The organism is Microcoleus sp. F10-B2 (genome assembly GCF_036704965.1).
Lineage (GTDB): Bacteria > Cyanobacteriota > Cyanobacteriia > Cyanobacteriales > Microcoleaceae > Microcoleus.
On sequence record NZ_JAUBTB010000050.1, the window covers coordinates 1 to 57,498 of the forward strand.

53 protein-coding genes and 1 pseudogene are annotated in these 57,498 nt (G+C 45.7%); 27 read left to right on the plus strand and 27 right to left on the minus strand.

The window, feature by feature from the left end:
* Positions 1 to 213: 213 nt before the first annotated feature.
* The 4 genes from QUA99_RS19500 to QUA99_RS19515 form a co-directional block, all read right to left on the minus strand.
* Entirely contained in the window at positions 214 to 1,458 is a 1,245-nt protein-coding gene (locus QUA99_RS19500; protein ID WP_333239993.1) for an RNA polymerase sigma factor, read from the minus strand.
* 150 nt (positions 1,459 to 1,608) lie between these two features.
* The gene (locus QUA99_RS19505; protein WP_333239991.1) at positions 1,609 to 2,175 is read right to left on the minus strand and encodes a GNAT family N-acetyltransferase; all 567 of its coding nucleotides are present in this window, start codon (positions 2,173 to 2,175) and stop codon (positions 1,609 to 1,611) included.
* A gap of 27 nt (positions 2,176 to 2,202) precedes the next feature.
* Positions 2,203 to 4,074, minus strand: coding sequence for a serine/threonine-protein kinase (locus tag QUA99_RS19510; RefSeq protein WP_333239989.1), 1,872 nt, complete (start codon positions 4,072 to 4,074; stop codon positions 2,203 to 2,205).
* Between the two features lie 301 nt (positions 4,075 to 4,375).
* The gene (locus tag QUA99_RS19515) at positions 4,376 to 5,335 is read right to left on the minus strand and encodes an aldo/keto reductase (RefSeq protein WP_333239987.1); all 960 of its coding nucleotides are present in this window, start codon (positions 5,333 to 5,335) and stop codon (positions 4,376 to 4,378) included.
* Between the two features lie 126 nt (positions 5,336 to 5,461).
* On the opposite strand from QUA99_RS19515, the gene QUA99_RS19520 reads away from it, so the two are divergent.
* The gene (locus QUA99_RS19520; RefSeq protein ID WP_333239985.1) at positions 5,462 to 6,100 is read left to right on the plus strand and encodes a DUF1802 family protein; all 639 of its coding nucleotides are present in this window, start codon (positions 5,462 to 5,464) and stop codon (positions 6,098 to 6,100) included.
* Here the strand turns inward: QUA99_RS19520 and QUA99_RS19525 are convergent.
* The 3 genes from QUA99_RS19525 to QUA99_RS19535 all read right to left on the minus strand — a co-directional run bounded on the left by QUA99_RS19525 (position 6,084) and on the right by QUA99_RS19535 (position 8,280).
* Positions 6,084 to 6,734: an ABC transporter permease gene (locus tag QUA99_RS19525; protein WP_333381491.1), complete on the minus strand. Its 651-nt coding sequence runs from the start codon at positions 6,732 to 6,734 to the stop codon at positions 6,084 to 6,086. The two genes, QUA99_RS19520 and QUA99_RS19525, sit on opposite strands and share 17 nt — an antisense overlap.
* 158 nt (positions 6,735 to 6,892) lie before the next feature.
* The gene (locus tag QUA99_RS19530) at positions 6,893 to 7,648 is read right to left on the minus strand and encodes an ATP-binding cassette domain-containing protein (RefSeq protein ID WP_333239983.1); all 756 of its coding nucleotides are present in this window, start codon (positions 7,646 to 7,648) and stop codon (positions 6,893 to 6,895) included.
* Positions 7,649 to 7,722: 74 nt separating this feature from the next.
* Positions 7,723 to 8,280 (minus strand): NUDIX hydrolase, encoded by a 558-nt coding sequence (locus QUA99_RS19535; RefSeq protein ID WP_333239981.1) that lies wholly within the window; start codon positions 8,278 to 8,280, stop codon positions 7,723 to 7,725.
* A gap of 251 nt (positions 8,281 to 8,531) precedes the next feature.
* Between QUA99_RS19535 and QUA99_RS19540 the strand changes: the two genes are divergently transcribed.
* Positions 8,532 to 8,798: a hypothetical protein gene (locus tag QUA99_RS19540; RefSeq protein ID WP_333239979.1), complete on the plus strand. Its 267-nt coding sequence runs from the start codon at positions 8,532 to 8,534 to the stop codon at positions 8,796 to 8,798.
* 446 nt (positions 8,799 to 9,244) lie between these two features.
* On the opposite strand, the gene QUA99_RS19545 is transcribed toward QUA99_RS19540, so the two are convergent.
* Entirely contained in the window at positions 9,245 to 9,676 is a 432-nt protein-coding gene (locus QUA99_RS19545; protein ID WP_333239977.1) for a hypothetical protein, read from the minus strand.
* A 508-nt stretch (positions 9,677 to 10,184) separates the two neighbouring features.
* Here QUA99_RS19545 and era point away from each other — a divergent pair.
* Positions 10,185 to 11,096 (plus strand): GTPase Era, encoded by a 912-nt coding sequence (era, locus tag QUA99_RS19550; protein ID WP_199292477.1) that lies wholly within the window; start codon positions 10,185 to 10,187, stop codon positions 11,094 to 11,096.
* A gap of 247 nt (positions 11,097 to 11,343) precedes the next feature.
* Here the strand turns inward: era and QUA99_RS19555 are convergent, their stop codons facing one another.
* Together QUA99_RS19555 and QUA99_RS19560 are read right to left on the minus strand one after the other, a co-directional pair.
* On the minus strand, positions 11,344 to 11,598 hold the full coding sequence (locus QUA99_RS19555; RefSeq protein ID WP_333239976.1) for a hypothetical protein: 255 nt from the start codon (positions 11,596 to 11,598) through the stop codon (positions 11,344 to 11,346).
* Between the two features lie 148 nt (positions 11,599 to 11,746).
* Positions 11,747 to 12,280: a peptidoglycan-binding protein gene (locus QUA99_RS19560; RefSeq protein WP_333239974.1), complete on the minus strand. Its 534-nt coding sequence runs from the start codon at positions 12,278 to 12,280 to the stop codon at positions 11,747 to 11,749.
* A 148-nt stretch (positions 12,281 to 12,428) separates the two neighbouring features.
* Between QUA99_RS19560 and QUA99_RS19565 the strand changes: the two are divergent.
* From QUA99_RS19565 to QUA99_RS19580, 4 genes and pseudogenes are all read left to right on the plus strand, one after another.
* A pseudogene (locus tag QUA99_RS19565) lies at positions 12,429 to 12,575 on the plus strand (GTPase Era); the annotation flags it as partial.
* Positions 12,576 to 12,757: 182 nt separating this feature from the next.
* Positions 12,758 to 14,308 carry an ATP-binding protein gene (locus QUA99_RS19570; protein ID WP_333239972.1) on the plus strand — a complete coding sequence of 517 codons (1,551 nt, stop codon included), beginning with the start codon at positions 12,758 to 12,760 and terminating at the stop codon, positions 14,306 to 14,308.
* A gap of 476 nt (positions 14,309 to 14,784) precedes the next feature.
* Positions 14,785 to 15,747 (plus strand): hypothetical protein, encoded by a 963-nt coding sequence (locus QUA99_RS19575; protein WP_333239970.1) that lies wholly within the window; start codon positions 14,785 to 14,787, stop codon positions 15,745 to 15,747.
* Positions 15,748 to 16,002: 255 nt separating this feature from the next.
* The gene (locus QUA99_RS19580) at positions 16,003 to 16,659 is read left to right on the plus strand and encodes a hypothetical protein (RefSeq protein ID WP_333239968.1); all 657 of its coding nucleotides are present in this window, start codon (positions 16,003 to 16,005) and stop codon (positions 16,657 to 16,659) included.
* Positions 16,660 to 17,268: 609 nt separating this feature from the next.
* On the opposite strand, the gene QUA99_RS19585 is transcribed toward QUA99_RS19580, so the two are convergent.
* Positions 17,269 to 18,246, minus strand: a complete 978-nt coding sequence (locus tag QUA99_RS19585) for a hypothetical protein (protein ID WP_333239967.1) — start codon at positions 18,244 to 18,246, stop codon at positions 17,269 to 17,271.
* Between the two features lie 159 nt (positions 18,247 to 18,405).
* On the opposite strand from QUA99_RS19585, the gene QUA99_RS19590 reads away from it, so the two are divergent.
* A complete protein-coding gene (locus QUA99_RS19590; RefSeq protein ID WP_333239965.1) occupies positions 18,406 to 19,602 on the plus strand; it encodes a CapA family protein in 1,197 nt (398 codons plus the stop codon).
* A gap of 269 nt (positions 19,603 to 19,871) precedes the next feature.
* Here QUA99_RS19590 and QUA99_RS19595 read toward each other — a convergent pair whose 3' ends face one another.
* Complete coding sequence (locus QUA99_RS19595; RefSeq protein ID WP_333239963.1) at positions 19,872 to 20,651, minus strand: calcium-binding protein; 780 nt, start codon at positions 20,649 to 20,651, stop codon at positions 19,872 to 19,874.
* A 167-nt stretch (positions 20,652 to 20,818) separates the two neighbouring features.
* Positions 20,819 to 21,577, minus strand: coding sequence for a cobalt-precorrin-6A reductase (locus QUA99_RS19600; protein ID WP_333239961.1), 759 nt, complete (start codon positions 21,575 to 21,577; stop codon positions 20,819 to 20,821).
* Between the two features lie 300 nt (positions 21,578 to 21,877).
* On the opposite strand from QUA99_RS19600, the gene QUA99_RS19605 reads away from it, so the two are divergent.
* Positions 21,878 to 22,696 (plus strand): tetratricopeptide repeat protein, encoded by an 819-nt coding sequence (locus QUA99_RS19605; protein WP_333239959.1) that lies wholly within the window; start codon positions 21,878 to 21,880, stop codon positions 22,694 to 22,696.
* Positions 22,697 to 23,068: 372 nt separating this feature from the next.
* Here QUA99_RS19605 and QUA99_RS19610 read toward each other — a convergent pair whose 3' ends face one another.
* Complete coding sequence (locus QUA99_RS19610) at positions 23,069 to 23,305, minus strand: hypothetical protein (protein WP_333239957.1); 237 nt, start codon at positions 23,303 to 23,305, stop codon at positions 23,069 to 23,071.
* A gap of 213 nt (positions 23,306 to 23,518) precedes the next feature.
* Complete coding sequence (locus tag QUA99_RS19615; RefSeq protein WP_333239955.1) at positions 23,519 to 24,304, minus strand: TIGR01548 family HAD-type hydrolase; 786 nt, start codon at positions 24,302 to 24,304, stop codon at positions 23,519 to 23,521.
* Between the two features lie 178 nt (positions 24,305 to 24,482).
* Here QUA99_RS19615 and QUA99_RS19620 point away from each other — a divergent pair, with 178 nt between their 5' ends.
* The 9 genes from QUA99_RS19620 (at position 24,483) to QUA99_RS19660 (ending at position 35,202) form a co-directional block, all read left to right on the plus strand.
* Entirely contained in the window at positions 24,483 to 24,794 is a 312-nt protein-coding gene (locus QUA99_RS19620; protein ID WP_293181450.1) for a 30S ribosomal protein PSRP-3, read from the plus strand.
* Between the two features lie 927 nt (positions 24,795 to 25,721).
* Positions 25,722 to 26,363, plus strand: coding sequence for a class I SAM-dependent methyltransferase (locus QUA99_RS33205; RefSeq protein WP_445251032.1), 642 nt, complete (start codon positions 25,722 to 25,724; stop codon positions 26,361 to 26,363).
* Between the two features lie 575 nt (positions 26,364 to 26,938).
* Positions 26,939 to 27,670: a Mo-dependent nitrogenase C-terminal domain-containing protein gene (locus tag QUA99_RS19630; RefSeq protein ID WP_333239997.1), complete on the plus strand. Its 732-nt coding sequence runs from the start codon at positions 26,939 to 26,941 to the stop codon at positions 27,668 to 27,670.
* Positions 27,671 to 28,353: 683 nt separating this feature from the next.
* A complete protein-coding gene (obgE, locus tag QUA99_RS19635) occupies positions 28,354 to 29,394 on the plus strand; it encodes a GTPase ObgE (protein ID WP_333239951.1) in 1,041 nt (346 codons plus the stop codon).
* A gap of 956 nt (positions 29,395 to 30,350) precedes the next feature.
* Positions 30,351 to 31,511 carry an L-histidine N(alpha)-methyltransferase gene (locus QUA99_RS19640; RefSeq protein ID WP_333239949.1) on the plus strand — a complete coding sequence of 387 codons (1,161 nt, stop codon included), beginning with the start codon at positions 30,351 to 30,353 and terminating at the stop codon, positions 31,509 to 31,511.
* Positions 31,512 to 31,567: 56 nt separating this feature from the next.
* Complete coding sequence (locus QUA99_RS19645; RefSeq protein ID WP_333239948.1) at positions 31,568 to 32,146, plus strand: hypothetical protein; 579 nt, start codon at positions 31,568 to 31,570, stop codon at positions 32,144 to 32,146.
* Positions 32,147 to 32,267: 121 nt separating this feature from the next.
* Positions 32,268 to 33,173 (plus strand): D-hexose-6-phosphate mutarotase, encoded by a 906-nt coding sequence (locus tag QUA99_RS19650; RefSeq protein ID WP_333239946.1) that lies wholly within the window; start codon positions 32,268 to 32,270, stop codon positions 33,171 to 33,173.
* Between the two features lie 222 nt (positions 33,174 to 33,395).
* Entirely contained in the window at positions 33,396 to 34,922 is a 1,527-nt protein-coding gene (locus QUA99_RS19655; RefSeq protein ID WP_333239945.1) for a phosphomannomutase/phosphoglucomutase, read from the plus strand.
* 52 nt (positions 34,923 to 34,974) lie between these two features.
* Positions 34,975 to 35,202: a hypothetical protein gene (locus tag QUA99_RS19660; RefSeq protein WP_333239943.1), complete on the plus strand. Its 228-nt coding sequence runs from the start codon at positions 34,975 to 34,977 to the stop codon at positions 35,200 to 35,202.
* 455 nt (positions 35,203 to 35,657) lie between these two features.
* Here QUA99_RS19660 and QUA99_RS19665 read toward each other — a convergent pair whose 3' ends face one another.
* From QUA99_RS19665 to QUA99_RS19675, 3 genes are all read right to left on the minus strand, one after another.
* Positions 35,658 to 36,059 (minus strand): hypothetical protein, encoded by a 402-nt coding sequence (locus QUA99_RS19665; RefSeq protein WP_333239941.1) that lies wholly within the window; start codon positions 36,057 to 36,059, stop codon positions 35,658 to 35,660.
* 236 nt (positions 36,060 to 36,295) lie between these two features.
* The gene (locus QUA99_RS19670; RefSeq protein ID WP_333460397.1) at positions 36,296 to 37,918 is read right to left on the minus strand and encodes a serine hydrolase; all 1,623 of its coding nucleotides are present in this window, start codon (positions 37,916 to 37,918) and stop codon (positions 36,296 to 36,298) included.
* A gap of 260 nt (positions 37,919 to 38,178) precedes the next feature.
* On the minus strand, positions 38,179 to 38,967 hold the full coding sequence (locus QUA99_RS19675) for an RNA methyltransferase (protein WP_333239937.1): 789 nt from the start codon (positions 38,965 to 38,967) through the stop codon (positions 38,179 to 38,181).
* A 159-nt stretch (positions 38,968 to 39,126) separates the two neighbouring features.
* On the opposite strand from QUA99_RS19675, the gene QUA99_RS19680 reads away from it, so the two are divergent.
* The 4 genes from QUA99_RS19680 to QUA99_RS19695 all read left to right on the plus strand — a co-directional run bounded on the left by QUA99_RS19680 (position 39,127) and on the right by QUA99_RS19695 (position 42,263).
* The gene (locus tag QUA99_RS19680) at positions 39,127 to 39,282 is read left to right on the plus strand and encodes a DUF2256 domain-containing protein (protein WP_333239936.1); all 156 of its coding nucleotides are present in this window, start codon (positions 39,127 to 39,129) and stop codon (positions 39,280 to 39,282) included.
* 71 nt (positions 39,283 to 39,353) lie between these two features.
* Positions 39,354 to 40,289, plus strand: a complete 936-nt coding sequence (locus QUA99_RS19685) for an isoaspartyl peptidase/L-asparaginase (RefSeq protein ID WP_333239934.1) — start codon at positions 39,354 to 39,356, stop codon at positions 40,287 to 40,289.
* A gap of 537 nt (positions 40,290 to 40,826) precedes the next feature.
* Entirely contained in the window at positions 40,827 to 41,573 is a 747-nt protein-coding gene (locus QUA99_RS19690) for a hypothetical protein (protein ID WP_333239932.1), read from the plus strand.
* Positions 41,574 to 41,768: 195 nt separating this feature from the next.
* Positions 41,769 to 42,263 (plus strand): hypothetical protein, encoded by a 495-nt coding sequence (locus tag QUA99_RS19695; RefSeq protein WP_333239930.1) that lies wholly within the window; start codon positions 41,769 to 41,771, stop codon positions 42,261 to 42,263.
* 283 nt (positions 42,264 to 42,546) lie between these two features.
* Here QUA99_RS19695 and glmU read toward each other — a convergent pair whose 3' ends face one another.
* A complete protein-coding gene (gene glmU, locus QUA99_RS19700) occupies positions 42,547 to 43,938 on the minus strand; it encodes a bifunctional UDP-N-acetylglucosamine diphosphorylase/glucosamine-1-phosphate N-acetyltransferase GlmU (RefSeq protein ID WP_333239995.1) in 1,392 nt (463 codons plus the stop codon).
* 504 nt (positions 43,939 to 44,442) lie between these two features.
* Here glmU and QUA99_RS19705 point away from each other — a divergent pair.
* Both QUA99_RS19705 and QUA99_RS19710 read left to right on the plus strand, forming a co-directional pair.
* A complete protein-coding gene (locus tag QUA99_RS19705) occupies positions 44,443 to 45,486 on the plus strand; it encodes a hypothetical protein (protein WP_333239928.1) in 1,044 nt (347 codons plus the stop codon).
* 26 nt (positions 45,487 to 45,512) lie between these two features.
* Positions 45,513 to 46,346 (plus strand): sulfurtransferase, encoded by an 834-nt coding sequence (locus tag QUA99_RS19710; RefSeq protein WP_333239926.1) that lies wholly within the window; start codon positions 45,513 to 45,515, stop codon positions 46,344 to 46,346.
* A gap of 216 nt (positions 46,347 to 46,562) precedes the next feature.
* Here the strand turns inward: QUA99_RS19710 and QUA99_RS19715 are convergent, their stop codons facing one another.
* The gene (locus QUA99_RS19715) at positions 46,563 to 48,035 is read right to left on the minus strand and encodes an MBOAT family protein (protein WP_333239924.1); all 1,473 of its coding nucleotides are present in this window, start codon (positions 48,033 to 48,035) and stop codon (positions 46,563 to 46,565) included.
* A 196-nt stretch (positions 48,036 to 48,231) separates the two neighbouring features.
* Here QUA99_RS19715 and QUA99_RS19720 point away from each other — a divergent pair, with 196 nt between their 5' ends.
* The gene (locus tag QUA99_RS19720) at positions 48,232 to 48,477 is read left to right on the plus strand and encodes a hypothetical protein (RefSeq protein ID WP_333239922.1); all 246 of its coding nucleotides are present in this window, start codon (positions 48,232 to 48,234) and stop codon (positions 48,475 to 48,477) included.
* 611 nt (positions 48,478 to 49,088) lie between these two features.
* Here QUA99_RS19720 and QUA99_RS19725 read toward each other — a convergent pair.
* The 7 genes from QUA99_RS19725 to rfaE2 all read right to left on the minus strand — a co-directional run bounded on the left by QUA99_RS19725 (position 49,089) and on the right by rfaE2 (position 54,585).
* A complete protein-coding gene (locus tag QUA99_RS19725) occupies positions 49,089 to 49,253 on the minus strand; it encodes a hypothetical protein (protein WP_333239921.1) in 165 nt (54 codons plus the stop codon).
* Between the two features lie 51 nt (positions 49,254 to 49,304).
* The gene (locus QUA99_RS19730) at positions 49,305 to 50,843 is read right to left on the minus strand and encodes an ATP-binding protein (RefSeq protein ID WP_333239919.1); all 1,539 of its coding nucleotides are present in this window, start codon (positions 50,841 to 50,843) and stop codon (positions 49,305 to 49,307) included.
* Complete coding sequence (locus tag QUA99_RS19735) at positions 50,840 to 51,859, minus strand: ATP-binding SpoIIE family protein phosphatase (protein WP_333239917.1); 1,020 nt, start codon at positions 51,857 to 51,859, stop codon at positions 50,840 to 50,842. Before QUA99_RS19735 ends, QUA99_RS19730 begins: the two co-directional genes overlap by 4 nt.
* A gap of 225 nt (positions 51,860 to 52,084) precedes the next feature.
* Complete coding sequence (locus QUA99_RS19740) at positions 52,085 to 52,483, minus strand: anti-sigma regulatory factor (RefSeq protein ID WP_333239916.1); 399 nt, start codon at positions 52,481 to 52,483, stop codon at positions 52,085 to 52,087.
* Between the two features lie 159 nt (positions 52,484 to 52,642).
* Positions 52,643 to 53,020 (minus strand): STAS domain-containing protein, encoded by a 378-nt coding sequence (locus QUA99_RS19745; protein WP_333239914.1) that lies wholly within the window; start codon positions 53,018 to 53,020, stop codon positions 52,643 to 52,645.
* 56 nt (positions 53,021 to 53,076) lie between these two features.
* Positions 53,077 to 53,949 carry an STAS domain-containing protein gene (locus QUA99_RS19750; RefSeq protein WP_333239912.1) on the minus strand — a complete coding sequence of 291 codons (873 nt, stop codon included), beginning with the start codon at positions 53,947 to 53,949 and terminating at the stop codon, positions 53,077 to 53,079.
* A 141-nt stretch (positions 53,950 to 54,090) separates the two neighbouring features.
* A complete protein-coding gene (rfaE2, locus tag QUA99_RS19755) occupies positions 54,091 to 54,585 on the minus strand; it encodes a D-glycero-beta-D-manno-heptose 1-phosphate adenylyltransferase (protein WP_333239910.1) in 495 nt (164 codons plus the stop codon).
* Positions 54,586 to 55,379: 794 nt separating this feature from the next.
* Between rfaE2 and hpsJ-B the strand changes: the two genes are divergently transcribed.
* Both hpsJ-B and QUA99_RS19765 read left to right on the plus strand, forming a co-directional pair.
* Positions 55,380 to 56,210 carry a hormogonium polysaccharide biosynthesis protein HpsJ gene (gene hpsJ-B / locus QUA99_RS19760; protein WP_333239908.1) on the plus strand — a complete coding sequence of 277 codons (831 nt, stop codon included), beginning with the start codon at positions 55,380 to 55,382 and terminating at the stop codon, positions 56,208 to 56,210.
* A gap of 90 nt (positions 56,211 to 56,300) precedes the next feature.
* Positions 56,301 to 57,218, plus strand: a complete 918-nt coding sequence (locus QUA99_RS19765) for a glycosyltransferase family 2 protein (RefSeq protein ID WP_333239906.1) — start codon at positions 56,301 to 56,303, stop codon at positions 57,216 to 57,218.
* The last annotated feature ends 280 nt before the right edge of the window (positions 57,219 to 57,498 follow it).

The window sequence follows — 57,498 nt, forward strand, 5'->3', positions numbered from 1 at the left end:
GGCACAAATTATTATACCTTAAAAAAACCTCAAATGATTGCTATGCAATCATTTGAGGTTTTGGCAATTCTGAATTTATTTGAAATGAAATCTGCTTGAATATCTGCGGAATGTGGGTTTCATCGTTACCTCCAAAATTCGATCTGAGATCGTCGCCTTCATTTAGTAGTCGTTCGGCGAGGCTGCAAATCGACAGCGGGGCAAAAAATTTTTTCACCCTAACTCGCGAAGGCGTTTTTCGAGAAAACGACGCTCTGGTTCCTGTTTCACGATCGCCAGCGCCTTTTGGTAGGATTCTCTGGCATCAGCCGTTCTGCCCAGCCGCCGACACAAATCGGCTCGCGCGGAGTGTGCCAGATGGTAGTCTGCCAAATCGCCGCACGCTAATATTTCGTCGATCGATTGCAGTCCCGCTAAGGGGCCATCCCGCATGGCCACTGCCACCGCCCGATTTAAGGCAACAACGGGGGACGGCTCTAATTGCACGAGCAGGTCGTATAAGCCCACAATCTGCGCCCAGTCCGTTGCAGCAGCACTCTGGGCCTCTGAATGCACGGCTGATATCGCAGCCTGAAGCGTGTACGAACCAAACCGTCCTGATGATAGCGATTGCTGCACGAGTAACCTGCCTTCAAAAATTTGTGCTTGATTCCAGAGCGATCGATCTTGGTCTTCTAGAAGGATGAGGTCGCCGGTGGAGGAAGTGCGTGCGGTGCGTCGCGATTGTTGCAGCAGCATCAGCGCCAGGAGTCCAATTACTTCGGAGTCTGGCAACAGTTCCATTACCAGCCGTCCCAAACGGATCGCTTCGTCAGCGAGATCGGCCCGCGTCAGCGAGCTGCCAGATGAGGCCGCGTACCCTTCGTTAAACACCAGGTAGATCGTTTGAAGCACGGTGTCCAATCGATCGGGCAAATCGGTTTTCGACGGCACTTGATAAGGGATGCGTGCGGATCGGATCTTCGCCTTGGCCCGCACGATCCGCTGCGCCAAGGTGGGGGGAGCAATCAGGAAGGCGCTGGCAATTTCCTCGGTACTGAGTCCGCAGACTTCCCGCAGCGTCAACGCCACCTGAGCTTCTGGCGACAGGGCCGGATGACAGCAAGTGAAAATCAAGCGCAGGCGATCGTCCTCAAGGTCCTCGTCATCCTCGATCGTGGTGTCACTCGGATCGAGTTGTTGAGCGAGTTCTGCCAAGTGCGTATCAAAGCGGGCGCGACGGCGGATGGTGTCAATCCCTTTAAAGCGACCCACTGAAACAAGCCACGATCGCGGGTTAGCGGGGATGCCGTCACGCGGCCATTGCGCTACAGCCACAGCGAAGGCTTCGTGCATCGCCTCTTGGGCGTGATCGAAGTCACCGAGCAAGCGGATCAGGGTGGCTAAAACGCGGCGCGACTCGGATCGGTACACAACTTCCACCTGCTGACGGATTTGATTGGCTGCTGTCTCATTCATAAAGCGTTCACAAAACAAACATATATAGCGGTTCTCGGAAAAATGAGGTATTCACCAATTAATTAACAATTCCCCAATCCCCCAATCTAAAATCTAAAATCTAAAATCTAAAATCTAAACTTGTACCTCATCTATCTGAGAAAGGCTATATTATCGGCCGTGCCGCAGAGTACGATGCTCCCATTGCGCCCGTGCAATCCGCCAATGGACCTCGCTCCAACCGCGATCGGACATCCATGATGACCCTGGGCGGGTAGCAACCACCTCTGCTCCTATCCACTCGGCCAAGCGAGCGATCCGGGTATTTGCACTCACCGTAGACCCGGAGATCGCCTTCAGATCGAGTTCCGCGAACCCAAAGTCCAGCAGCGCCAGCCCCACCTCGATCGCGTAGGCATATCGCCCCCAATAGGCTGGTGCTAGTTCCAGACCAAATTCCATCTCGCCAGGTTCAGACAATCTTCCCCGCAGTCCACAGCAACCGACAAGCGCGTAAGGTTCATGTCGTTGTACGATCGCCAGTTGGTAATTGAGTCGAGGGCGATCGTCAGCCCATGCCTGAAACATCTCGAATAGACGTGCGGCATGGTCGGGACTAGACCGATCGGGTTCGTAAAATATCTGGTTGCGCGGATCGGCTTGATACTCCAAGAATGGCGATCGATCGGCATCTACAAAGTCACGCAGCAGAAATCTTTTGGTTACAATCTTTATCATAACTTACAACTCTTTAACTATGGGCAATTAAACAAACATCATATTCTGCCAAATCTTAATAGTTTTGTCACTGCTGCCGCTAGCCAAAAACTCTCCTTCCGGGCTAAAACTAACCGAATAAACCGAGTTAGTATGACCAGCAATATTACAAATTTCTTGACCGTCTTTCACTCGCCAAATCTTGATAGTTTGATTGCTGCTGCTAGCCAGAATCTCGCCATCGGGACTAAAAGCAATAGAATCAACATACCAAGAATGTCCTGCGATCGTTAAAACTTCTTGCCAATCTTTGACCCACCAAATTTTAATAGTATTGTCATGGCTGCCGCTAGCCAAAAACTCTCCATTTGGACTAAAAGCTATGCAGCGAACCGAGTCTGTATGACCTGTAATGGTGCGAATTAGCTTCCCATCTTTAACTCGCCAAATTTTGACTGTTCTGTCCCAACTGCAGCTAGCAATAGTTTCTCCATCAGGGCTAAAAGCGACAAAATAAACTAAATTGATGTGACCCGCAAGCGTGCGAATTTCTTGCCCGTCTTTGACTCGCCAAATCTTGATAGTTCTGTCCCAACTGCTGCTAGCAATAATTTCGCCATCGGGACTGAAAGCTGCGCCGTAAACTGAGTTGCTGTGACCGATCAGGGTGCGGATTTCTTGTCCATCTTTCATCCGCCAAAGTTTGACAGTTTTGTCGTGGCTGCTGCTGGCTAGCATCTGTCCGTCCGGGCTGAAAGCTACTGTATAAACCGAGTTAGCGTGTCCTGTAAGGGTGACAATTTCTTGCCCGTCTTCCACTCCCCACAACTTGATTGTTTTGTCATCGCTGCCGCTGGCTACAACTTCTCCGTTGGGGCTGAAAGCAACAGAGTAAATTAAGTTTTTGTGACCTGTGAGGGTGTGAAAACATTGCCAGTTATAGGTTTGCTGTTGGGGCAGGGCGGGAGTTTTTCCTGGTGTAACTAACTTGGAATTGGTTTCAGGAATTGCTAGATCGATCGCAACTTGGGGATTGATTTCTTTTAATACTTCAACAGCCGTTTGATAGCGGCGGTTGGTAGCATTTTCAATCATTTTGTCTAAAATTTTACCGAGTTGTTCACTCACCGGGTTGTTTGCCAAATACTGCCGCCAGATCCAGGCATCTTCACCAGGGTCGAAGAGGTCAAAAGGGGAAACTTGAGTTAGCAAATACAAACAAGTTACGCCTAAACTGTACAAATCGCTGGCAAAAAATGCTTTGCCTCGAGCTTGTTCGGGGGCGATATATTCGGGGCTGCCGATGCTGGTTCCTGTTTTGAGTAATGCTGTACCTGTGGCAATTTTTGCGGCGCCAAAGTCTACTAAAACTAATTGTTTGTCGGCGCGGCGGATGATGTTTCCGGGTTTGATGTCTCGGTGAATAACGTTGTGAGAATGGATGAAGTGAAGGACGGGTAATAAGCTATTGAGTAAGTCTTGAATTTGATTTTCTGTAAATGTGCCTTCTGTTTCTACAATTTGTGCTAAATTTTGCCCGTCGATAAATTCTTGGACTACATATTGTCTGCTGTCTTGGATGGAATAGGCTAAGAGTTCGGGAATTTGAGGGTGTTTGCCCAATTCGTCTAATCGCATTGCTTCTTGTTCAAAAAGTTCGGCTGCTTTTTTGCTGTTGCGATTGCTTGCTGATGGGATGAGTTGGGTTTCTGGGGGTAAAAATTGTTTGATGACGCAGCGGGGTTTTGAGGGTTTGTCTTCGTCAACGGCGAGGAATGTTCTACCAAAACCGCCTTGTCCGATCGCCTTTATAGCCCGGTAGCGATCGCGCAGCAGCAGTTTCGACCGGCAATTTTTGCATAATTTGACTGCGGGGGGATTTTGTGGTTTGGAACAGTTAGGATTTAGACAGTAACTCATTCGATTTTAGATTTTAGATTTTGGATTTTAGATTTTAACTTTTTGAATATTTCCACAGCGCAGTAAATATTATACCTCTTGCACAAGTCACACTCCCATCGACTTGTAGGGTGCGTCAGACGAATTTCTAGGATGATTATCTAGGATGTAGGTTCTGACGCACCTTATACCATTTCTCTAAAATCGTGCAACACTCTTCGACCCCCCCTAGCCCCCCCTTGCTAAGGGGGGGAACAAGAATACTGTTGCATTCTTTTTTAAAATTGGTATTACTATATATGCCCGTTGCGTCAGTTCTGTTTTATAAATTCCACATGACGGGGTTATCGTCTAAACGATCGGTGACAGTTCGCCCGATCGCGTCAATTTCTTTTAATTCCTCTTCACTCAATTTTACCTCAGCAGCTTTAGCATTTTCGGTGGCTTGTTTCCCGTCGCGCGCGCCGACAATTGCATTTGTTTGTGGCTGGGAAATCAACCAAGCTAAAGCTAAGTTGCCCAAGCTTGTCTGGTGGCGATCGGCAATTGGCCTGAGTTGATTTAATGCTGTTTGCACTCGGTCGTAATTTTCTTTGAGGAACAGCTTATTTTTGGCGCGGTGGTCGCCTTCTTCAAACTTGTGTTCTGGCCCGAATTTACCTGTCAATATTCCTTGAGCTAGAGATGAATAGGCAAGGATGGAGATATGATTGTCCACACAATAGGACATAGCATCTTTTTCTACCCAGCGCCAAAACAGAGAATAAGGCGGTTGGAGGCTGTCGATGCGTCCGTATTGGGCGGCTTCTTCTATTTGGGCGCGGGAGAAGTTGGAAACGCCGATCGCCCGAATTTTTCCCTGTTCTTTTAACTTGTTCAGGGCGTCCATTGTGTCTGCAATTGGCACTAACTCGGAATTCCAACTGCCAGCGGGCCAGTGGATTTGATAAAGGTCGATATAATCGGTGTTGAGGTTTTTTAGCGATCGATCGCAGGCTTCGATTACCAACTCGGGTTTCAGGTGGTTGGCGAAAACTTTGCTAGCATAAACTACTTGCGATCGTACATCTGAAAGTGCTTGAGCGATGATTTGTTCGGAATGCCCTTCTCCGTACTCCTCAGCAGTATCAAAAGTGGTAATGCCTGCCTCAAAAGCAGCCCGCATTGCTTTGACAGTTTGGGCATCTTCAATTCCCACCCACATTTGCTTCCCAGCTTGCCAACTCCCCATAATTATCGGGGTTATCTGAATTTCCGATGTCCCCAATCGTCGCTTTTCCATACCCTAAGTCCTAATTTAGATTTTCACTATTCACCCTCAAGCTCTATCATTTTAACAGGAAAGATTTGCTGTACTTGCTGGAAAGTAACGATTTTGTTACTATTTTTAAAACACAACTAATTTTTTATGAAATCAACTACTCGGGCGCTGAAAGAATGGAATGTGGCAGTTAATGCTTTGGAACGAGGCAAAACGATTATGCTGTTGCGGAAAGGGGGGATTCGGGAGCAAGCCGGACAGTTTAATGTTGGTGAAAAACAGGTTTTATTATATCCAACTTTTGAACACCAACAGCCGGATTTATTAAAACCGGAGTTTGCAGATCGAGTAAAAACTGTCGAATCTGGCTGGCATCCTGAATTTATTAAAATTGGCAGTTGGGCGGAGATTACCGATGTTTTTTTGGTAGCTTGGGAACCAGCCATTACTGCGCTGTTTCCTTACCATATTTGGAATGAAAAATTTGTCAGCGACCGCCTGAAATGGAAACAAAATCAGCCAATTTATATTTTATTGCTGCGGGTTTATCGCCTTGCAGAAACCTGCGAAATTCCGTACATTCCTGAATACGGCGGTTGCCGTTCTTGGATCGATTTAGCAGATCCAATTTTGCTGGAGGAAACCAAAGCTGTTTTGAGCGATCGAGAGTACATTGAACGCTCAAATCAAATCCGCAATCTGATAGCTAATCCTGCGAATGATTCTGGTTTGCAGAGAGTGACAACGCTGACAGATGGCAGTCAGGATTTTAGTCCTCATGAATAGTTTTTAATGTACTTTTCGAGAGGCGGGCTTCTACCAAACCCAGCCCAAAATCCGCAGCTAATGCCATCAAAGCTGCCGGAATTGCCCCAGCTAAAAGTAACTGATTGTTGACTGTAGCAACGCCGCGAAAAATAAACACCCCCAAGCCGCCAGCACCAATTGCCGCGGCAATTGTTGCCAGTCCGATCGCAATTACTGTGGCCACTCGCACGCCCGCCAGAATCACGCCCAGTGCCAGGGGAATTTCCACTTGCCATAACAGTTGCATATCAGTCATTCCCATGCCTCTTCCGGCTTCCGCAATCGCCGGATCGACGCCGACAATACCGGTATAAGTATTGCGGATAATAGGCAGTAAAGAATACAGAGTGAGGGCGATAATTGCCGTGCTATCGCCTATTCCACCCACTACCGGCACCGGGATTAGCAAGCCAAATAAAGCTAAACTGGGAATTGTTTGCATAATATTAGCAAATCCCAAAATGGGCTTTTTCAATTTTGGTTTTCTCGTGACTAAAAGCCCGAGGGGAATCCCCAGACTAATAGCGATAAAAATTGCAACAGTTACTAAATATAAGTGCTCGGTCGCGCGCTGAACTATCTCCGCACCATACCGATTGATAAATTGCATCATGTGGAAATTAGTAATTAGGAATTGACAAGGGTAAATTTTGCTATAATCGAATATCTCGTAGGAGTCGGTTCACCAATATCTTTAATTTCCCGCCATCCGCTTCAAAAACCCGCCCCGCCCATACCCATAAACGAAGGATGCGATCGCACATCATATTATTACCCGGGACCGGGTAATTGCAAACATTCAAGAAATGCGCGAGCTTCTGGATGCTGAGATTTCATAAAATCAGCGGGCGATGACAATTCAACCAGCCGTCCGTCTTGCATCAAACCTATTCTAGAAGCTAACAAAAAAGCTTCTTGAATGCCGTGAGTCACAAAAATCACTGTTTTACCCAGTTGCTGCTGCAATTGAGCGAATTCCCGCTGCAATTCCAGGCGAGTAATGGGGTCTAAAGCACCAAACGGTTCGTCCATTAACAGCATCGGAGGGTCAGCCGCCAGTGCTCTGGCGACGCCTACCCGCTGCCGCTGTCCGCCGGATAACTGATGGGGATAGCGTTTGGCGAAGTGCTGGGGGTCGAGGTTGACTAATTCTAAAAGTTTGCGGACGCGAGATTGAATGCGATCGCCCTCCCAACCTTCTAATTTTGGCACTAAACCGACGTTTTGCTCGACGGTAAAATGGGGAAATAAACCGATTTCTTGAATCACATAACCAATTTTTCGGCGCAGTTGAATTGGGTTCCACTGAGTTGTCGGTTTTCCCATGACAAGAACTTCGCCGCTGCTTGGCGTCAGTAAATTGTTAATCAATTTCATGGTAGTAGTTTTGCCACTCCCGCTGCGTCCCAGCAATACTAAAACTTCTCCTTGCAGCACTTTGAAAGTGAGTTTGTCTACTAAGTGCCTGCGGTTGAGGCGATATGTCACGTCGAGACATTCGACAGCAACTTCATTATTTAGAGGCATGATGAGTTTCGGTAATTTGGGTTTTTAGCAACTTAAAATCGACGACCCTCGGAAAACAATTCCCAATCTAAAATCTAAAATCTAAAATCGACTTGATTTTGCCATTCTAGTAACAATGCTCGACATTGGAGGCAAGTTAATTTTTTGAGCAAGTCGCGAATTCCGTCTGGGGTGACAGGATATGCAGCACCGATAAGTTCAGGGTTTACTGTTGGTGTAGGGTGCAATTCTGCAACAAAACCGTAAAGTTTTTGATTGGAGAAGGAACTGTTTATTGCCCAGCCGGTGGTGTTGATCGGTTGGATGCGGGCGATCGCACTTTCTGTCACGCCTAGTTCTTTCTTGAGTATAGCTGGAACTTCCGCTGCTGGCGTGGCTTCGGCTTCTACGCGACCGCCGGGAAAATCCAGGGTTGCGGATGCCACGCCCGGGCGATACATCGGTGAGGGAAACAAAAATTTTTCAGCTTGAATTGTCAAGATTACAACTGAATCTGCTCTTTCTACTCGCCAATATTCTACTGTTTTTCCTTCGGTTGTTTCGAGATGTTCGGCGATTAGTTTTACCCAATGAGAGTTGATTTCTACAAAGCGGTCTAGAGTTTTCCACTGGGATTTGGCAGTTTGGTTCATGTGGGAATTTTTGAAATAAATCAGATGTTGTTTGCTATGGTAGTCGATCGTTGCCGAACCCAACAATAAAATATCGACCTTTTCAGCTTTGAACCCGTTTTTTGCTCTCGATTGTAAATTTTTGCTACAAGGCTACACATTTGCCTGGTAAATTCCGTAGCATAGACTACATAATAGATTTTTTCTGCGCCTTCGCTCTGGGTTGTTGCAACCCCGCCCTGGTGCAGACTCTTAGCTCAAAAGGAGTTGTTATGAAACTGCAAACAGATATTCGTACTTGGCAATCCCAACCAACGTCAGGAAGCGTCGCCACTGCCCGCGACTGGGAAAAATTTGGCTGCGCCGTACCTGCACCCAAATTGGCTCCTTCTATGTGGGTTAAGTTGTTCAATCCGCCAACCGCATTCAGTTTTGACGAAGCGTGGCTGTTGTGTGAATGTTCAGAGGAAAAGTGGCTGGCTTGGATTCCTGATTATGGTGAAATTTTGCTGAGTACACATGAATTTTGCGCTACTTAATCGGGAATGACGCATACAAACTTTCATAAACCAGGTGTTAAAATCCATATCCCTCGGGTTCCACGGGCTTTTTTGGAAACAAGCTGGTTTCTGCGTAATTATCTTGTTTGCAGTGAGGAATGCAAGTCCTCAAACTTCGATCAGGACTTGCATTCCTCACTACAAACCTCTTATATGATGTTGTTCCAGCCAATATCATATAAGTCCTAATAGATATTAATAGAAATTTCGCCACCAAAAAGAGCAATAGAAAACCTATTGCTCTTTTTGTTCAAAAACACTCTCTAGTTTTTATCTTTAGATAGCGGAAGTTATATCAAGTGACCTCGATTGACCCCAATATCGCCGCCGTGACGGGTTTACTGTATTGATGCTTGGATTGGAGATATTGGCGAACCCGCCCTTACAACAATTACGGTCAATTTAGCCACCATGATATTGCTGGTTTATTTGCAAACTGCACGGTTATTTGCGTTTCTGACAATCGTGCCTGCTCTGCCATTAATCCGAACCGGGTTTCCGGTACTTTTACGGATCAAGAGCGGTTGTTTTGCCAGACATTCTCTGATTGATTGTGACCAGGCGGTGAGAGCTGCGGTGTATTCTGAACGAGTCGATGGGGCGCGAAACTGATCGGTAATTAGGTAATCTGTGGTGATGCTAGTGTCAGTAGCAACATTGGTAATAATTGGAAAGTCAAATGCTTTGGGCAAGGTTCTGTCAGCTCTTTTGCCCGGTACCAACTGGTATTTCATCGAGCCACCCTTGTAGTCAATCTCTGCTTGAGGGCTTGTGGGAGGGCTGGTTTGAGCGAAGGCTGGAACAGGCAGGCTTGCTACCAAAACGGTGCAAAAACTCCAAAAAAATTTCGATTTCATCTGATTCATCTCCTCAACTTTATGACGATTAGCACTAATTAGGTATGCTCCAAAAAACTAGCTTTTATTGAAAAAGCGCCTGATGATATTCAGCTTTTGAGTTTGAGTTTAACCTACCTAATTTATTACCAAACATTCTCAAAAATGTTAAAACTGGTTGACCTGACAAACTGTAGAAAAGTTTCAGTTGAGTTAAACATTTACACATCTGAAGTTGTTACAGCATTTGGGAGTCGGTTTTACCAGAATAATTCATTTTCGATCGATGTCATTGGAACTTTATCAAATTTTGTCTCAGATATCAAGTTTTGCCGATCGCGTATCACGTTTTAACACTGGGAAAGCGGCTCGATCGAGGTTTGAGTGTGGCGCGCTATACCAGGGCGAGAAAGATGCTACAGTGCATCGATGGCCGTTTGAGTATTTTCAGGCGACAATAGACACAGAAGGGGCTTGAAAATAGGTGATTTTAGTGGAAGATAGTAAATTTATCGACGTATCGGACATTATGGGTGTTCCCGCAGCTCCGGCGGGTTACAAATCCGGCTTTGTGGGTATAGTCGGACGCCCGAATGTCGGAAAATCAACGCTGATGAATCAGTTGGTGGGGCAGAAAATTGCTATTACTTCGCCGGTGTCTCAGACGACTCGCAACAGGCTGCGGGGCATCCTGACGACACCTGAAGCACAAATTATTTTTGTAGATACTCCCGGAATTCACAAGCCGCACCACCAATTGGGCAAGGTTTTGGTGCAGAATGCCCGCACAGCGATTCAGTCGGTGGATGTGGTGCTGTTTGTGGTGGATGGTTCCGTGGAATCGGGAGGGGGCGATCGATATATTGTCGAAATTCTCAGCAATTGCAAAGTTCCGGTGATTTTGGGGATGAATAAGTTGGACGAACAACCGGAGGATTCCGTGTTGATCGATCGAACTTACGAGCAAATTGTCAATCCTGAGTGGCCGGTGGTGAAATTTTCCGCTCTCACGGGCGAGGGTGTCGAGCCGCTGCAACAATTGTTAATCGAACATTTGGAGGTTGGGCCTTATTATTATCCGCCCGATTTGGTGACTGACCAGCCGGAACGCTTTATTATGGGCGAATTGATTCGGGAACAGATTTTGCTGCTGACGCGGGAAGAAGTGCCGCATTCTGTAGCAATTGCGATCGATATAGTTCAAGAAGAAGCAAAAATTACCCGCATTCTAGCGACAATTCACGTCGAACGAGATTCCCAAAAAGGCATTTTAATCGGTAAAAGCGGCAGTATGCTCAAGTCGATCGGCAGTGCGGCCCGGGAACAGATTCAAAAGTTAATTGAAGGCAAAGTATATTTAGAGTTATTTGTCAAGGTGCAGCCGAAGTGGCGGCAGTCGCGTACTCGTTTGGCGGAATTGGGCTATCGGGTGGAAGAATAAAGCGAACTGATGGAGCAAATAAGGGCGATCGTTGAGAGATTTACAACTGAACTTCCCCTCGTAGGCAGAAGTTCAGTTTAAATCATTGTCCTAAAAACTCCGCCCGCAACTGTCAACTGTCATATCAAATCCGTTAGCATCGGAATAGTAAATTCGAGTTGACTGTTCACTGTTCACTGTCAACCGTCAACCGTCAACCGTCAACATCATTCCGGTGTAACCGGAAATGATATCAACTGTCAACTGTTTAAGGACGTTCTGCAAATTTTTGAACAGCTTTTGGTGCAAAAGCAGCAACTAAAAAAGAAGTTGTAATGTATTTGCCATCAGCATTCTTGCTAGTTATTGTGATTGTGCCAAACACAATTGCTGCAATCAGTGCAATAAAACTCATCGCTCGCATTGCCGAGTAGTGTCCATTATCTTCCTGAAAAAATTCAGCCAGCTCTTGTCCGTGTTCTGCAGAATTTGCGGGAGCTTCAAGGATAGCAGAATGTGTCATTTGATTAACCTCATAAATGATTAAAGCTTAACTAACAGGACTTACGCAACAACCGAAAAATTAAACTTCCGTAGTTGTAAGGTTCGCGTTTCACACCATACAATTAGAGTCGGCACGTAAGTCCTATACAAGTGAGATCTACCGTTGTTTAGTGCGGTAACTTGCTCAAAGCGTGCCAAGTTCTCGGCCCGACAATTCCATCGGCTGGTAAACCCTTAATCGTTTGGAACTGGATCGCCGCTACTTTGGTCATAACCCCGAAGTATCCGTCAACAAAACCGAAATAGTATCCATTCAATTTCAAGACATTCTGAACAATTTTGACAGCATTACCTGAACTACCATTCATCAGAGTCGGCATATTCACAGGTGCACCAGAGTATAGTGCTTGCCAGGTTAGAGGACTGACAATCCCATCTTCAGGTAAAAAGACGCGGTGTTGATAGTCTTTTACGGCGTCTTCAACATAGGTGTCGAAAATACCATCGATCGCAAAACCGTAATAATATCCCCAATGATATAAAAGCTGTTGCAGTTCCTTGACGGCTTGACCAGTAGAACCCCGTTTTAAAGTGGGTTTCATGAGTCCCGACGCTTCAGCAACTGCAAGAGTTGATTGAGAAGTTGTATCGGCGACGACAGCGATAGCTTGATTGTTGAGAGTTTTTTCTTCTGTAAACATGATGGGAATCCTCTGTGCATTCGAGTGTTTTCATTTGATATTTCAGGTATAACTGCTGTCTTCGATGGCTTCACAGTCGCTTTTTATAGTGAAACTTGTGTGAGTTCACACATTTGAGTGTCACTCATTTGAGTTATATCGGTTCCGCTTACAGTCGATCGGCAGTGTGGCGCGAGAACAGATTCAAAAGTTAATTGAGAGCAAAGTATATTTGGAGTTATTTGTCAAAGTGCAGCCGAAATGGTGGCAGTCTCGCACTCGTTTGGCAGAATTGGGCGATCGCGTGGAAGAGTGAAACTTTGGCAGTTGGCAGTTGGGGTTCTTCCGTTCTATGAATCAAGAATCGAGCACGAATTTCGCTCTGAGAGAGTTTCATCGGGGCCGGAGAGTCGATACAAACCCCCGCTTTACCACTAGAACGCCATTCCAACAACAGTACACTAAACTGAGAGCAGCCCCATTCGCCCCAGTTGACCTATGCCGCGTTGGTTCAATACTGCTGGCCCCTGCCGCGATGACATCCACTATCAGCTTCCTGCCACCCGTCGCCTCCCAAATTTAGAGCGACTGATTGCTCAGCAAAGCTATTTCGTCATCCATGCACCCCGGCAAGTGGGGAAAACCACCGCCATGCTGGCGTTAGCCAAACAACTCACCGAAAGCGGACAATACACCGCCGTGATGCTGTCAGTTGAAGTCGGCGCACCCTTCAGTCAAGACATTGCGGGTGCAGAGGATGCCATTCTCGGTGCTTGGCGACGGGCGATTTCGATTCGACTTCCCCCAGAATTGCAGCCGCCTGCTTGGCCCTCATCGGAACCGGGACAGCAAATCGGCGAGGTACTCAGCCTGTGGACACAATCTTCTCCTCGTCCTTTGGTGGTTTTCATCGATGAAATTGACGCACTACAAGACCAAGCTTTGATTTCTATTCTGCGCCAATTACGCGATGGTTATCCCAATCGTCCGAAAGCGTTTCCGCAATCGGTGGGTTTAATTGGTTTGCGGGATGTTCGCGATTACAAAGTGGCTGCGGGGGGAAGCGATCGACTCAATACATCCAGTCCGTTTAATATTAAAGTGCGATCGATTACTCTCAGAGATTTTAATGCCTCAGAAGTCGCGGAACTCTACGCGCAACATACCGAAGATACCGGACAAGTTTTTACACCTGAAGCCGTAGCCTTAGCTTTTGAACTGACTCAGGGACAACCTTGGTTAGTGAATGCTTTAGCTAAGGAAATTGTAGAAGAATTAGTAACAGATGAATCTATAGAAATTACACCACAACATATTTTAGAAGCCAAAGAAATTATCATAAAAAGACAAGATACGCATTTAGATAGCTTGGCAGAGCGACTGCGAGAAAACCGAGTCAAAGCCATTATCGAGCCGATGCTAGCCGGACGAGAATTGCCAGAATCTTCTAATGACGATCGCCAATACCTCGTAGATTTGGGCTTGCTCAAACGAGATCCAGCCGGGGGTTTAGTCATCGCCAATCCGATTTATCGAGAAGTGTTGCCGCGAGTTTTGGCGCAAGGGCCGCAAGATAGTTTACCGATTATCCGTCCGAGTTGGTTGAACGATCGCGGCGAACTACTACCCGATGCACTCCTGCAAGCGTTTCTCGCGTTTTGGCTACAGCATGGCGAACCGTTACTCAAAAGTGCGTCTTATCCGGAAATTGCACCGCATTTAGTGTTGATGGCGTTTCTGCATCGGGTGATTAATGGTGGGGGAACATTGGAGCGGGAATATGCGATCGGACGCGACAGAATGGATTTATGTTTGCGTTATGGTGAGGTAACATTGGGAATTGAACTGAAGGTTTGGCGAACTCGGAAAGTCGATCCGTTGAGTAAAGGTTTGGAACAGTTAGATGGATATTTGGCTCGATTGGGACAAGATTCCGGTTGGTTGGTGATATTCGATCGTCGCGAGAATGCGCTTGAATTAGAAGAACGACTGAATACTGAAATTCATCTGACACCAATGGGGCGAACCGTTACAGTTATTCGTGCGTGAAGAATTTGTGATGAATGTTTTGGTTCTGGCGATCGCCCTAGTGTGCGATCGACTCTAAATGCTCTCTTATCTAAAATTTAATAAAGATAGCTTTTTTCAGTGCGACGGCTTAAGTGATTGAGTCAAATCGTGCGGCGAACTCGATCGAGGAAAGGAGATTCTGATGGGGAGTAAGAAGGGGTTGACATACATCCTTGAGCTGCGGTATTATTCGACTATATCCAGTATTGTACGGCAACTGCGATACAATTATAAGTTAGCTGGCTTTGTACAGAGACTTTGCATTTGTCTTTTGAGGTTATCGGTGAGTCCGAAAACACCTTGAAGATATCCTGCTGCGGCAGTGGTTCAAAATAGTCAGCAGTGTATTGCATCACTCAGGGGCATCCCGGATCAAGTTATAAGTTATTGCCTTGGTTAGAAAGAATTGATATAACTGAGGTTAATGAAGTTTGGCTATTTATTTCAGGTGATTTATGGAACCTATAGCTATAGCAGCGATCGCTTCTACTTTGATTTTTAAAGTTTTAGAGAAGAGTGATGAGAAACTAGACGAGGCTTTAGAGAACAAAATTGATCAGTTGATAAATATAGTTCGAGAAAATTTCAAAAGTAAGGGTGTTGAAGGGATATTAATCCAGATAGAGAGAGACTCTACAGCAGCCGATAAGCAAATATTTCAGACAATACTGGAAATGCAGGTTTCTCAAGATAAAATTTTTGCAAAGGAGCTAGAGACTCTGGTAGAACAGCTAAGGTTTAATGATCAAATGAATCAAACTTTGCTGAAAATTATTGATGTATCAGGCAATGCTGAAATAGCTGATGTAAGTCAAATTGATAACGTTTTGGAAAGTGATTCAGAATCTAGTAATCAGATGAATGATTCAGGTGCGGAGTCATCTAAGGCTAATATATTAGCGCAGAGTTTCCAAAATATTTTTGAAAAAATCAATCAATTTGACATCAAAAATAAGGTTGATAAAATTGGGATTGATGCATTCATCAAGCAATGTGCAACTTTAGCAGCTACAACGGGTGCAGCAAGTGGTTTCGGGGGATTTACAACATCGATTGTCGGAGTTCCCTTTGATTTGCTGAACAATGTTCTTCAGCTATTTCGAGTCACTCTAGGGGTCATATACTACAAGAAAGGAGTGTATAAAGTTTCTTTTCTTGAATTAATCAAGATTATAGGTGCAGCAATAGGTGTAGAAGTAGGTAATATCTTGACAAGAGCAATCCTGCTAGCTATTGCCAAGAGTATTCTTGTTCGCATGTCCGCTTCCCTAGCTGGAAAATCAGTTCCTTTTCTGGGAGCAGCTATTGGTGGTCTTGCAAACTATCAATATATCAGTGGCATGGGGGAATCCGTCAAACGCATTGATATGAGTGCCAATACCTTTCAGGCAGAAGGCTTAGCGGATGAAAAAGGATAGTAAAGCAGGTGGCTGTTAAACTCAGTAATTTCCAACTTTGAGTTTTGCATAGCCCTGAAAGTAAACGTACTTGAAAAAAATCGGTGAGGTAAAACAGCTACCAAGTCGATAAGCTTTCTGATTTTCTTGAACTTCCTACCTAAAAGCTTTTGTAAGGAAGGCTTTTAGTCATTGATTTTTGAAGACCTCCTCGCAATGCCTATAGAGGCTAACTTAATTTAGTTCATTATCCTCAGTAAATAAAGGTTTGCCAACATGTCTAAATCTGAAAATAGGAAAGCGCCTCCAAACTGGTGTGGTTTTCATCGGGATGGATTAATTGCAGTATTTCTCCTTGACTGCTTGTGGATGCTCATTGAAACAGGAGCAGCCATTTCGATTGTTGGCATTCCTGCAATTCCGGTGATTATTTTTGTGATCTTTGGATTGAGTTCTTACATCGTTTTTTCCAAGCAGCGGATTTTAGGCGATCGCCCTGCTCCAGCGCTAGTTAAAGCGGTATTTCTAGGTGTAGTTGCGGCAGTGCCATTTCCAGTTTTCTACACCATTGCGTTGGTAGTCCTTGGAGTACTGCACAAGCTGTTTCCGCAAGCTAGCAGAGTTGCAGGAGAGATGCCCTTTTTCAAGGATGAAAGATTTGGTAGATTTGCCAATGATTTTAAGGAGATTGAAGGTGTTTTAAAGGAGGCTGTAAGAAAAGTTGATTCGTCGAAAGTGAGTGATGAAGTTTTTGACAACATTAACTTTCTTGATCGCAAAGGAATGATGCCCGAAGATTTATGCAATGAATTGCATCAAATTAGACAAATCAGGAATAAGCTGGTGCATGGAAAGTTAACCATGCCTGACTCGATTCAATTTGACGTACTCAAGAAATGTAAGCAACAAGTCATGGCGACGTTTAAGCACTAGCCTGCTTTGCAGTGATTTCAATGAGAGTAAATTCTGCTAAAGTAGATGTGGTTACTTTTGGTTCACAATGATCGTGATTTTGAAACTATTACTCAAGTGCGATCGCTTCAACACCTTCGCTTTCAACCTTGAGTTGTCCTGCAAAGCACCGACAGACAAACGATTTAGAAGCTATCGGTGAGGAAAGCCAGCTAACAAGTCGTTGGAGCCGACCGTTGAAAGGTTGTCGGTGAGTGCCAGAGGTTATCTGCGGCGGCTCAACTTGGTCGTTATCTCGTAAACGCTGCCTGACTTTGGAGATGATTCAGAAGCTCGATCTAGAATTAAGGATTCCGGCGAAGATTCTCCTTTCCGCCTTATGAGTAGCACAAACCCCCGCGTAACCACAATAGAGCCCCATTCCAACAACAGTAAAGTAAACTGATGAGTTCATTTGAACTCGGAGTACCTGTTAAAATAGGCAGTAGGTGGAGTGAGTGACCGAAATGCCAACTGCTGTGGGTAATATTAATTCCGATGCTACCGGAGTTGATATAAATTCCTCGATTATACCTATATTAAGTCTAAGTAAAAAAATATTTATGTTGCATGAAACTTGTGTTCTCTAGCCTAGTTGTGCGGAACAATCTGCTGTTTAAATTCAAACAAATTAGGATTTTTGGGGTCATAAAACGCCCGCAGCCAATGCACGTTGGGAGAACCAAAAGTTTCAACTCTAGTAAAATTTTTAATTCTCGGTAATTGAGTCTCATCGGTAAAACGGGGTAAAGGTTTATCGATGCGGAAATAGTGAGTATCGCCGTGGACGAATACAACCTGCCCTGGGAAATTGCCTGTTTCTGTTTCCAAAGTTGCGATAAAATCGTTGTAGCCACTTCTTCTTTTGTCCGTCGGATCGAGTTCAAATCCCGGATTTGCCTGTGCAACTAACACAATTCCTTTGCTGTTGCTGCGTTTGGCTAAAGCAAAACATTCTTCGATCCAGGCTAAGTTAGCTGAATTGCGATCGGCATATTCTGCATCTCCTTCGGGAGTGCGCCCAAAATTGTTGTTGCTTCCCGGCATATTAATCGCGAAAAACACAACGCCATGATAAATCCAGCGGACATTTTCGCGGAATTTAGCAAACTGCGGGTTTTCGCTTTGACGGGTGAGAGTTAAGGTGCGTTTCCCCAAACTTTGACTGCCATGGTTAAAAATTTCCCGCAGTTTAGCGAGTCTTTCTACTGGATCGTAACTGCCGTTATTTGAACGGTGGCAATCCGTCCATTCATTGTCACCATAAACTAGAATAAATGGGATTTCAAAATTTTTAAATAACTGCTTGCGGCTGATAAAAGTTGCATCATCGCAGAGACTAGAACCGTTTTTAATGTCGCCGTCGTGGACTACAAACGCTGCGGGCGATCGATTGATATCTGCAATCAAATTCGGAAACTGTGCTTCCTGTTCGGTACTGTAGGGCAAATCGCCAATCAAGGCAAATTCAAAAGGTATATCGCCAGAAGTTTGAGCGTAAGTGAAAAGACCAAAACTTGTAATTAATACAAAAACAATAAAGGCGAGAATTATATAGTTTTTTTTCATATCTTTAGTCGTCACTAATTTAGTTATGATGACTTACGTAGAACCCAGAAAAAATAGATGCTGCGATTGCTTCACTACCGTTGGCAATGACAGACTTATGTTATTAACTTAAGTCCTGGTCATGATACCATATAAGCCGACAAATCGCTTTCATAAATTATGAATTTTCGTCTGCTGTTTTCACTAATTGCCATGCTTTCGATCGCAGGCTGCAATATCCAAACGCCAAAAACTAACACACAGCCTGCAGAACGTCGATCGCCAATAGCAACCCCTGTTCCCGCCAAACCAAAGTCTGAGCTCGAAGAAGCAACACTAATTGCTGTCGGCGACATTATGATGCACAGTACCCAAACGCGATCGGGCTACGACGCCAAAAAGAAAACATACAATTTTGACAGTTTCTTCGCACCAGTTAAAAGTATCCTATCAACAGGCGATTGGGTCATCGGAAATCTCGAAACACCTTTAGCGGGAGAAGACGCGGGCGGATATACGGGATATCCGCTATTTAACGCACCGGCTCAATTAGCGGATGCTGCTAAAAAAGCTAGATTTAATATCTTGACAACCGCGAACAATCATGCTTTAGACCGTGGAGAAAAAGGGGTAATTAGGACGATCGCCAATCTGCGCGATCGTAAAATTGCCTCAACAGGAACAGCCACATCTACCGCCGAAGCTTCACGCACTTTAATCAGCACCAAAAACAACATTTCACTAGCCATGCTAGCCTACACATACAGCACAAACGGCATTCCCATACCCAAAGGCAAAGATTACTTAGTTGCCCTAATCGACCAAAAAAAGATAATCAAAGACATTGCCAAAGCCCGAAAACAAGGAGCAGATATTATCGCAATTTCCCTGCATTTTGGCAACGAATATCAGCGACAGCCAAACAGCGAACAAAAACAATTAGTTGAAAACCTATTAAAAGCTGGTGCAGACATCATTCTTGGCAGCCATACCCACGTCGTCCAACCTTACAAAATTTTTAAATTTCCCGGCAAAAATGGCAAAACCCGCAAAGCTGTAGCAATTTATTCAATGGGAAACTTCATTTCCGGTCAGAATAAAAAATATACAGACTTAGGCGTAATTTTACAAGTAAATATTCGCAAAACATTGCCCGAAAAAACCACAGAAATTACAGATGTAAAAACCCATCCTACTTGGGTGCACCGCTACAGCTTGAACAACAAATTAAACTACCGCGTTTTGCCCCTAGCAAAAACAGTCACCGATAAAAAAGATCCACTATTAGCAACTTCGCAGTATCCGGTTCTCAAAAGAGATTTGCAGGATATGAACAATCATCTTAATTCTTTAAATAAACCTCAACATAACAAGTAATCCCTCCCTTAAGCAGGCAGGGCGGTTTCATTCTTTGTAGGGGCAATCCCCCCGTGGTTGCCCCGATGGCTCAAACGCCGATTCCCTCGTCGGTGGAGGAAGTACGCACGGGGGCACTACCCCTACAAAACGATGATTTCCCGCTCTAATGAAACCGCCCTGCTTAAGCAGGGGGGGAATGGATAGCACTCTATCGAGGTTTTAGGTTTTAGGTTGGATGCTTAGTCTATTCCACCTATCACCTACCACTTATTTTTGAGAAGTGTGGCCTACACGTAAGTGAACCAACCTAGAGCGCTTTGAGTTAAAAATCTGTCCTGCAAAACGGCAATTAGTTCGTAATTTGAATTTTCTTCGCGGTAAATAGCAGTGCCAGAAATTCCCTGAATTGGAGAGCCATCTAAAAGGTAGTCAGACGCACTTCCTTGCAGTTGAATTGTATCTGCAAAGGGCAGATAATCAGTAATTAATGCGTAGTCAGCATCGCCGCCAACATTGTAGAAAGCCTGACCGGGCGCGCCGAGAACGAAGGTATCCAATCCTGTCCCGCCAATCAGCGTATCTGCATCAATTTCCGCCCCGTAACCGTAAGCAATTATTCGGTCATTTCCGGTACCGCCGTCTAAATAGTCGCTGCCATCTCGACCTACGCCACTATCAGTTAGGATGTCGTTTCCATCGCCGCCGTAAAGAGAATCGTTTTCCGTGCCGCCGATGAGAAAATCATCTCCAAACTCGCCGTATAATTTATCGCTTCCGCTACCTCCAATTAGGATGTCATCCGCATACCCGCCGCGCAGTTCGTCGTTACCGCTACCGCCATTTAATTGGTCGTATCCATAGCCTCCGTCGAGGGAGTCATCGCCATTTTCACCAAATAGTTGGTCGTCGCCAAAACCCCCATAGACTGTATCGTCATCTTCGCCACCGTACAGAAAGTCGTTTCCACCCAAGCCTACTAGAGAATCATCCCCTGCTAAGCCGTAGATGACATCATTTTCTGGGGTGCCTTTCAAGCTGTCTGCTTCTTCATTTCCACTGATAACCATTGTTTTAGTTCCTTAAATTGCTAGTCGCGATCGCAAATCGTCGTGCGAGCGAAATTTCCCTCGAAGTGGGATTGCAAAATCTCAGAGGGCGATCGCTCTCCCTTAATCACTTATATCTACTTTAACTATTTTGAAAATTTTCAACCAGTCGCTTATTTGAGTGACACTCATTTTACGTAACTCATTTGCTGAATTAGCCAAAAAATCGCCCCTTCCACATCAGCAACCCGAGCGACATCGGGAATCGGCGGCCGCTGCACCATCACCACCGGAATTCCCAGTTCCCTAGCCGCGACAATTTTCGCATAAGTAGCACCGCCGCCGCTGTTTTTGCTAACAATTGTATCGATCTGATATTCTAATAGTAATTTCCGCTCGTCTTCCAATGAAAAAGGCCCCCTTGCTAATAACAATTTGCCGTTAGGAACAGGAGTATTTAGTGCCGGAGGATCGATCGCCCGCATCAAAAACCAAATAGCATCCAAACCAGCAAACGCAGCCAATTCCTGCCTGCCAATGGTGAGAAACACCCGCTGAGACTGCCCTAATAAAGCCTTTGCAGCCTCCGAGTGGCTGCCAACTTCAATCCAGCGATCGCCCTCCACCATCTCCCAAGCTGGACGCACCAGCATCAAATAGGGCACATTGCATTCAGCAGCAGCAACAGCAGCATTGGCAGAAATCTGAGCCGCAAACGGATGAGTAGCATCAATTAACAAGTCGATCGGGCGATCGAGCAAAAACTCGGCCAGCCCAGCCGCCCCACCAAACCCTCCAATTCGCACCGTACCCGTTTTTGGGGTAAAAGGCTGCTGAGTGCGTCCTGCTAGCGAAGATATCACCTCGATTTCAGCGATTTGAGACGCTTTGACAGCCAGTTCAGCAGCATCCCCCGTCCCGCCCAAAATTAGCAAGCGTTTTTTCATAAAATTAGTCCTAACATAAGCTGTTCGACATTCAAACTGCACTATTTGTGGGCCTGACCCCATACTGCAAGGGGTTGAGGCAATAAATTTAAATGACTAACAGCTTATCGAACTAATACCTAAAATTTTGGTTAATAATGTCTTTAAGGATCGTCAATTAAATAATTTCCCTTTTTTCTTTTGGGATGAGCCAGAAAGCCCGTCTATCGGGGACGGGCGGAACGCCCATCCCACAACAAACAGGAAAAGTGGATTTTATTTAATTCTCATTCCTAAGTAAAGTTTCAACTGCCAACAAAGATGATTCGCTCACTTTTCACATTTTTTACAGTATTAATTGTAACCGGGTTAGTTTGGTTGGGAAATATCGCGCCCGCTACCGCACAAGTACAACCAACAGATATCACCGATCCCCAACAGGAATTGAGAGAACTCGTTCAAAAAGCTTTTGAAGCTACAAATGAAGGCAAATTTCCCGCCGCTGAAACTTTTTGGACTCAAATCATTGACAAATTTCCCTCACAAGCCCCCGCTTGGAGCAACCGAGGCAATTCTAGAGTCAGCCAAAACAAACTGCAAGCAGCAATTTCCGACTACGAAAGAGCGATCGAACTAGCTCCCGACGCCCCCGATCCCTACCTAAACCGCGGCACCGCCTTAGAAGGTTTAGGACGCTGGGAAGAAGCGATCGCCGATTACAATCACGTGCTAGAATTAGACCCCAAAGATCCAGCAGCCTACAACAACCGAGGCAACGCCGAAGCAGGTTTAGGAAAATGGGAACAAGCAATTGCCGACTACAGCAAAGCCTTTGAATTAGCCCCTGAATACGCATTTGCCCGCGCCAACCATGCCCTCGCACTTTATCAAAACGGGCAAACGAAGGAAGCCATTCGCAACATGAAAAACATTGTCCGCAGATACCCCCAATTTGCCGACATGAGAGCCGCCCTCAGCGCCTGTCTTTGGGAAGCAGGAAAGCGCGGCGAAGCTGAGAGCAATTGGGTAGCAGCAGTCGGCCTCGATGCCCGCTACAAAGACCTCGATTGGGTTGCCCATACCCGCCGCTGGCCGCCAGTTGTAGTTAGTGCCTTGGATAAGTTTTTGAACTTGCAATGAGTCAGGAGTTAGGACTCAGGAGTTAGGAATCAGGAGTTAGGACTCAGGATTTAGGAGTTACGAGTTAGATTCTTGCAAATTGATGCAGGTTTCAACAATCATCTATCTCCGGCATCCAGTAAGCAACTGCTATAAGTAAGCTGACCTAAAAAACTGAATCCCCAGATACCCCAGGGCTGTTTCATTCTCAGGAAAACCGCGATTTTGTAGGGGCGGTGCCCCCGTGCCCGCCCCCACCCACAGATGATTTTATGAGCATTTCAGGCATCGGGGCAACCACGGGGGGTTTGCCCCTACAAGAAAATAAAACCGCCCTGCCAGATCCCCGGCTTCTTAAAGAAGTCGGGTATTTCACAAAATTAATTTTTGCTTTCAAAATTCATATTCAAGTTCTCCCGCAACAATCTTATCTGTGACTAATTTCCTGTACAACTCCAATTCTTCACAAGTCACTTTTCCGTCAGCTAATACCGCTATTTGAATGTCTGCCATTTCTTGCTTGGATATCTTGCCGTCAACAACAGCCCGCTCGATTTTAATTTTGAGCTTGTCTAGTTCCTGAATTTCTGCGTGGGTAAGTTCTTTAGCATTAGGCCGCGAAACTAACATAGTTCCCTCCTTCTCAAGTTTGACCTTGAGCCTTTATTCCTGTAGTATGATACCGTTTGATATATTGTCAACTAAAAGATGCAAATCTTGACAAAAAATAAAAAGCTGCCACAGCTTACCTACTTAACTAAGCGGTAGGGTGTGCCCATAAGCACCCTACAGAATTAGTTGATGTGTCCTGGACTAAAAAAGTGAAAACCGGCCACAGCTTACCTACTTAACTAATTCCCAAATCCGCGCAGCCGTCAACTCTTCGACATTCCTGAAAACAGCGATCGCACCGGCATTTTTCAGCACCGCAGCATAAACCTCACAGCGCACAGCATCATCCAAAATATGAGGCGGCAAAATTCCCATCCCCAACCAAATCCGGTTTGGTTGCACTTCCCGCGCCTTCACAACCGTGTAAATATCGGCAACAGTATCTCCCGCGTAAATTACGGGCAAGTTCTTTTCTAAACCGTGCAGGTTTTCCAACTGTTCAATTGCCGCAAAAAGTCCAGCCGGATCGGGTTTTCCCGGCGCATCTTCCATCGCCACCAACACAGGCGAATTTAAACTCAGTTTCCCTGACAAAACATAAGCAGCTTCATCCCGCATCGCCCCGCTAAAAAAGCCCCAAACAATGCCCTCAACTGTTAAATTTTCCAGGTAAGCCGGACTTAACAACAGCGGTTCGTCACAAATGTAACCAGTCCAATTTTTCTCATCGGGCCCGCGATAGCGACTTTGGAAAAAAGCCACTAATTCGTCATAGTTAAGAGCGAGTTCGCTGCGATTCCGCCCAATTCCCTCAAAATAACGGCAAACTAACTCGAAAGACGCCTGCCAGTCATTATTCCACACTCCCTCAGACTTCAGAGAGTCGATATCGAAAGAATTCGGGCGAAAAGCACCCGCCGTGAAATGCTCCACCGCATCCGCAATCGCCCGCCGATAGGAACCGGACACATCCCGCACCACACCGTCAATGTCGAAGACTAAAATAACTCTGTTCACAACTTAACTATCCTTGTACCTAGGGCGGGTGAAAACCCAAATTTTATCTGTTCCCAGCCCCGCTCGCGGCGCTAAAACCAGCCGCGCCACAAAACTTTTAACGGCCGATGACTCATTATCGAACAGAGTGTGCTACGCTTAGCGATTGTAGAAATTTTTAACAAGTTCGATCGGAACCCTGGAGGTTTGCTTGTCCAAGTTTATCTTAAAAGTTCTCTGGCTAGAAGAGAATGTTGCCCTCGCCGTTGACCAAGTTGTCGGCAAAGGAACTAGCCCGCTGACAGCTTACTTTTTCTGGCCCCGCAAGGATGCGTGGGAAGAACTCAAAAACGAACTCGAAGCCAAACACTGGATTGCTGACAACGATCGCGTCGAAGTCCTCAACCAAGCTACAGAAGTAATCAACTACTGGCAAGAGGAAGGCAGACGGCGCCCGATGACTGAAGCTCAGTCAAAGTTCCCCGAAGTGACTTTTACCGGCAGCAACTAAGCCCCGCTTTAAGTTGCTACCCATATAAATTGCCTGTTATGGCTGACGGGGGGAAGGAGAGAGGGGGAAAAGGGGAGAGGATTTGACGCTTTTTCCACCTCGCCGTGAAACATACAATTTAAATGCGCTACAGCTTATATTGATACTAACTCCGATTTTCAGACCGACTCGGGTCTTGGGTTTGGTCAATTTGAGACTTATCAAAAATAAAGCTCTAAAATCAGCTTTTTTTTGATAATTTTAAATTTTACAGTCAGCTCTCAAAAGACTTGCCTCTGACCAATAATATCAATTCCGGTTGCATCGGAATTAATATTACCCGAAATCAGGACATGGCGCCGTGCCGTGTCCCTACAATTAATTCGGTAGTCCAAGGGCACGGCGCCGTGTCCTCTATATCATTCCGGCGCAGCCGGAATTGAAATAAAAAATAAAAAATAAAAAATAAAAAATAACTAACAACTAACAACTAATCACCTCTTTTTTGCGGAATTTATGGGCGCCGAAAGTACGATCGACCAAACCGAACAGCTACCGCTGGTAGTAAATCCCGACATTCTCCAGCAAGCTATCCTCTACAAAATTAATACTCGCATAAACGCTCGCGGAGAATTAGTTTTCCCCTGCGTACCGGGAATGCTAAGCCACTATCTCAAGGCGATAGAACAGCTATTTCGCACTCTCGACAGACCCCTGCCAGAAGAACGCAGAGACGAACTCAGCAAGCTTTTAGCCAGCAAGTTAGAACAAGGCTACCGCACCTCCACAGCATCGCTGTTGATCCTGCAATACGAATCAGTGCAGCCGCCGCAAACCGGTTTAGCTTGCAAAGTGATTGTTACTACCTCAACAGTTGGAGAACAGTACAAAAGCTGGGTAGACACAAGAGAACCTCCGCTTTTCGGCTCTCATCCAGACGCAAAATTGATGGCAACGGCTGCTAAATTGGGTACACCCGATCGAGTGCGGATATTGGACGTGGGGGCCGGTACCGGCCGCAATACCTTGCCGCTGGCGAGATTGGGCTATTCTGTAGATGCGATCGAACTAACTCCAGCTTTTGCAGAACAATTGAAAGCAGCAGTAACAGCCGAACATCTTCCCGTGACAGTTATTGAAGGCGATGTCCTCGACCCGTTAATGCGGATGAAACCAGCCCGCTACCAGTTGGCAGTTGCCGCCGAAGTCATCTCGCATTTTCGAGACAGCGATCAAGTACGGCTTTTCCTCGCTAAAATGTGCGATTCCCTCTGTCCCGGAGGCCTGTTGCTGTTCAGCACGTTTTTAACCGTAGGCGACTACCAGCCAGATGCCCTCGTGCGACAAGTTGCCCAACTCTCTTGGTCTACTTTATTTACCCCCCAAGAACTCGCCACCGCCATGGAAGGGTTGCCCTTAGTCCAAATATCCGACGAATTGGTGTTTGAGTACGAACGCCACCACCTGCCGGAAGGAGCCTGGCCGCCGACGCCCTGGTTTCCCAGTTGGGCCACCGGTCGAGATGTTTTCCCAATGGCAAACGGACGCCCGCCAATGGAATTGCGCTGGATTTTGTGCCGCCGCAGTTAAAAAAAATCAGTCGGCTATAAACGGACACAGCAATCACAATCGTTAACAGGCGGTAATAGTTTCCTCAGATATTTTGATTTCAACAGCTTGAAGCCGGCTCGCTGTTAATATTGCCCAGCCTGCACACAAAAATTTACAAAAATATATATTAAGATGTAAAGAGAGCGAAGTTCGATCGCCCCTGGGTGAGAAACCCAGTGTCTGATTAGATCCAACGCTTGCAAACGTTTGATTGCTTGCGAAAAATTGGGCCGGTCAGGGCAATCGGGCTGGAATAAAATTCGATCGCTCTCTCTATCGGTGCACCTAGAGTTAAGATGAATCAAACAAACCTATTCCTCCAGATAGATGACATTTTAGAGGAAAAGGACTAGCTAATAGATTAGCTCGCTAGTTAGCGATGCTCCTGAGACAAAAATATGCTTTTAACACGTCCACTACAAGCGTTTGGAGCAATCTTCAGGCACCAACCTTCAACAAATAGATTGAGCGAACACAAAAGCAGTAAAAATTATTGGGAGGGGAATATTTATCCCGCTGTAAACGAACAAATTGACTGGTATATCCAACTGGAAATGCTCATGAGTAACGCGAAATCTTCCTGCACCAATGAAGAGATTACCGCTTGGCTGCGCGGATTGCTGACAATTGCTTGGGCAGACGGCAACTTTGACGAAGACGAGCAAAAAATGATTGCGACTCTAACTCACGATGAACTAAATTCTGTATCTTATGAGGGAAATTTTGAACCGATTGCCCCAGAGGAACTAGCTGCTGTTTTAGGGAAAAGCACGGCCAACGGCGAGAATTTTTTGAGAACAGCAGTAATGGTAGCCTTGGCAGACGGTACCTACTCGCTGTCGGAAGACGAGGTAATCTACAAGTTTTGCACAGCTTTGGGTCACAAGGTTGAGGCGATAGAAGCTTTGCGACACACCATCGAAGACAGCAAGTGCGATGCCCAGGGGCCCAGCAGCCAAATAGTCTTTGATGCGAATGCCACCCCCATCGGCACACCGCTTTCATCTCGACTGCCTCAACCTCACCACAAAAATGTCCTGCAACCAGTCAAAGACTGGCTTGACGCCTGGGAAGTTCACGACCCGAGAGTGGCACACTTTGTCTGCAAAATGATTCCGCCGCAGTGTCCGTTTGAGCGAGATGTCGTGTTATTCGGACGCAAAATCGTGCACATTCCGGCGATGTGCAAGATTAACCCGCTTTACGAACAGTTGGTGGGGATGCGCTTTCGAGCTCTCTGCTATTTGGCAGATGAATGTAAGGAAGATGTATCGATATATTGTTAGTAGTCATTAGTCATTAGTCATTAGTCATTAGTCATTAGCCATTCTTGTGAAATCTTGGATTAATGACTGTAACTATTAACCAATGACTACTAATTAGTCCAAGACGCAAAAACCTGGTTTTTCTACAAAAAAACATCGTTACAGCGATCCCCAGTAGAAAAACCAGGTTTATTCCGTTGGGAGCATCCCAATTTGGTAAAAAGCGTTTTTTAGGAGTGCGAGCGAGACGCTCGCACTCCCTACCGCGAGCGAGACGCTCGCACTGAATACGATCCAAATATATTATTCTGATGCAACAGTCCACGATCTGAAAGCAAAAATGGGATGCTCCCTATTCAGTTTTTATTGGTAAGTCCTGCTAATATTAAATCCTCTTTGATAATACCAAGTCAAAAAAAGTTTTGCTACAATCCTCAATCTTATACAAATTATTAAAAATCGCAGAGCCAAAAGCCGGACACGGCAGTGCCGTTTCCCTACAGATGCTGGGGTAAAATCTCTCGGTATGCACTACTTTTTAGAATTGTATAACTATATTTTTCCGGCGAGTATAAGTCGCGACTGCACTTGCTTGGAGTCCGCCTCTGCACACTCAAGGAAAAGAGGAATATTGTACTTGGATCTGGTATCATAGCTAATGACTGATGACTGCTGACTACTGACTATTGACTACTGACTAAATTATGCAATTTATCGATCGCGCAGATATTCAAGTCGCAGCCGGCAAAGGCGGCGACGGTATGGTAGCTTTTCGCAGAGAAAAGTACGTACCGGCGGGCGGGCCGAGCGGCGGTACCGGCGGGCGGGGCGGTTCTGTGTTTATGGTGGCGGTGGAAAGCCTGCAAACGCTGCTAGATTTTCAGTACAACCGCATTTTTAAAGCCGAAGACGGGAAACGCGGCGCGCCGAAGAATATGACCGGGGCTTCTGGGGACGATCGCACGATCGAAGTTCCCTGCGGTACAGTTGTTTACGACGCGGAAACTCAGGCAATCTTAGCAGATTTAGTAACGCCCGGACAGACTTTTTGCGTTGCCAAAGGCGGCAAAGGCGGTTTGGGAAACAAGTGTTTTCTGACAAATTCTAACCGCGCTCCAGATTATGCGATGCCGGGAAAAGAAGGAGAACACAAATTTTTGCGGCTGGAATTGAAGCTATTAGCTGAAGTAGGAATTCTGGGGATGCCGAATGCTGGCAAATCCACCTTAATTTCAGCTTTGTCTGCGGCTCGTCCCAAAATAGCAGATTATCCGTTTACAACTTTAGTCCCGAATTTGGGTGTAGTCAGAAAACCCACCGGCGACGGTACGGTGTTTGCCGACATTCCGGGATTGATTGAAGGAGCTCACGAGGGCGCGGGTTTGGGTTACGAGTTTTTGCGGCACATCGAACGAACTCGGTTGCTGCTGCATTTGATCGATATTACGGATGAAGATCCGATCGCCAATTATGTCACAATTCAGGAAGAATTAAAGGCTTACAGGCGTGGTTTAGCCGATAAACCGCAGATTTTGGCTTTTAATAAGGTAGATGCGATCGATCTTGAGGATGAGGAAATTGGAAATGCGATCGCGCGATTGAAGGAAATCAGCGGTGCTCCCGTGTTGATGATTTCGGCTGTGAGTCGAGTTGGGTTGGATGAGTTGATGCAGCAAGTTTGGCTGAAACTCGATGAGATGAATGAGGTTGAAGCGGAGGCGCCCTCAGCAGTGGGAGTTTTGTAGCCCAGTTCTGATTTTTCTGCTGTATTGCTGGCACAGCAGGGGTTTGAGGTACTCAGCCGAAAAAAACGATTCCCGTCTAGGTGCGGAAAGGGCGATCGGCTTCATCAGTGGTGGGTGAATCATGATTGCGAAACCTATATTAATCGATACATCGAACTGCACCGCAGCTATGCTTTGGACGTAAGAGTGGGGATTGCTTTCTGGTTTGGAGCGCCCGCGAACCGGAAACAGCGCCTCAAGTTGGAATCAGATTTGATTTACAAGTGGCGATTGCCCTTCAATAAGGAGTGCTGGCAGTGGTGGGGGCAACCCTTTGGGAAGTGAAATCTGTAAGATTCCGGATTAGTAGTTTCTATAACCTTTCTCAGCCAACCTGCGAACAGTTCATGTCTGAAAAGACAACTGTTACCAGATTATAATGATATCCAGCGCTTATATAAAAATTCAAGCTCTACTTGTTTACAACCTAAAAAAGTGCACTATAATTTTAAATAGGTGCATAATTAAGCTTTACTTTTCGAGTACAAAACTGTATAGGCGTACTAAAGCGTAGAGTGCGGTTTAATATCTCGTTAGAAGGCAATTGCGATTGCGAATTGCAAGTATTTTTATTAGCCATTCGCCAGGATGCGACTACTTAATCTATAGATACACAAAGTTAGTATTTAGGTAAGAGATAATCTGTCAAACTTATGCAGTTATTGTAGCCGCCATTACGGAAATATCTGCTTTTAACGAATTCTATCACAGATTGAAGTTAGGCTACCTAAAAATAATCATCGCCTAACAACCCAAATGCACCCGACTGCCATTCGGTTATCCGTTGGAAATTTGAGGTTATATGTGGCGGGTGATTGGGAACATGATACCGCTTCATTTGTGCGTGAGATCAATATTTTAATGCTTTTGGAAAAATTTTACAATTAGCTTAAATTTATTCACTGAAACTAACCACTATGTCGCAATATCCGGATTTTGGAAAACTCCTAGAAGACCCCACAGATGAATCAGATTTAGGATGGACACTTTGTTTTATCGGGGACAGCCAACAAACAAAGCTGGCAGAACTGGTACAACATTTAAAAGGTGATTTTTCCCAAACAGGTGATGGGAAGCAGATTTTATCCGGGTTCTCTTACTGGGGAATAGGACCAACCATCGCATGGGATAAAACTTGTGCTGACCCATTCTACCCAGTCATGAAAGATAGTATACAATCATTCAAATCCCGATGGCGGCAAATTTTTAACAAGATAGAGGAGCAAGATTTTTACTATGTTAGTTTAGGTGTGGGTAATGGTAAGAAAGATGGGCATATTTTAACTTCCTTACTCGATAAACAACCTAATTTGTTTTACTTTCCAGTCGATATGAGTGCGGCAATGTTGAGAATGGCTATTCAGGAAGTAACGGGAATAGACAAATTAATCCGCAGACATATCTTGCCAATTCAAATTGATTTTTGTGAACACAATAAAGTTGACAATTTACGAAAGCTAATCGATCAAATTGTTCCTAATCAGCCTGTTTTATTTTCCTTTCTCGGTAATACACTAGCTAATTTTCATGACGATCTAGGGCTGTTAAAAATTATTTCTAGATTGATGCGCGACAAGGACTTGCTGCTTATAGAAGTAGCAGCAACCAAAGACCTAGACAATAAGACGATACAGGCGGCAGCAGAAGAATATGCAAGAATCGACTCTTTTAAGAAGTTTGTTACAAGTGCTTTGCTTCAAAATACCGATTTACATATTGACTTAGGTAATTTGATATTCCAGCCTAGTGTCGAAGAAAACAAGGCAATCTTAATTAAGGTTATCTATCGCAATTCTAGTCAAAAAACGCTTCGAGTTATGTTGCCAGATTGGTCGTACACTGACTTTGTGAGCAACGACACAATTCGTTTGTTTCTCACTCGCAAATACACTCAAGAAGGCATTAAACAAATGATTTCTGAAAGCGGTTTGGCAATCATTGACAGGAAAACTACCAGTTTTGAAAATGGTGCTACAACCAAATTTGGCATGGATTTACTATTACTGAAGCATCCTTCTCCTCGCAACCAAGCTGGACAAAGTAATGACGTGAATTTACCAGATGCTGTTTGGTCTTAGTTAAAAGCATAGTAATTTTGAATAAAAAATCTTAGTCAGGCATAGTAGATAATTACATGAGAAACCTTACACGTATTTTGACTTTTTCTGCTTTACTTCTTGGGCTAATTGTAGCATTCAGTTGGTTTCTAGTAAGTAAAGAAGACTCAAGATTTGAACCAGCACTTACAGTCCTCGGATTATTCGGAACCTTAACAGGAATTTTTGCGGAACGACAAGCGTCAGAATATGAGAGAAAGAGAGAATTGTCACTCGCACTATATTGGGAATTTGTGAAAAATGAAGAAATATTAAAAAATTCACAATTTAATTTAGATCCAGAGAACTTGGAGAGGCCTATAGTTTTTCCACGACTGATAATTTCGGTTACTGAAACAGCAATTGCATCTGGTATCTTTCAAGAGCAAAAATACAGATATCTTTTTTCGTTGTTAAATCAATGGCGGGATACTGTGAATACCTTTAACCGTAGGTTAGATATTACAGAGCTACGAACATTTACCAACCCTTCTTTACTGGAGATTCGTTCATTCTATAGAGGATTAGTAAATTCAGGAAAAATTGCTGAGGCGATTACTTTAAATAACTGTATTGCAAATGACTTGAAATCAAAGTACCTCAAAGGTGTAGTGTAAAGATAATAACGTCAACCTTTCAGCAGATCCATCGCACCCTCCCAGGTCAAACTCAACTATACAAAAAAATCTAGCCACCATAATATCGGATAATTGTGAAGCAATTAACCAGGCAAACAGCATGAGTATTGACCAATTAAACACAGACTACGGCATTGCCGGCCACCTCACCTTCGCCACCGGAAACGGTGGTTTCCCGATGATTCACATCGACAACGGCCAAGCCAAAGCCTTAATTTCTGTGTATGCCGGCCAAGTGCTCTCCTTCCAACCAGCCACCCAAACTGCAGACTTGATGTTCGTCAGCGAAAAAGCCTACTACGCCGAAGGTAAAGCCATCAAAGGCGGTATACCCATCTGTTGGCCCTGGTTTGGCCCAGATCCCGAAGCCTTGGGGCGTCCCAGTCACGGGTTTGTGCGGAATCGCCTCTGGAATGTCGTCAACACCGCCACAACCCCAGACGGCGCAACCAAAGTCATTCTAGGACTCAAAGATACCGATGAAACAAGAGCAATTTGGCCCCAAACCTTTGAACTGGCGATCGCAATTACGATCGGTACCAGCCTCACTGTAGAATTAATCACCCGCAATCTCGGTGACAAAGCCTTTCCCCTCACCCAAGCTTTGCACACCTATTTCCAAGTCGGTGATATCAACCGCGTCCAGGTTTTGGGTTTAGAAAATAGCCAGTATCTTGATAAAGTTGATGGTGGTGTAGAAAAAACTCAAGGAGGTGCAGTGGTAGTAACAGGTGAAGTCGATCGCATTTATCTCGATGTCACCAATGAATTAGTCATTGACGATAGCGCCCTCAATCGTCGGATTCGCATTAAATCCTCTGGTAGCAAATCCACCGTAGTGTGGAATCCCTGGGTGACAATTTCTGCAAACATGGCCGACCTTGATGATGCAGATTATCAGCGCTTGCTGTGCGTAGAAACTACCAATGCGGCTACAGATATTGTGGAAGTTCCCGCTCACGGTGAGTTCCGATTGCAGGCAATTTACAGCGTTGAACGCGACTGAGGAATGAGAGCTTAATCTCAGCGGTGATGGAGCAAAAATTGTGATAATTGGATTCAAAAACTCTATCACCGTAACGCATCATAGCGAATCCGAGATTTCTACCCTCTTTATTTCTTAGTCCGCGTGGGCGAAGCCGGCTGTAAGCTTAGGCGAACGTTGTTTGTATCGGTTTCAACCGCCGACGACTTTTTACTTTCTACCTTCTAATTACTATCACTTCTTATGCAAAACTTCAACTGGACAAAACTTCAAAATGGCTCAGACATTCGCGGTATCGCCCTCGAAGGCGTTCCCGGTGAAAAAGTCAACCTAACGCCGGAAATTTCCGCAATCTTAGGTCAATCCTTTGTCAGTTGGCTGGTGCAAAAAGTCAACAAACCTGCGGCAGAATTAACGATCGCGATCGGGCGTGACAGTCGCCTATCTGGGCCAACCTTAATGCAATCAGTCATGGACGGGATCGCCTCAGTTGGTTCAACAGTGTACGATTTTGAAATGGCTTCAACCCCCGCCATGTTTATGAGTACCATAACCCCTGGTTTTGATTGCGACGGCGCGATTATGCTCACTGCTAGCCATTTGCCATTCAATCGCAACGGCTTAAAGTTTTTCACCGCCAAAGGTGGCTTACAAAAACAAGATATTACCGAGATATTAACACTAGCTGCCACTAATGAATTTCAGTCAGCCGCAGCGCCCGGTAAAATTATCAAAAGTGATTTTATCTCAGTTTACGCTCACCAATTTGTCACAAAAATTCGGGAAGCAGTCAATCATCCCGATAACTTTGAGCAGCCGCTGACAGGGTTAAAAATTGTTGTGGATGCGGGGAATGGTGCTGGCGGATTTTATGTCGATCGCGTTTTAAAACCTTTAGGTGCAGACACCACAGGGAGTCAGTTTTTAGAACCCGATGGCACTTTCCCCAATCATGTGCCCAATCCCGAAGATAAACAGGCAATGCAGTCAATTTGTCAAGCGGTAATTGAACATCAAGCTGATTTTGGGATTATTTTTGATACCGATGTCGATCGCAGTGCGGCCGTCGATGGAGTTGGCAATGAACTTAATCGCAATCGCTTAATTGCCTTAATTTCTGCGATCGTATTGCAAGAGCATCCAGGCTCTACCATTGTCACCGATTCTATCACCTCCGATGGCTTAACACAATTCATCGAACAGGATTTAAAAGGGATTCACCATCGCTTTAAACGCGGCTACAAAAATGTGATTGACGAGTCGATTCGCCTCAATGAAGCCGGACAGGAATCCTGGCTAGCCATTGAAACCTCTGGACATGGAGCTTTAAAAGAAAATTACTTTCTAGATGATGGCGCTTATTTGGTCAGTAAATTATTGATTGAGTTAGCTAAATCAAAGCTGGCAAATCAATCTTTGCCGGATTTAATTGCGAATTTAAAAGAACCCGAAGAAAGTGCAGAATTTCGGATTAAAATTGGTGTGGATGATTTCAAAGCGCAGGGCGATCGGGTTATCGAGCAACTGCAAGAATTTGTGTCAATGCAAGCAGACTGGAAAATCGTTCCGAATAACTATGAAGGTCTGCGAATTTCCTGCACGTCAGCTAGCGAATCCGGCTGGTTTCTGTTACGCTTATCACTACACGATCCGGTGATGCCTTTGAATGTTGAGTCTAATGTTAAAGGTGGTGTCGCTCGCATAGTGGCGCGGCTTTTAGCTTTTTTCCAAACAACAGAATACCTTGATTTATCGGCACTGTCGAGGTAAGCTTCACTCTAGACTGTTAGTTAGTAAACCAAACCTTAGGAGGAATTTGAGCGTGTGGCTTTTAATCATTAAATGTTCTGCTGCAAGCTGGGATATCCATTCCAAAGCTTTCAAAGCGATTGCTGCCAAGTATCCGGCTACTCCTCTTGCTTCCAAAAAGATGAAAGGCGATGGTCAACGCATCATGGAATATCAACTGGAAAACGTCAATGATGTAGAAGAGTTTATGGAAGAGTGCTTGACCTTAGATGGTTTCACCGCCACTTTTGAATCACTGTAAATAGAGGTCACAAGACTCTAGCAATTCTCAAGCTGTATTTCCTAGCCTTTGAGAGTGAAGAATTAGGAATTAATCGTGAGGTAATAGTGGGGAGATTTGATCCACTTTTATGAATTTGGGAAACTGCTATTAAATCTCAATGCAGAACAGCTTGTTTGTTACAGGGATTTTTTGCTGGTAACAATAGTCGGAACAGTTGGTATAGCGTAGGCTAAAACTCTTGATACTTCGCTGACAGTTCGATAGCCTGTTATATCAACTCCGGTAGCATCGGAATTAATATTACCCAGAGTCAGGACACGGCAGTGCCGTGTCCCTACAATTAATCGGGGTAGGGACACGGCATTGCCGTGTCCTCAGTATCATTCCGATGCTACCGGAAACGATATTAGCAGCTTGCACGAGACGATCGCCTAAAATCATACGATTGGCGATCGAAACTGTCCAAAGTGTTGTTAAAGTGGGTTTGAGTTGCGAATTGGCCCGTTGTAATCGACTGTTACCCTCCCCTCTTGGGAAACAGTAACAACCGTCTCTACCGTATAGACAGACGAACCGGGTTTGTAACCTTTAAAAGTAAATGTCCAAGTACCATCGCCATTGTCTACAAAAGGCGATTGGGCCGAAGTACCGTGCATCGCAGCTTCTGCTCGATATTGCCCCAAACCTCCATTAGCAATTTCTGCTGCTTGACGGGCTAAGTTTTTCGCCCGATTGAGTTCGATATTGTTGGAAATAACAGTAATTTCGTTGAGTTGAGTTTGAGGAGAACCAACGGGATTGCTCAACGCGGGGAAGATTCCAACAGCTAAAGTTGAGAGCGCTAGCAAACAAGCAAGTCGGATGTTTAGTTTCATAATACAAGCTGATTTATAGTTTGTAAACTCTACAGGAGATGCGCTAAAAGACCCGGAACAGCCAAAAATTGTTTGAGCGGCCTCGAATTGTTGACCCCACTCAAATTCTGTCGCCTCATTGCGGCGGGTTTTTTACTTAAATTGTTGCCGGATTGGACTATTTCAAGTCTTACCCGCCGCCAAGCCGTCTGGAATATATAATAACCAATCCATCGAACCTGAAATCAATCATCGATTTATTTTTTAATTTTCACGTTTGAATCGGCTGGCGTTTCCCCGTCGTTCAAATAGCGGTAGCTGATCCGAGAAATATCGCGAATCAATGTTTGAGCCGGCTTCTCGGTTTCCGGCGGATGCTTCACCATCACCGCCACCAAATAACGCTTGCCGTTCGGCAAATCTACCATCCCCGCATCCGCTAGCATTGTATTAATATTGCCAGTTTTGTGAGCAATAACTGAACCTTCGCCCAAACCTTTCGGCAGCAAAGAATCGTTTTGAGTTTGGCGCATGATTTGCAAAATACGATCGCGCGACTTGACCGAAACCAAATTTCCGCGATCGACCTGGGCTATGATATTAATCAAATCCTTCGGACTGGTAGTATTAGTTCCCTCCAAATCCGGCAAATTATTGCGCAGAACAGTGGTACTCAAACCCCAGGTTGCAAAATGCTGATTCAAAACCTCAGCACCTCCCAACAACTCAATCATCATATTGGTCGCCGTATTGTCGCTGACAACAATCATCTTTTTCGCAACTTCCAAAGCCGAATACTTCTTACCGGGCGCGTCGTCTTGCATCTCCCCAGAACCGCCCACAATGTGTTCGGGCCGCAGCGTCAGCATCTGATCTAACTGTACTTTGCCTTCATCTACTGCTTGGAAAAAAGCTACTAAAATTGGTAGTTTAATCGTGCTAGCTGAAGCAAAAGCAGCATCGCCGTTAAAATTTAGGTAGCTTCCTGTATCTAAATCAACTAGAAATATTCCGGCCGTCAAAGTAGGATTTTCTGTGGCTAAAACCTGAACTTGCGCTTTCAAAGCTCCTAATTCTTGATTCAGTTGCAGCGCTTCTGGGGCTGCAGGTGCTGCAGATGCGCTATCGGCTGGGTTTGGCTGCCCTGGGGTAGTTTGTTCTTCTGCCGCTACAGTCGATCGACTCACGGCATTTACCACCGACAGCAGGGTACCGCAAATCACCGCTATCCCAACTCCCAAAATCAGCAAGCGAGTAGCGTAAACCAACGGCGGCACGTTCGCAGATGCTGGTCGTTTGCCCGGTCTCTGGCTCGCTTGCGGGCGCGGTTTAGGCACGGGGCTTTTTTTGGCATTTTGGGGCATTTCCGTGTCGGGAATGCGCGCTGGGGGCGAAATGGGGCGACTTCCACGGGTGGGAGAGGGAGTGGCAGTTCGGATCTCGGTGTTGGGATTGCTGGCGATCGAACTCACATTTTCCCGTTCCAGATTCGGGTCCGGAAACTCGAACATATCCACAGCAGCCAGACCCTTTTTGCGCGGTTGGCGACTCTTCGACTGCGGAGTTTTGCTGGTGGTTCTGGGTTTTCTGGGATTAATTGCCGATCTGGGATCGGATAAAAAGTCTTGTGCAGTAAATTCTTCCGAAGGTGAGGGAGAATTGGGTCTAATTGTGCTGCCGCGGCTTGGTTGCGGTGGCAAAGTCGCAGGTTCTGGCGATCGAATTTCCGGGTTGCCGTTTTGCGGTTGGGGAGGGCGGCGGCGGCCGGAGTTGCCAGACTGACTTGCTTTGCCGGACTTAGGCTGCTTTGAGCCGGAGTTGGGAGAGGATATTGAGGATATCACCGATAGTATCGATCCTTTGGGAAACCGCTCTGCCACGTCTTACTCCTTCATCACTACTGTAAAGTTCAAGTTTAAGATTTTTCAGCTTGCCAGCCAATCAATTTTAGATTTTAGATTCTAGATTCTAGATTTACCCCAGACGCTGCACGGTATCAGAAACCCGCTTTCTTGCCGGGAAATTACCCGAAAGCTTAGGTTTTTAGTCAAGAAACCCGATTATGAAGGTGACAAGTGGGTAAGTCAAGTTCGATCGCCAAAAATCCTCAATCTCAAATCGCAAATTATCGGCATTTCCCCTAGCTATTCGTTGGATTTTCTGGCAACGCCCCATCTAGAGTATCAGAAACTGTCTCTCGCGGGTAACTTTTTATTGCCCATTCTGTTTGGCGCAACACCCCCCGAAGCATAGCGACTTCATCAACTGTCGGATATGCCCTGTTGTACAAACGCCGAAATTTTTCCATCCGACTTGCTGCTGTGTGCTGCTGCAAATATCCAATTTTCAGTAGCAGCGTTTCTAATTGCTGGTAATATCCCTCTAAATTTTCCAAGGGAGCCGATTCCTCTTGGCTGCTGACAACTGACAACTGACAACTGACAACTGACTTGTATAGTTCGTAACAGCAGATAGCGACTGCTTGGGCGAGATTTAGGGAAGTGTAGGCATCGCTGGAGGGAATGCGGATCAGGCGCTGAGCGCGGTTTAATTCGGAATTGGTCAAGCCGCAGTCTTCTCGGCCGAAAATAAGAGCGCTGGGGGCTTCTAGGAGCCAAGGCAAGGCGTTTGCGGGTTCTTCTAGTTGTGCGGGCAACGATCGACAATCATCCCCTGTAGTCGCGATCGATCTGACACACCCAACCAAAGCAGTCGGCAAACTCTCGACTACTTTCGCAGTTTCCAGTATGTCGGCGGCGCGAACAGCCATCAGTCGGGCCTCTTCCCCTAAATAATCGCACTGGGGATTTACCAAAATTAATTGGTGCAAACCCATATTTTTCATGACGCGGGCAACAGAACCGACATTCAATGGGCCTGCGGGTTCGACTAAGACTATTCGGATGTTGGCGCCGGCAGTTTCGAGCATTTTTAATTGGGGAGATTTTTAGCAGAAATTGGGTTGTTTCTTCAGCAACAGGCAAGATGCCTGTTCCACAAGAATTGAATTTTGTTGTGGAACAGGCATCTTGCCTGTTGATAAAAATGGTACAAGATGTGAATTAGTTAATCTACTGTCAAAATTAGCATGGCAAAGCAGCGCTCGAAATCCGATTTACCGACAAAAATGTGCCCGGTGTGCGATCGACCTTTTACTTGGCGCAAAAAATGGGCGGACTGCTGGGATGAGGTTAAATACTGCTCCGAACGCTGTCGCCGCCGCCGTTCGGGCGATCGAGATTAAGAATTTAGAGCAAGTTGCTCGATCGAGGTAAGATTGCAAAGGAAAAATTTTAGGTTATTAGGTTATAAATTATGGCATCGCAACAAATAAAACCAAAGCTAGTTATTCACGGCGGTGCTGGCAGTTCTCTACACAGTAAAGGCGGAATTGAGGCGGTGCGGAAATCGCTTTACGATGTTTTGGAGGAAGTTTATCCGCTGCTGGAAAACGGTGCAAGTGCCGTAGATGCAGTGGTGAGGGGCTGCCAATTGCTGGAAGATGACCCGCGATTCAATGCCGGTACCGGTTCTGTGGTGCAGTCGGACGGTCAAATTCGGATGAGTGCTTCGCTGATGGACGGTTTGATGCAGCGTTTCAGCGGGGCGATTAATGTTTCTCGCGTTCAAAACCCGATCGAACTTGCTAAATTTTTGCAGAATTCGGACGATCGGGTACTTTCTGATTTTGGTTCGGCGGAATTGCTGCGAGAACTTCAATTGCCGATTTACGATCCGATGACGGATTTGCGCTTGCACGAGTGGATGCAGGAACGCCAGGGCAATTTTAGCAAAGCAATGGCTGACGTGGTGGCGGAACCGGCGGGTATGGGTACGATCGGAGTCGTAGCTTTGGATGTCCAGGGACGTTTGGCTGCTGGGACTTCGACTGGCGGCAAGGGTTTTGAGCGCATCGGGCGGGTTAGCGACTCGGCGATGCCGGCGGGAAATTACGCGGCCCAAAGTGCGGCGGTAAGCTGTACGGGGATTGGCGAGCACATTATGGACGAGTGTTTGGCGGCGCGAATTGTGATTCGGGTGACAGATGGTTTGAGTTTGAAAGCTGCTTTTGAGCGTTCTTTTGCTGAAGCTGACGATCGCCAACGGGATTTTGGCGCAATTGGAATTGATGCTAGCGGCGCGATCGCTTTCGGCAAAACTAGCGAGGTGATTTTGGGTGCTTTTCACAACGGTATCCAAATGGGCGATTCATTGGAAATGGGCAAGGGAACGCTGATTTTTATAGCTTAAAAGGGATCTTGAAATAGTCAGTCTGCGGTTCAGAACCCCGACTTTTTGAACAAGTCGGGGCTCTGAACCGCGTTAGTTTTATATCAAATCCGGTGGCATCAGAATTGATATTGTATCTAGTCCGATCGATTGACCGTAATATCCCGGCCGGGCGGGTTTTTGAGATTGTCGTCAATTATTGGCAGATAATTAGGTAGGCGCAAATAAACCTGACAATGTAACAAAATGTGAACCTGCACTTGCCTTTACGATTACTTTGCTTCGGAGCGCGAAAACTAACGTTTAACTAGCAATAAATAATTAATATATTTTTAAGATTCATCTACTTTAAATCATAAAAAGCTATCTTAAACCTAGCCGCAGCTAAACTCGCGACATTGGTTGGTCGCCAGACATTTTAGTGCTAAGCTATTCGCCAAATAACAAGGGTCATGGCATAGGACGACTTCAAATAATATATTATAAGTTAACAATTCGGCAGATCGGGGTCAATAAGTCGATCTGTAGCCTCATTTTTGGAATCAAAGGAGGAACTCAATGAAAATAATCAAGGAAACAGCAACTGAATTAATAATTCAGACTCAAAGCATATTTGATTTTTGGCTCCCTAGTTGTTTATTAATGGCATTTGGACTGTTCTGGCTGACTTTTGATTATCATAAAACAACCCTGAGCTGCCAGCGATTGCAGGCAAAACAAGGAAATTGCCAGTTGGTGCAATCGAATTTACTGGGGTCGAACATCCAAGAAATTCAGCTTGCTTCATTGCGGGGAGCTAAAGTTGAAAAATCTGGCTATAAAAGCAGAGTTGTACTTTTGACTTCTGTTGGCGATGTTCCTTTTACTGCTCACTCGACTACCTGGGGGAACAAAGACGCTGTTGCTTATGACATCAATTTTTTTGTTAAAAATGCAAAAAATCGATTGCTGCGCTTAAGCCAAGACGATCGCTGGTTGGGATGGATAGGAGGCATATTTTTGCTCGCAGCAGTCGGAGCGATCGTCTTGAAAAATAATGAAATCTACAGCTTCGATGGAACTTTAAACACCTTGACTGTGAAACAGCGGGGTTTGTTAGGGCGTAAAGTCATTACACACTCTCTGTGCGAGATTTATGGCGTGGAAGTCGATCGAACACAAGATCGGCAAAATGACACTTGGTACCAAGTAAGACTGTTAGTTTGTGGAGGATCTCGCATATCCCTGCCCAACACTATGAACCTCTACCAGCAAGAAAAAATTGCCAAAGCGATTAACAACTATCTGAACGGGCGATCGACCTGAAAAAAGATAGTTTCTAAAGAAGCGATCGCCCGGAAGATTCGCAGCTATCTAAACGGGCGCTCGCACTGAAATAATAGATTTGCTGTAAGCGCGACCGCGGTGTATACTAATACGTAGATTGTTGGTAAAATTCAAAGAATAAACGCATAAAAATTATCCTCAAGCAAACAACAATTGAATATCGGAGGTATAAGAATGAGTTGGTCATGGCGCTTATTGACTTTTCTTGCATTTGTTGGATTAGTGCTTCTTGTACTCCCTAATAAAACTTTAATTTGTCAGCGAGTAGAGTTAAAAAAAGGTAATTGTCAACTTACAGAGTCAAATTTATTTTGGTCAAATACTCAAGAAATTCCGCTGGAAAGTTTACAGGGAGCTAAAGTTGAAACAGAATTTGGTGATAGTTATGATACCAACAGGATTGTACTGTTAACTAAAGCGGGAGAAATACCTTTTATAAGTGACTCGAATGACAGGGGAAATGTAGATAGGACTGCTAATGATATCAATTCTTTTGTTAAAAGCCTCGATCGTAAATCGTTGAAAATAAATCAAGGCGATCGGTTATATATAATATTTTTAGTCGGCTTGTATCTGTTAGGGCGGTTGTTAATTCTGTTAGTTGGTGTGTTAATATCACTCGGTCAAAAATTTATAGCTTTAGCAAACAAAAATCTCGACAAAAAATAGATAACTTGACTCGCAGCTATCTGAACGAGCGATCGTACTGAAAAAAGATAGTTTCTAAGGGGGCGATCGCCTGGAAAATTCCCAGCCATCTAAAGGGAGCGTGAGGTTTCTTACCAGCTTAACTTGTTAATGAAAAAAGGCGATCGCATATCCCTACCCAGCACTATGAACCAGTACAAGCAACAACAAATTGCCCAGGCAATTAACAACTACCTGAATAATTTGTAGTTGCGCTTCAGCGCTGAGAAAGCTCTGAAGCGCAACTACAAACTTACCTACGGTGTTATTTTTCCCGATCTTTCAACTTCCAGCCTGCCTTGACAACTTGCCGGGAACGGGCAACTACTAAACTGTCATTTGGCACATCTTCAGTAACAACAGAACCCGCCGCGACAGTAACATCTTCTCCCAAAGTTATCGGTGCCACCAGCACGCTGTTAGAGCCAGTTTTAGTCCGATCGCCTATTTGAGTTTTGTGCTTGTTTTTTCCGTCGTAATTCGCCGTAATAGTCCCAGCACCTATGTTGACTTTTTCTCCCAAAGTCGCGTCGCCTAAATAAGACAAGTGAGCGACATTCGTCCGATCGCCGATTTGAGTATTTTTCAATTCTACAAAATTGCCGACGCGGCAGTTTGCCCCAATTTCTGCGTGTCCCCGCAAGTGTGCGTAAGGGCCAATGCGCGAATTTTCGGCCACAATACTGTCAGAAACCACGGAATAAAGCACAGTCACATTTTCCCCAATCTGACTGTTTTCGATCAAACTGCCGGGGCCGATGCGACTCCCAGAGGCGATCGAAGTGTTTCCCCGCAAGTGAGTTTGCGGTTCAATTACCACATCCGGCTGCAACTCTACGGTATCGTCGATCGTAATGCTGTTGGGATCGAGCAGCGTCACTCCCGCCGTCATCCACTTGTCCTTTACCCGCGTTTGCAAAATATCGCAAGCTGTGGCTAAATGTTTGCGATCGTTAATTCCCAATATTTCTCGATCATCTTCCACATCCACCGCCATCACCGGACTGAGGAAATTGACCGTATCAGTTAGGTAATATTCTTTTTGGTCATTGTCTGCCTTCAATTCTGGCAAAATTTTCTCTAAATCCGGCCAGTGAAAGCAGTAAACACCTGCATTAATTCGGTGGTTTTGCTTTTGATATGGTGTGCAGTCGCGGTCTTCGACAATTTGCTGGACTAAGTTTTGACTGTCGGTAAATACTCGCCCGTATCCTTGAGGGTTCGGCAAATTAGCTGTCAATAAAGTAGCAGAGTTTTGGTGCTGTTTGTGAACAGCCATCAATTGTTTGATAGTTTCTGCCCTCAGCAAAGGTACATCTCCATTTAAGACCAGCAAATCTCCTTGAAATCCCTTTAAGTGAGGCAGCAATTGTTGGATGGCGTGACCGGTTCCCAATTGTTCGGTTTGTTCTACAAATTCTAGGGAAGGAGATTGAGGATTTTTCCTCCCCGATCTTTCTTGACCTCGAATCAGGGATTCTTTAACGAGTTCGGCTCGATAACCGACGATGACAAGTCGCCGGCAAATTTCAATTTCTTGACAACTTTGGAGGACTCGCTCAACTAGCGATCTACCGCCCAATTCGTGTAGAACTTTGGGCAAGTCAGATTTCATGCGCGTGCCGCGTCCAGCCGCTAAAATTGCTATTGCTACCATTGTGCGATCGAGTTTTTTGCTATAAAAACTTAAATATTGACTAACTGATGATATCACTCGCTGTCCCTCGGTGGCACTGCGATCGCACAAATTTTTCATCTCAAATTTCCCATCTCGCATCCGCGGGATCGAGGCTTTTTTCAGCCGGATGTCGGTTTTAGGGACGGTGCTTGCGGTTCGACTTAAGGCCGTTGCGGTATCTGAAGTTGCGTCCCCGGTATCAATTACCAGGTTGAAGCAGCGGTATTTTGCGACTTGGCGAAAGGATTTTTGGCTGTACTGTAAACCTGAGTTCGGTTCGTAGAAAGCACTGAAGTCTTTGCCCAAGGGATGCCAGGGGTAGCGAGAGTGATAATTTACATCTTTGGGCTTGGATTTGCCGCGATACATTATACTATTTGTTGAATTTCAGTTATTGTGTTTTCAACTCCAAAAAACTATTTGTGACTTTTTCATTTTTTCTGCCTTCTCTCTTCTATCTTCTGCGTTATCAGGTGTCCAGCTATGACAGAGCTTAATTTTCAGGAACTTGCCAAGCAGGGAAATCCGCCGGCGATCGCATCTTGGCTCAACAGCCAGTTGCAATCTGAAGGCATCACAGCCTCCGCCAATCTCGACGGCGACTGTTTGGATGTAATTCTTGAGGCCGAGCAGGTACCGATAGAAGATACATTAGTTGATTTTGTCCGCAGCGAGCTGACGAATTTGCAGCCGGATTCGATTCGCAAAGTGAAGGTTGAAGGCAGAGAAAGCGGTCAGCTTGCTGCTGCTTGGAGTCAAGAGTTTAGTCTGGAGAGCAGCACTTTTGAACGGCAGAACTTTGGGGAAGAATATGTGGCAAATAATGCTGTTGCGAATATGGACGATCGTACAAAAACCCAGAATAATATTGAGGAGGAGAAACCGCCGGAACTTGCTGCATTTGAGAACCGGCTGCGATCGACTTTCATTGTAGTCGGGCTGGTGACGGGTATGTTGGCGATGGCCGTGGTGGCGTTTGTCGGTAAGATTTGGAACCAGCCGGGAGCCAGTGCGGGGAATAATCCCGATGAAACAGCAAATTTAGCAACTGCACCGGATACTTTTCGAGAGGCCGTTAACAGTGCACTCCAAGCAGCAGAATTGGGGCGATCGGCAAAAACCAAGGAAGATTGGACGACAATTGCCGATCGCTGGCAAGAAGCGGTTTCATTAATGAGAAGAGTACCGATGTCTAGCCCCAACCATCAACTAGCTCAAGCAAAAGTGATCGAGTATCAGAAATATCTACTTTACGCTCAAGAAGCAGCAGTAAATCCCCCTCCACCCACTCCAACTCCCGCAACAGCAGAAAAAGCACCTTCGGAGAAAGCAACTCCTAAAAAATCAAATTCGCCAAAAGAAACGTCGGAAAAAGCAACTCCTAAAAAATCCACTTCTCAAAAAGAAACTTCGCAGAAAGAAAGTCCGCCACCATCCACTTCTAAAAAAGAAACAGCAGAGAAAGCAACTTCTCAGCCATCTCCTGCCGACAAAGCCGAATCAGATAAAAAAGCTCCTTCCCGATAAATGTTAAAATAGAGATTTGAAGAATTATGACTGACAACAACTTAATCGTTTCTCCTGAATGGTTGGCCACCAATACCGACAATCCGCAAGTTGTAATTATTGACTGTCGGTTTTCCCTCGCCGACCCTGAATTGGGACAAAAACAATATCAAGAAAGTCACGTTCCGGGAGCTTTTTATTTAGATTTAAACCGCGACCTTGCGAGTTCAGTTGGCAAACACGGCGGCAGACACCCCCTGCCAAATATTGAAGAATTAGCTGCGAAATTGAGCGCGATCGGCATTAATTCAGCAGAAACTTTAGTCGTCGCTTATGACGATTCGCGGCTGGCTTTTGGGGCTCGCTTGTGGTGGCTGCTGCGGTATATGGGACACAGCAAAGTAGCTTTGTTAGACGGGGGTTTCAGCGCCTGGAAAGCGGCGGGCTACCCGGTAACAAATACTTTGCCAGAAGCCCGCGAGGGTAACTTTGTTCCTCGTTTGCAGCAGGATTTGGCGGTAGATATTGAGGCTGTCAAAGAACGAAAAGACTTGCCGGGAAAGGTTTTGGTTGATTCGCGGGAAAGCGAGAGATATGAAGGTTTGCGGGAGCCGATCGATCCGATTGCAGGTCACATTCCGGGCGCGGTTAACTATCCTTGGCAAGGGGTGACGGATGAAACTGGAAAAGTGCGATCGGCTTCCGAACAAAAACAGCGGTGGAGGGAATTAGAAAAAGCGGACGAAATTATTGTTTACTGCGGTTCCGGGGTGACGGCTTGCGTCAATTTACTGTCTTTAGAAATCGCTGGAATTCCCGATGCTAAACTTTATGTCGGTAGCTGGAGTGACTGGTGTTCTTATACCCATTCTGAAAATTAGCATCTGTAGGGACACGGCAATGCCGTGTCCCTACTTTTAATAATTGGTATAAGATTGATGATTATAGGAAATAAAATCATATCAATTCCGGCTGCACCGGAATGATATAGAGGACACGGCAGTGCCGTGTCCCTACCACGATCAATTGTAGGGACACGGCACTGCCGTGTCCTCCGTTTATATCATTCCGATGAAGAGCGGAATTGATATCATACCCTAAAAATCAAAATAAATATAAGGCAAACCGCCCTCGGGAGCCAACACCCAAACCGCATACAAACAAAGCGGCACCAAGACTAATTTCACCGGCCAATTTAACTCTAATTTCAAACCCCGGTTCAACGCATAATTAGCCAGCATCGCCGCAGCCAAAGTCGCCAACATCCAAGTTAAATGCACTCTTTCCAAACCCAAAGCTTCGCCATAAACTTTATCTGCAAACTGCACGTCAGCAGCGTGTCCCCACAAATGCGAAATCGCCCATCCAGAATCCTTTAAATCGGGAAGGCGGAAAAATATCCAACTACCAAAAACCATCGCCTGAGTCAACAGCCAACCGATCGCAATGCCGATCGGATTTTCCCACAAAAACTCCATCCGCCATTGCTTAAACACCACATCAGTCAGCCTGTGAACCGCCAAAGCCAAACCGTGCAAACCCCCCCACACAATAAATCCCCAAGCTGCCCCGTGCCAAATTCCCGCAATTAACATGACGATCGACAAATTCAGACAAGTGCGCCACAAACCGACTCGCGAACCCCCCAAAGGAAAATACAAATAATTCCGCAGCCAATCCCCTAAAGTCATGTGCCAGCGCCGCCAAAAATCAGCTATGCTGGCACTAAAATAAGGGAAATCAAAATTTGGTGGCAAATACCAACCCAGCAGCAAAGCAGTACCGCGCGCCATGTCAACATAGCCGCTAAAATCGAGATAAAGTTGCAGCCCGTAAGCAAAAATTGCCAGCCACAAATCCTCGCTACCCGCCCGCTGCAAGTTGGTAAAGCTTAAATCGACATAAATTCCCAAGTTATCTGCGAAAAGACCTTTTTTTACTGCACCGAAGGCGATCGTCCAAAGTGCCTCAGAAAGGCGATCGGGCGTCGGAAAATTCTGAGATTTCAGTTGATAGATCAAGTTGTGATACCGAGTAATCGGGCCGGAAATTAGTTTCGCAAAAAACAACTTGTAAGCAGCAAAGTGCAGCAGCGAAGTAGCAGCAGGCGCGCCTCGGTACACGTCAATCAAATAAGCAATGCACTCAAAGCAAAAGAAACTCAATCCCAGGGGCGCGATGACGTGAGTTTTCACCCAGTTAGCACTGTCGAGAGCAAAAGGCCAATTGAACAAAGTGCCGATCGAACTCAAGAAAAAAGGCACATACTTAAAACCCAAAAGCAGCAACACATTCAGCCCAATTCCTATCCACAGCAGCAACAAGCGGCGACGGTTCCAAGATTCATTAGCAATCCGCCAATCTAGAGGTTCCCCAATCGCCATAGCCAAGAAGTAATTAAACAAAACGCCAACTAACAGCAGCGGAATGTACACAATTTGCAGCGAAGCGTAAAAAATCAGACTAGCCGCCAGCATGATGAACAGCCGCCACCACCGCAGCGGAACCAACCAGTAAGCCGCAAACAAAACTAACAGAAACAGGGCATATTGAAGGGAGATGAAAGTCATACCATTTTAGATTTTAGATTTTAGATTTTAGATTTTAGATTGGGGAATGGCTTACTATATAAGGGTTTGGCTCTTGCTTACAGTTGCATTATTTTTTAAACAGGTGTCATTTTTTACTAATAAATAAGCTCGAATATTTGATCGAAACACGGCGTCGCACTCAAGGCGTGTCAATAATTCGGCTAAAACCCTCTGTATGTCTCATTTTTGCCCCAGCCTCGATCGCCCTCGCATCCCGCGGCTGTTTCACTCTCAGGAAAACGAGGGTTTTGTAGGGGTAGTGCCAACAGTGCCTACCGCCACCGACGATCCAATGTGCGTTTCAGGTCTCGGGGCAGGCGCGGGGGGATTGCCCCGCAGCGAGAATGAAACAGCCCTGCCTCGGATCGGCCTTAAAAAGGTTGACTTTGAAAGTGCTTCCAGTTACCCCTTAAGAAGCTAGGGGCGATCGAGACTCTCGTCAGAGTCATATTTATCATGGATTTTAGCCCATCGCTGACACGAAAAAATGCTCTCAGTAAGTCCCTACTATATAGTGGGCAACTGAGAGCTGCTATATTTTACAGCACAAATTTTAAATGCTGTTGCAAATTAAATAAATATTGCCTGCTATCAAATAATATCAGTTTTAGGAATGACGCACGGGTGGTCAGAAACCTGGTTTTTATGGCAAAAATACTGCATTCCGACCTTTAAAACTGGTAAAAACCCGGTTTCTTTGGAATTTAGGCGTCCAAGACTAAGTTTAAACGGAACTTACCCCTGCAGGGGGTAGTTTCGGTGGCTGTATTCTTTGAGCCGTATTCGTTTTAGCTATTTGGCAGTTCCAATTTTGTAGCCATGTATTTAAGATTTTCTTAATATTTAGAACCAAAGTATTGCTGTATCATAAAATTAACTCAAACCCGCTCCACATAAGGGTTGTAAAAAGTTGTAGTCATGTACTTGATTTTCCCGCTCCAGGAAAGTCTTGCCCTGTAATGGTTTCAGAAGAAATGAATCTTATGTGCGGGGTAAGTTCCGTTTAAAAAAGTCTTGCTACAATCCTCAACCTTATACCAATTCAGTCCTGGACTGCGCAACTCGATCGGCAGACAAATCCTCGTATTCGCACGTTTCTAAATGTTTTGAGCCGATCGCAATCGCAGGTATTTGACAAGTAGCCGGATCGGACTTCAACTCTTCCAAAACTTGAAATCCTGTCAGGTCCGGCATCATAATATCGATAAAAATTGCTTGCGGTTGCTCTTTGATAGCCGAGAGCAAACCTTAGCGCCGTTGGTCGCTTCGATCGCAGTACAATGAATTTCTGCCAGCAAGTCTTTCAGCAAATACCGAAAAACTATCTTCATCCTCCCCACTCAAAACTTTTGCTGCTGAATCCGGCGCTGGCGAGCCAGAATTTGCGATCGCCAGCGGTATTTCATCTCCCTTAGCAGCCGACATTTCCAAAGGGTCTTCTATATCTCCAGGATACAGTATCGGCAGTTTGACAAAAAAAGTCGAGCCGACTCCGGGCGCACTTTTGATTTCAATACTTCCCCCCAAAAATTCCGCCAGTTTTTTGCACAGAGACAATCCCAAACCAGTGCCTTTGACGCGCTTCTGTAAAGAATTTTCCAGTTGAACAAATTCTTCAAAAATCCGCGTTTGGTCGGCAGGGGAAATGCCAACGCCCGTATCTGCCACGGAAAAAGTAACTGTTCCCTCGTCTCCAATTTCTGCGGCAACTCGAACTTCGCCTGCTTCGGTAAATTTGAGCGCATTAGAAATCAGATTGCGTAAAATCTGAGAAACTTTTCCCTCGTCGGTGGTGAGGGTTGGAAGTTCAAGAGGCCCTTCAAAAACCAGAGCAACAGCAGAGTTTTGGGGCAGCAGGGGGCGCATCATTCCCCGCAGCGCGCTGAACAAATCTTCGACTTCAAAATCAGCCAAGCGAACAGTTAGCTTTCCGGCTTCCACTTTGGCTAAATCTAACGAGTCGTTGACAAGTTCTGCGAGAGACTCGGCGGATTTGTAAATGTAATTTACTTGCTTGTCCTGTTCGGCTGAAAGTTCTCCGTCGAGGCGATTTAACAATATTTCGGAAAGGCTCATAATTGCCGTTAGCGGAGTGCGAAACTCGTGGCTCATATTGGATAAAAAGCTGGTTTTGAGTTCGCTGGCGCGCCGGAGAGATTCGGCTTTGTCGTTCAATTCAGCGTAAAGTGCCAGGACTCCGCGATTGGTATCTTCTAGTTGTTGATTTAACTGTACGAGTTCTTCTTGACGCTGGCGGAGTTCGTCTAAAGTGCGCAGTAATTCTTGATTTTGCTGCTGAATTTCGGCGTAGGGATCTTCGGGAATTTGGCGCGCTAGTTTGTCAACTAATTGATTTAGTTCGATCGCACTGAGCGCAGGCATCTGTTTGGAAAACTGCTTAACTAATTGTACAGCCGTTCCGCGATCGGGCGCAGTGTCGATTTGCACTTCGTCCATCAACCGTTTCGCTGCTGCTAAACCGAGTCCCGCGCCGGTTTGCGATCGAAAATTGGGACTCAACACCGTCGGTAAATCAGCAATTCCCGGCCCGGTGTCAGAAATCCGAGTCCGAAAAATTTGGGGCGATTCCCCTTCTACAATGAATTCTACTTTGCCGCCGCCTGCATATTTGAAAGCATTGCGAGCAATTTCGGAAACTGCTGTGGCGATGCGGGTTTGTACTTGGGAATCGAATCCCAGCCCTTTAGCAATTTGGCGAGCTCTTTGGCGTACTTGTACGATGTCTTGTTCAAAACGGACTTCCGTCGTCAGGATTGGGTAACTCACGCTGCTTCTCTTACCTTGGCTACTATAACTGTCATGTCATCGCGAGTGCGTTTGAAGTCCCGGTAGAGCACGGCTGCGATTAAAGCAGGATGTCGGGAGGCTAAACCCGGGTAGCGGTTTAAATTCCACTGCGCCGCCAAACCGTCGGAGTGCATGATGAGTAGGGACTGCTGCGACCAAGGATAGACAAATTCTGCTACTTTTCGCATCATATGTCCAACTGTGCCGTTGTAGGAAACCATGCTGCGGCTTTGGTTATCTGTGACAACTACACCGCTGATGTTGCCAATTCCGGCAAAACAAATTGTTTGTTGAGTACGATCTATTTGGGCGATCGCCGCAGCCGCTCCTCTGGTATTTTTTAAAGCAGCGTGCGCCTTCTCTAAAATTGCTTTCGGCCCGAATTTGGCGTTTTCTTGAAATACGCGCACTGCTTCGCGAGACGCTTCCTCCGCCAAATCCCCGTAGCCGAGCCCGTCTGCAACTAAAATCAGGTTTTTGTCAAGGTGATTTTCCGCAGCCCAGGAATCCCCGCAAATTTGCTCTCCTGCTTTTGGCAAGTGGATGACCCCAAATTCCAAGTAATTGCTGTTTTGGGAGGCTTCCCGGCTATTTTGGGTCGGTTCCAGCCGCGCTAATAAGGCTGTCCCCAGTTTCGGTACAGAATGAATATCAAAAAAATTAGAGAGGCGTTTAATTGCCCCCAGTCCGGTTCCCGGGGTTCCCGCTGTAGAAAAACCGTCCCGCATACACAGCGCGACATTTGCCATTCCTTGCCCCCGGTCTAGCGCTACTATTTCAATGCTATATCCTGCTGCTGTTTTGAATGTTCGCAGCAAAATTTCTCCTTCGCGGGCGTGCTTGACCGCGTTTTTTGCTGCTTCGGTGGTAACAATTGCCACTTTACCGCGATCGGTCTCGTTAAATCCGACTTCGGCCGCGAGGGCGACTGCGATTCGCCGCGCTTCTCCGACTTGACTTTCTTCTGTTACGGGCAGGGCTACGGCATCTATCATTTTTTATCAGCTCTCACAATCAAATCCTCCAGACGCCAACCCTCTCCGGGTATAGTGCAGTGCGGGATTGCAAGAATCACTTCTTGGCTTTGCTGGTTGATTTTTATACCTATTAAAAAAATAATACAACTATACGCAAATTCCAAACCCCGATCGTCCTCACTCGTTCTCAATTCTTTAATCTAAAATCTCAACTCTCAAATCGTCTTGTTAAATATTACTTCCTCACCGCCAGCGGACGATCGCAATTTTAGTCCCCTTACCCACTTTGGAAACAATCTCAAATTCGTGCATCAACCGCTTAGAACCACTGAGTCCCAAACCCAAACCGTGATTAGAAGTATAACCGTCAGTCATTGCCAATTCGATGTCTGGAATTCCCGGGCCCTTGTCTTCAAATATCAGCCGCAGCCCTTTGCGGGTGCCTAATTGGAGCGTTTCGAGAGTTACAGTTCCCCCTTTGCCGTAGTCTACAGTATTGCGGGCGAGTTCGCTGGCTGCGGTAACGATTTTGGTTTGGTCTACTAAACCGAATCCCATTGCTACAGCCCAAATTCGCACTTGCTGTCGGACGTGGACTATATCGGATGACGATCGGATTTCTAGTGTCTCACGTTTTGACATGGCTACTCTACTAAAACAGAACTTCTCGACAAAACATAGGACTTACGCTCATCCACCGAGTTTCTCGTCAGCAATCTTGAGTTTGTCAACAAGCTATCTACAAACAAACCAGATTTCATTACTGCCTGTGCCTCAGTTATGGGACAATTTATCGACTGCTTACGCATTCTCGCCAGGAGAAAAACCCAAGGATTTTCGCAACAAAATCATGCCCTTTTCAACGCTTAAAGCTGTGCGGACTCCTGTCAGGGAAAGCCCCAACTCAACGAGCGTGATCGCAACCGCTGGCTGCATCCCGACCACAACTGTTTCAGCATCTAAAATTCGCGACATACTAGCGATATTGTTGATAATACGACCGATAAAAGAATCTACTATTTCTAGGGAAGAGATTTCTATTAAAACACCTTTGACTCCGGTTTTGACGATGCGGTTTGTCAGGTCGTCTTGCAGCGTCATTGCTAAGCGGTCGTGCATATCTACTTGAATTGTTACTAGCAAAAATTCTCCCATTTGAAGTATCGGTATCCGTTCCACAAATCCACCTCTATTTTAATTTTCACTTAATTTTTTAGGCAAAAAGGCAATATTTTTTATTTTTCCTCTTGTTGAATATTTTTTATAGTTAAACCTTGGCGCTGCAAAGCGACTTTAAAAGCATCTGCTAAAGTCGCTTTTGTCAGAATATCCTGCAAGTCAACTCCCAAATGAACTATGGTTTGAGCTATTTGCGGGCGAATGCCGCTGATGATGCACTCAGTACCCATTAAACGGGCGGCGGCGACAGTTTTCAATAAATGTTGAGCAACTAAAGTGTCAACAGTCGGCACACCTGTAATATCTAAAATCGCAAATTCTGAGCCGGTTTCCATGATTTCCTGCAACAGAGTTTCCATGACTATTTGAGTGCGGGCGCTGTCGAGAGTCCCGATCATGGGCAAGGCAAGAATGCCTTGCCAAAGCTTGACTACGGGAGTTGACAATTCGAGCATTTCTTGCTGCTGGCGTTCGATGACTTCTTCGCGAGCTTTGAGAAAGATTTCTGTCACCCAAAGGCCTAGCTGGTCTAATAAACTGGTGGAAAGCCAAAGTTGTTCGACAAGTGCGTCGCGGTTTTGTGTGAGTTCGCGACAAAGCCGATCGAACAATGGCTTTTTGAAGCATAAAATGAAACTCGCTATCTCTGAGGGAGTAAAGCCTCTCTGAACGCGCGACCGCGAAACTTCTGCTAGCAACACCCGCATATTTTCCCATTCGGGTGTCTGGATGTCGCTAAAGTTACCGTGCCCGACTGCAATGTGGAGCAATTGCAGGAACTCTTGACACTCGGATCGCAATTCTTTTGCTCTCATCAAGTCGTCCCGCCGCAGCCCGGTATTTTGCAGTTCTTTGAGCCAATCTGCTAGTAGCTCTGCTTTGTGTCTTTCTAGGATTTCCGCGATCGTGTTATTGCTTGTGAGTTCCATTGAAATTATCTCCTGCGTAACAATTGGGATGAAGTTGTACGAGCGATTCCCTACGGGATAGCTTCGCACGCGCGTACTTTAGTATTTTTTGATGGGGCAACTTTTGAGTTTAGCTCACTGTTTGCTATTTGCGATCGGGGGTTAAACGCCTAACTGCAAAATGCGTTTGACGATCGCGCTGGTAGAACTGGGAACTTCTATTTCGATCAAGGAAATTTTGCCACCTCCGGCGATAACGGCCGGTGCTTCCGGCAGAGTTTCGAGTTGATAGTCGCCTCCTTTAACGTATATATCTGGCTTCAGGATATTTATCAGTTTAGTTGCTGTAATCTCGGAAAAAATTACTACGGCGTCTACTGGTTTGAGGGCAGCTAACACTTCGGCTCGCTGATTTTCCGGTACGATCGGGCGGGGCGGCAATCCCGGCTGCTGCGGTTTGATAGCTTGCACGCTGGCGTCGCTATTCAAGCCCACCAGCAGCGATCGCCCCAACTTTTTTGCGGCCTGCAAATACCGGACGTGACCGCAGTGCAGGATATCGAAGCAGCCGTTAGTAAACACGATCGGACGCCACTTGTCCGGATCGGATGCGATCGATCTTTCCAATTCTCTCAACGTGTAAACACCAGAAACCATTGCACTCACCACCAGCAAATTTGAACAGCGATGAATTATCCTACCAAATAATGTGATAGAAGAACATCTTTGCCATTGAACAATCAATCACTCAAGCTGCCAATAATTAGTCCTTGGCAATTAGTAACTGGTAATTAGTAATTGCTCGCTCTTAAGCAAGAAGGAATCAGCAAGAATGCTAGAGCCGCGAAGCTGAGCGGGTCAACAGAAGGAAAAAGTAAAAAACAGCTACTGGTGTATCTGTGACTTCCCTGTAGTGCTGTTGGTAATTGGAGCTTAAAAAGCTTGGGAAACAATTATTTATTCCACCCCTCTCTTATATCAATTACTATAAGACAGGGGATTTAGTTCCACAGCGTCGGGCAGGCGATCGGGTGGTGGAAGCCCTAGGGGGTGAAACCCAACAAAGCCCGATCTTCATGTGTCTACGATCTCTGACACCGCCGCGAGCGAAAGCTAGTTAAAAGCACCGAACCCAAGCGCGTACAACTCATCTATGCCCTGCACTCGTCAGACTCTAGAAAAAGCCAGCAGTGGCTTGCTGCCGTTTCTGTGTGCTATCTTGACCAAGCTTTACAGCCACCCCAGAAGCGCGCCGCCTTCTGTGTCAAACTCTCCATACCTTTGCAGAAACTCGACCCTTTGGGGTCGCAACCGCACCCCAGAAAACCCAGGGGCAAGTCGAGGTGAGTACCCGAACGAGCTATTTTGGTGGAAAATAACTTAACTCGTTCAACAAAATCCAGTCAACTACCCCTTTGAATCTAACGGTGTAGAATTATCTAACACGAATTATGAAAGCAACTAATAGCCGTCAATTTTCTTCAGTAGCTGCTCGAACTCTAAAAGTAGTCGGGATTATCTTGATTCTCTCTGCTTTGCTTGACTGCATTGTTCTGTCGCTGCCGGGAGAAACCTCCGACATTCTCAATCGAGGCTGGCAGCTTGCGGCAGCAACTCAGATAGTTGACCGAGGCATTATTCCTTTGATGGGTATAGCCATGCTAATGACGGGCTTTTGGGTGGACAGCAGCAGTGGAGTCTCTATTGAGAGGCGCAATGTTTGGCTGGACTTGCGATTCTGGGCGCTGTTGATTTCCAGCTTGTTAGGGCTAATTTACCTATTGCTGGTTCCCGTTCACCTCAACAATACTCGTTTGGAACTCAAGGATGCTCTCACTCAAGTGGATACAGAAGCGGGACAAGCGGAAGGTCAACTAGAGGCGCAAATTAAAAGCGATCAGTTTAAAGCTCAGGTAGAACAGCTCAAAAGCCAGCGCCGCACTCAGATAGCCGCCCTGCTGCAAGACGACGGGAAGCTGCAACAAGCACTCAAGAGTCCAGATGTTCCCAAGGAATTGAAAGCTGTGCTTCAGGAGTCGAAAAATGACCCGAAAGCACTCGACAAATTCCTCGAACAGCAAGCCCAAGAACTGCCAAATCAAGCTCGCAACGAGATTCGCACCCGCAAGCAACAAAAAGAGAAAGAGTTAAGAACTCGATCGAGAAATTCGAGTTTGCAGACGGGAATCAGCAGTTTGCTGTTAGCCATTGGCTACATTACTGTTGGTTGGACTGGATTGAGAACTATGGGAATTCTGCGGTTCGGCCGCCGCAAAATGTGATCGGCGCTGGCAGGGATCGCGCAAGTCGAGACATCCCTGAGAAATAAATACTTGATTTGCCTGATAGTTTGCCCTTACTGAAAGCTGGGAATGTTCTCAATTTATATTCTGACTTACAACGAAGAGATTGATATCGCCGCTTGCATTGAATCGGCACTGCTTTGTGACGATATCATTGTAGTTGATTCTTTCAGCAGCGATCGCACCCTTGAGATTGTTCAGAACTATCCCGTGCTCCGGGTGCAGCACCCTTTTGAAACTCACGGACGCCAGCGGACTTGGATGCTGCAAGAAGTCCCGTGCAAGTACGAATGGGTTTACATCCTCGAAGCTGACGAGCGGATGACGCCTGCACTGTTTGCTGAATGCTTAAAGGCGATCGAAAGTCAAGAATATATCGGCTATTACGTAGCTGAAAAAGTAATATTTATGGAGCGCTGGATTCGCCGCAGCACTCAATATCCCCGCTATCAAATGCGCCTGTTTCGCAAAGACCGAGTGTGGTTTACTGACTACGGTCACACTGAACGGGAAGTCTGCAACGGGCCTACTCACTTTTTGAAGGAAACCTACCCTCACTATACTTGCAGCAAAGGTCTTTCCCGCTGGATTGAAAAGCACAACCGCTACTCGACTGACGAGGCGGCTGAAACTCTCCGTCAATTAGAAGCAGGTCAAGTAAATTGGTGGGATTTATTGTTTGGCGCGTCGGAGGTGGAAAGGCGCCGCGCTTTGAAAGATTTTTCTTTGCGCTTGCCTTTGCGGCCTGTGGTGCGCTTTTTCTATATGTATATTTTACTCGGCGGATTCCTTGACGGCCAAGCGGGATTGGCTTGGTGCACGCTGCAAGCTTTTTATGAATATCTAATTTTGCTGAAAGTTTGGGAAATGAAGCATATGCCGCTGCCCAATTTAGACGGAGTGGAGGAACCGTCTATTTCGGAAGTAGTAAAAGTTGAGCCGTCTAAAGTTTCTTATAATCTTGGCGCTTCCGATACTCGAAATTAAAAATCTGTAAGCGGTAATCGATAATCGGTAATTAAGCCCTGGCGCATCTAAATTTTACAGTCAAGTGTGATGAAATTATTCTGGGGTGTCCCGACCGAAAAATATAACTCAAGCTGCCGGACAGTTTAATAAGCTGTCGCGCATTTAAATTGTATATTCAGAGCGCGCTACGAGAGGCCACCCCACAAAACGGGGAATTGTTTTTTAACCGGAACTTACCCCGCACATAAGATTCATTTCTTCTGAAACCATTACAGGGCAAGACTTTCCTGGAGCGGGA

What these genes read in the sequence shown, in the direction of transcription:
- QUA99_RS19600 (WP_333239961.1), bottom strand. Translation starts at nt 21,577, where the DNA reads ATGAAAAAACGCTTGCTAATTTTGGGCGGGACGGGGGATGCTGCTGAA.
- QUA99_RS19510 (WP_333239989.1), bottom strand. Translation starts at nt 4,074, where the DNA reads ATGAGTTACTGTCTAAATCCTAACTGTTCCAAACCACAAAATCCCCCC.
- QUA99_RS19595 (WP_333239963.1), bottom strand. Translation starts at nt 20,651, where the DNA reads ATGGTTATCAGTGGAAATGAAGAAGCAGACAGCTTGAAAGGCACCCCA.
- QUA99_RS19665 (WP_333239941.1), bottom strand. Translation starts at nt 36,059, where the DNA reads ATGAAACTAAACATCCGACTTGCTTGTTTGCTAGCGCTCTCAACTTTA.
- QUA99_RS19580 (WP_333239968.1), top strand. Translation starts at nt 16,003, where the DNA reads ATGTCTAAATCTGAAAATAGGAAAGCGCCTCCAAACTGGTGTGGTTTT.
- QUA99_RS19560 (WP_333239974.1), bottom strand. Translation starts at nt 12,280, where the DNA reads ATGTTTACAGAAGAAAAAACTCTCAACAATCAAGCTATCGCTGTCGTC.
- obgE (WP_333239951.1), top strand. Translation starts at nt 28,354, where the DNA reads ATGCAATTTATCGATCGCGCAGATATTCAAGTCGCAGCCGGCAAAGGC.
- QUA99_RS19515 (WP_333239987.1), bottom strand. Translation starts at nt 5,335, where the DNA reads ATGGAAAAGCGACGATTGGGGACATCGGAAATTCAGATAACCCCGATA.
- QUA99_RS19555 (WP_333239976.1), bottom strand. Translation starts at nt 11,598, where the DNA reads ATGACACATTCTGCTATCCTTGAAGCTCCCGCAAATTCTGCAGAACAC.
- QUA99_RS19735 (WP_333239917.1), bottom strand. Translation starts at nt 51,859, where the DNA reads ATGATAGATGCCGTAGCCCTGCCCGTAACAGAAGAAAGTCAAGTCGGA.
- QUA99_RS19710 (WP_333239926.1), top strand. Translation starts at nt 45,513, where the DNA reads ATGACTGACAACAACTTAATCGTTTCTCCTGAATGGTTGGCCACCAAT.
- QUA99_RS19535 (WP_333239981.1), bottom strand. Translation starts at nt 8,280, where the DNA reads ATGAACCAAACTGCCAAATCCCAGTGGAAAACTCTAGACCGCTTTGTA.
- QUA99_RS19680 (WP_333239936.1), top strand. Translation starts at nt 39,127, where the DNA reads ATGGCAAAGCAGCGCTCGAAATCCGATTTACCGACAAAAATGTGCCCG.
- QUA99_RS19695 (WP_333239930.1), top strand. Translation starts at nt 41,769, where the DNA reads ATGAGTTGGTCATGGCGCTTATTGACTTTTCTTGCATTTGTTGGATTA.
- QUA99_RS19720 (WP_333239922.1), top strand. Translation starts at nt 48,232, where the DNA reads ATGTCTCATTTTTGCCCCAGCCTCGATCGCCCTCGCATCCCGCGGCTG.
- QUA99_RS19650 (WP_333239946.1), top strand. Translation starts at nt 32,268, where the DNA reads ATGAGTATTGACCAATTAAACACAGACTACGGCATTGCCGGCCACCTC.
- QUA99_RS19750 (WP_333239912.1), bottom strand. Translation starts at nt 53,949, where the DNA reads ATGGAACTCACAAGCAATAACACGATCGCGGAAATCCTAGAAAGACAC.
- QUA99_RS19610 (WP_333239957.1), bottom strand. Translation starts at nt 23,305, where the DNA reads ATGTTAGTTTCGCGGCCTAATGCTAAAGAACTTACCCACGCAGAAATT.
- QUA99_RS19605 (WP_333239959.1), top strand. Translation starts at nt 21,878, where the DNA reads ATGATTCGCTCACTTTTCACATTTTTTACAGTATTAATTGTAACCGGG.
- QUA99_RS19520 (WP_333239985.1), top strand. Translation starts at nt 5,462, where the DNA reads ATGAAATCAACTACTCGGGCGCTGAAAGAATGGAATGTGGCAGTTAAT.
- QUA99_RS33205 (WP_445251032.1), top strand. Translation starts at nt 25,722, where the DNA reads ATGGCAACGGCTGCTAAATTGGGTACACCCGATCGAGTGCGGATATTG.
- QUA99_RS19630 (WP_333239997.1), top strand. Translation starts at nt 26,939, where the DNA reads ATGCTCATGAGTAACGCGAAATCTTCCTGCACCAATGAAGAGATTACC.
- QUA99_RS19575 (WP_333239970.1), top strand. Translation starts at nt 14,785, where the DNA reads ATGGAACCTATAGCTATAGCAGCGATCGCTTCTACTTTGATTTTTAAA.
- QUA99_RS19675 (WP_333239937.1), bottom strand. Translation starts at nt 38,967, where the DNA reads ATGCTCGAAACTGCCGGCGCCAACATCCGAATAGTCTTAGTCGAACCC.
- QUA99_RS19705 (WP_333239928.1), top strand. Translation starts at nt 44,443, where the DNA reads ATGACAGAGCTTAATTTTCAGGAACTTGCCAAGCAGGGAAATCCGCCG.
- era (WP_199292477.1), top strand. Translation starts at nt 10,185, where the DNA reads ATGGGTGTTCCCGCAGCTCCGGCGGGTTACAAATCCGGCTTTGTGGGT.
- QUA99_RS19530 (WP_333239983.1), bottom strand. Translation starts at nt 7,648, where the DNA reads ATGCCTCTAAATAATGAAGTTGCTGTCGAATGTCTCGACGTGACATAT.
- QUA99_RS19500 (WP_333239993.1), bottom strand. Translation starts at nt 1,458, where the DNA reads ATGAATGAGACAGCAGCCAATCAAATCCGTCAGCAGGTGGAAGTTGTG.
- QUA99_RS19685 (WP_333239934.1), top strand. Translation starts at nt 39,354, where the DNA reads ATGGCATCGCAACAAATAAAACCAAAGCTAGTTATTCACGGCGGTGCT.
- hpsJ-B (WP_333239908.1), top strand. Translation starts at nt 55,380, where the DNA reads ATGAAAGCAACTAATAGCCGTCAATTTTCTTCAGTAGCTGCTCGAACT.
- QUA99_RS19645 (WP_333239948.1), top strand. Translation starts at nt 31,568, where the DNA reads ATGAGAAACCTTACACGTATTTTGACTTTTTCTGCTTTACTTCTTGGG.
- QUA99_RS19570 (WP_333239972.1), top strand. Translation starts at nt 12,758, where the DNA reads ATGCCGCGTTGGTTCAATACTGCTGGCCCCTGCCGCGATGACATCCAC.
- QUA99_RS19740 (WP_333239916.1), bottom strand. Translation starts at nt 52,483, where the DNA reads ATGTCAAAACGTGAGACACTAGAAATCCGATCGTCATCCGATATAGTC.
- QUA99_RS19765 (WP_333239906.1), top strand. Translation starts at nt 56,301, where the DNA reads ATGTTCTCAATTTATATTCTGACTTACAACGAAGAGATTGATATCGCC.
- QUA99_RS19545 (WP_333239977.1), bottom strand. Translation starts at nt 9,676, where the DNA reads ATGAAATCGAAATTTTTTTGGAGTTTTTGCACCGTTTTGGTAGCAAGC.
- QUA99_RS19540 (WP_333239979.1), top strand. Translation starts at nt 8,532, where the DNA reads ATGAAACTGCAAACAGATATTCGTACTTGGCAATCCCAACCAACGTCA.
- rfaE2 (WP_333239910.1), bottom strand. Translation starts at nt 54,585, where the DNA reads ATGGTTTCTGGTGTTTACACGTTGAGAGAATTGGAAAGATCGATCGCA.
- QUA99_RS19590 (WP_333239965.1), top strand. Translation starts at nt 18,406, where the DNA reads ATGAATTTTCGTCTGCTGTTTTCACTAATTGCCATGCTTTCGATCGCA.
- QUA99_RS19655 (WP_333239945.1), top strand. Translation starts at nt 33,396, where the DNA reads ATGCAAAACTTCAACTGGACAAAACTTCAAAATGGCTCAGACATTCGC.
- QUA99_RS19715 (WP_333239924.1), bottom strand. Translation starts at nt 48,035, where the DNA reads ATGACTTTCATCTCCCTTCAATATGCCCTGTTTCTGTTAGTTTTGTTT.
- QUA99_RS19525 (WP_333381491.1), bottom strand. Translation starts at nt 6,734, where the DNA reads ATGATGCAATTTATCAATCGGTATGGTGCGGAGATAGTTCAGCGCGCG.
- QUA99_RS19585 (WP_333239967.1), bottom strand. Translation starts at nt 18,246, where the DNA reads ATGAAAAAAAACTATATAATTCTCGCCTTTATTGTTTTTGTATTAATT.
- QUA99_RS19725 (WP_333239921.1), bottom strand. Translation starts at nt 49,253, where the DNA reads ATGATGCCGGACCTGACAGGATTTCAAGTTTTGGAAGAGTTGAAGTCC.
- QUA99_RS19640 (WP_333239949.1), top strand. Translation starts at nt 30,351, where the DNA reads ATGTCGCAATATCCGGATTTTGGAAAACTCCTAGAAGACCCCACAGAT.
- glmU (WP_333239995.1), bottom strand. Translation starts at nt 43,938, where the DNA reads ATGGTAGCAATAGCAATTTTAGCGGCTGGACGCGGCACGCGCATGAAA.
- QUA99_RS19690 (WP_333239932.1), top strand. Translation starts at nt 40,827, where the DNA reads ATGAAAATAATCAAGGAAACAGCAACTGAATTAATAATTCAGACTCAA.
- QUA99_RS19505 (WP_333239991.1), bottom strand. Translation starts at nt 2,175, where the DNA reads ATGATAAAGATTGTAACCAAAAGATTTCTGCTGCGTGACTTTGTAGAT.